Below are 57,671 nucleotides of genomic sequence, written 5' to 3' on the forward strand. Positions count from 1 at the left end.
TGAATAATCGCCTCATTGCCTTAGGCGAACTAGTTGTTCATAAGGAAAAATACGGCGTGCGCATTATAAAATTAGTATAAAGTCTTGAAAAAATATTTGAACAGTATGAATAATAATTTAAGATAAATAATTAGCTCTAATTAAAATAAAAGTATGATATAAAATATAAAACTAGAGTGATTAGCTTTATCACCGGGTATTAAATATTTTTTCATTATTTTTTTTATTTTTATTTTTATAAAAATATTTAAAAAATTTTTTTGGAGTCACGATGCTAGAAATATGTATGTAATTAATAAAATATATTGAAGTGTTACTTAATATTTTGAAGTTCTTTTTGTGAGTAATATTACAAGTTTATTAGGTATAACGGAATGCATAATGAGTATTATTTTTTTGTGTATCACGTTTGCCCTAAAATTATGTTATAAAAGATAAAAATATTTATTCCTAAACAGTTATTGAATAGATTCTACACAATAGAATATTGATTTCAGCGAGAGGTTTGATGATGTACCAGAGCCTGAATTGCTTTTTATCTATTTATGCTACTTTACTTTTCGGAAAAATAGCTAGTGATCCAGTGCAAAATATTATTCAAAATGGTTTTAATGTATTAAATTTTTCAGCTCAGTCGTATACTATAATCACGTTATTAAGTTTTGTTCCTGCGTGTTTATTAATGATGACGTGTTTTACTCGTATTATTATTGTTTTTAGTTTTGTTAGAAATGCCCTGGGAACGCCGTATTCTCCGCCTAATCAAGTATTAATTAGTTTGGCTTTATTTTTAACATTTTTTATAATGTCTCCTGTTTTTAGTAAAATGTATAATACGGCATTCATTCCTTTATATAAAAATGAAATTAGTATAAATACAGCTTTACAAAATTGTCTAAAGCCTTTATCTCTCTTTATGATTAAACAAACTAGAAAATCTGATATTTTAGTATTTTGGAATTTAGCTAAAATACCTTATGTTATGAACGAAGGAAATATACCGATTAAAGTATTATTGCCGGCATTTATGATTAGTGAATTAAAAAATGCATTTCAAATTGGCTTTACTATTTTATTACCCTTTTTGATTATTGATTTAGTTGTTGCTAGTGTTTTAATGTCTTTGGGAATGATAATGATCCCTCCAGCAACTATTTCTCTGCCATTAAAATTAATAATATTTGTTTTATCTGATGGTTGGAAATTATTAATTCTATCTTTAGCAAAAAGTTTTTTTACATAAAATTTTTATTGGTTGAAGCATTAATTATTAGGTATATTTATGAATCCAGAATTTTTGATTACGCTGCTTCAAGATTCTATTAAATTCGCTGTATTACTTTCAGCTCCATGTTTAATTTCAGTCTTGTTAAGTGGAATTTTAATTAGTATTTTTCAGTCTTCAGTACAAATTAATGAACAAACGCTATCCTTTATCCCCAAAGTTCTTTCTTTATTTTTTTCGTTTATGCTTTTTGGCCCATGGATGCTTCGATTAACTCTTGATTATATAAAAAATATTTTTCATATAATAGCTATTGCTAATTAAATTATCACTATGCACAATGTATTTTACACTAGCGCTTCTTTAATTAATAACCAAATTATATTGATAATGGCTCGTGTTTTTGCTTTATTCAGTGCTTCACAATTATTTAATAAAATGAATATTCATTTAACAACGAAAATATTATTAGTATATTTGCTTAGTATGTTGCTTTTACCGTTTGTCATCGATAACGCTGTGTCGAATAATATACACATGCGATATTTTTTATTATGTTTTTTAGATCAGATTTTGATAGGATGCATTTTAGGTTTTACAATACAATTTTTAATATCATGTGTTACTTTTATGGGAGAGATAATTAGTTCTCAAATCGGTTTGTCTTTTTCTGTTTTTGCTTACTCAGGTAATAAACTTGATTCATCAGTAATTTCATATTTATTGAGTACTTTTTTTGTGATTTCATTCTTTGCATGTCGAGGGCATTTATATTTTATGGTTTTTTTAATAAAAAGTTTTTTTATATCTCCATTAAATAAAATTATAATATATAATAATATATTTTCATCTTTACTAGATTTTTCAAATATTATTTTTTTTAATGGAATATACGGGGCTCTGCCTATTCTTCTATTTTTTTTAATTCTATATATTTCACTAATGATATTAAATCGTTTATATCCAGATTTATCACTATCGTCTTCTTACTCTGTTATTGTTTTTTTCTTGAGCATGATAGTATTGCAACATATTTTTTATAAATTATTTTTTTTCAGTGAAATTATGATTCGTAATTTATTTGATTTCTTGCAGCATTATGTTTTTAAATAGGTTCATATAAATTAACTATAGCGCCGTTTATCTATGCAATTGATTATTTTTTTTATATCAATTTTTTTATTGACTGGTTACAATATTGAATTTATACAGAACGTATAATACTGTTTTTTAATTAAGTGTGGGAGATCTGAGTATAGATCTCCACCATAAAAATATTATATTTTTTAAAAAAAAGAATTTTTTACTTTATTTTCTTTTCTTCATACATCACGTGTTTTTTTATAATTGGATCGTATTTCTTAAGTTTTAATTTATTTGTTTGATTTCTTTTATTTTTTGTAGTTGTATAATAGTGAGCACTACCACTAGATGAGAGTAATTTTATCGTTATTCTATTTTTTTTAGCCATCTTTTTTATAGATTCCTATACAATAAACTGCTTATATATTTTAGAAATTCCGAATTTATTTATCATTCTTAACCCTTTTGAAGATATTCTTATTTTTATTCTTTTGTTTTCATCAGGTAACCAAAATTTATGGTATTGTATATTCAAAGAAAATTTTCTTTTTGTTGCGTTCATAGCATGAGAACGGTTTTGCCCTAACATAGATTTTTTTTTGGTAATCTGACATTTTTTTGGCATTATTATATTCCTATACATTTTGGTTAATGCGATGTGTTATTTTAATGAATGGGTAATATGTTTATTTTTTTTCAATTTAGTATTTTAAGGTTTTTGGGTTTTTTTATATCTAGTTATAGCTTGGTTAATTTCTAGTTTAGCTGTCTCTACGTTTTCCCAGTTTTTAATTTTTACCCATTTGTTTGTATCTAATTTTTTATAATTATTAAAAAAATTTAAAATTTGTTTTTTGAGTAAGCTAGATAATTGATGGATATCAACAATTTTTTTATATTCTTGAGTTATAGTTACATGTGGGACAGCTATGATTTTTTCATCAGATCCCGACTCATCTTCCATTCTCAAAAGACCTATTGGAACACATCTAATAATAGATTGTGATTGTATGGGGTACGGAGATGGTATGAGTACATCTAAAGGGTCTCCATCCAAAGATAGTGTTTGATTAAGAAAACCATAGTTACACGGATAAAACATAGTAGTAGAGATAAATCTATCTACATTCATCATTCGAAAAGTTTTATTAAATTCATATTTTACAGGATAAGATAAAGCCGGAATTTCAATAATTCCATACAAGTCATGAGGAGGGTTTATACCTGTTGGTATATTAATAATATTATTCATTTTTATTTTTATTGATATGATTATAATTTTTAAAAATTAATTGTTATTCAAAATGAGTATTCTTGATTTTTAGTATATGAATATCGCGAACAGCTTATTGTTAAAGTTATTGGGTGTATGTGGCGCGTAACCTGAAAAATAAAATTTTTTATATATCAGATGCTAATGATTATAATTTAATTATTGATAAATATATAGCTATCTTTTTATTTTTTTTCAATTGCTTTATATATATGGAATAAGGATGTGTAAATGTTCTCGTTTTTTAAAGTGCAAAATGATTTAATAGTTTTAAATAATTATGTTAAAAAAGCTTTATTATATTTTAATAAAAGTATTTGTAGCGGGATGATTGAAATAAAAAAAACTTACAGTTATCTGTGCTCTAGCCGATTAGGATGTATAGACAGCATTGAATGCTATAATTCTGTTAATCATATAGTTACAACTTATAACAGTTACCGTCAAGCGGTAGTTTGTTCTAGTGATAGTTCTATAGGCGGAATATATCGGTCTATTGATAAATCTATAGACTTGTCTAAATACGTACAACCGGATTCTTGTTGCGGTTTACCAAAAAAAGATTTGTTATTTGATAATAAAAAAACAATAAATTTATTTTTTCCGCATCAATTTAGCAATAACGATATTAAAAATATACTGGATATTACTAATACTGCTGCTTTACATTTTGACTCTAGAATTATTAATATTGAAAACGCTACATTTGAATGTTTTGTTAGTGTCACTTTTTTAGGCAACAGCTCGGGATGGATTGGTTCTTATTTATCTACGTATTATTATTTATCTAGCTGTGTAATTGCTGGTCAAGATAATTTAATGGAAAGAGATTATTATTATACAGTATCTAGAGATTTTAATGATTTGGAGTGCCCAAGTTATGTGGGACAACATAGCGCTAAAAAAAGTCTTTCTAGGTTGTTTTCAAAAAAAATTGCCACTCAAATATCTCCGGTAATATTTATCTCTGACATTGCAAGTGAATTTTTTGGTTATTTGGTGAATGCTGCTAATGGATACTCTATATATAAGAAATATACTTTTTTACTTAATTATTTAAATAAAAAAGTTTTTCCAGCGTGGTTCAATATTTTTGAAAACCCGTTTTTAGAGAAAGGTTTGTCTTCGCGCTTATTCGATGATGAAGGAGTATCAACTATGGCTAGAAATATTATAGAAAATGGAATTTTAACTACTTGGCTATTAGATACGTATACGTCTAATCAATTGAATATGAATAATACGGGTCATGCTGGGGGAATATATAATTGGATTGTTAGCAGCTCTCAGCCAACGAAATCGTTTGAAAATCTTTTACATACTATGAACCGAGGTTTTTTAGTTACAGAGTTATTAGGGGATGGCGTGAATATAGTTACGGGAGATTATTCTCGAGGCGCGTGTGGTTTTTGGATTAACCAGGGGAGAATTCAATACCCCGTTAGCGAAGTAACTATTTCTGGAAACTTAATTGACATGTGGAATAATATTGTTGCAATATCAGATGATATAAATTATAAAAGCAATATTCAATGTGCTTCTGTATTAGTTGATAAAATACAGATTTCTGGTTGTTAATTTTTTTAAATTCTATTTTTATGAATAAAACTCTTTCAAATTATCTTGAAGCTGATCTATAAGCCGGGTTCTGTTTACAACAGCCATTTATCTAGATTAATAATCTCTCATTAATTCAAGCAACCTACCCGGAGGAATGTACGGGTCATACCCTCCTATCTGGTCTTGCTCCTGGTGGAAGTTTACCGAGCCAAAATTGTTACCAATCTTGCGGTGCGCTTTTACCGCACCATTTCACCTGTACCTATATAAAATGATACTTTTATGATTCTAATATGGAGATTTTTTTATTTTACTTATTTAGGTAGTTTGTTTTCTGCTGCACTTGTCGTAAGATTGCTCTTCCCAGGCGTTACCTGGCACCACGCCCTACGGAGCCCGGACTTTCCTCTACATAATATGACAGTATTATATAGCGGCTGTTCGATCAACTTCATGAAATATTTTTTGTGACAATAGTATTATATAGGATATTTTTACTAAATCCACATATTTTGGCGGTTATTTTTATCGCAGTGGTGAGGGTTGTTTCTTTTTTTAAAAGATTAAAAATTTTTAATGTTTTTAAAGATAAAATATTTTTTTTTTCTCGCTTGGCTCCGTCAATAACAATAGTTATTTCTCCTTTTCTCCAAGTTTCATCATGTTTTATAATATTAAATATTTGCTCAATAGTCCCGCTCTGAATATTCTCCCATCGCTTAGTTACTTCTTTAGCAATTGTTATTTTTCTCTCTTTTCCCATAACTTTTTTAATGATTTTAATAGTATTAAGTAGTCTTTTTGAAGATTCGTACGTAATAATTGTTCTTTTTTCTCGGAACAAGGAATATATTTTTTTTTCACACAAGATTTTTTTTTTCGGTAAAAAACCTTCATAACAAAATTGGTTAGCTTGTAACCCGGATGCGCTTAGTGCTGTAATGGCGGCACAAGCGCCTGGTAGCGGAACTACCCGAATATTGTTTTTATATGCGTTTTTTACAAGTAAGTAACCAGGATCATTAATAATAGGTGTTCCGGCCTTGGAAACGATTGCTAGATTATTTCCCTGGTTGAGCATATGTATATATTTTTTAGTTTTTTGTTTTTCGTTTATGATATTTAAAGGTAATAATTTGTTTACAATAGAAAAATGTTTTAATAAAATAGAAGTATGTTTAATGCTTTCAGCTATTATATAATCTACTTGTTTTAATACATGAATCGATCGATGTGTGATATCTTCAAGATTCCCTATAGGGGTAGGAACAATATACAATAAGCCTATATTTTTTTTTTTTTATACACGATTACATTTCCTTATATTTTAGCCTTTTCATTAATTTCTAAGAAATTTTTATGTATAGATCTTTTTTATTATAGCATATAATTACTTATTAGTATGTTAAAACGTAGCTGTGAAGTTTTTTATATTTTTTAGAATTTATATAGATACAGAGAAGAATGTTTTAAAAAGTGTATGAACTTTTTCTAAAGCAACATTTTAGATATCCGCGTGATATAAAAATAATTTTTATACTTTGTAGGGCAGAAATCGTTGAAAAGAACAGTAATTACAGGATTCGGAATTTTATCTAGCCTAGGCAGCGTAAAAGAAGAAATTGTAAGATCATTACAAAACGGTATTTCAGGAATAGTTTTTTCTAAAGCAATGAAAGAGCTGGGTTTACGCAGTACAGTTTGGGGAGATATACCATTTCATCGGTGTCAGGAAATACCAGAAAAATTTTTAAGATTTATGAATTTATCTTCTATGTATTCGTATTTATCTATGAAAGATGCTATTAAAGATAGCGGCTTATATGCTGATATGTATATGAAAAATCCTAGAGCGGGTATTATTATAGGCTCAGGAAGCGGCTCAGCTCAAGCTTATAGATCTATTTTTCAAAAAAAAAAGGATCGTAGACATCGGATTAGCCCATACATAGCTATTAAAAATTTATCTTCTTCTATTTCCGCGTGTTTGGGTACTTTTTTTAAAATTTATGGTGTTAATTATTCTATTTGTTCAGCATGTGCTACATCCGCCCATTGTATTGGGAATGCATATGAATTAATTTCATCAGGAAAACAGGATATTATTTTTGCTGGAGGTGGGGAAGAATTAAGTATTGAGTTAGCTTGTCAGTTTGATGCTATGAGAATTTTATCGTCGAATTTTAATGATTGCCCCCATTCTTCTTCTAGAGCATTTGATCGAGATCGTGATGGTTTTGTTCTTTCTGGCGGTAGCGGTGTATTAGTATTAGAAGAGTTAAATTTTGCGTTATCAAGAAATGCCAAGATATATGCTGAAATTGTAGGTTATAGCGCTACCGGTGATGGCAACAGCATCGTCCTCCCTTCGGGGAGCGGGTTTATACGTTGTATGAAAAATGCTATGAAAAATATTCACGGTTCTATAGATTATATTAATGCTCACGGTACATCTACACAAATCGGTGATTTAACAGAGTTATCTGCTATAAAAAAAGCGTTTAAAGGACTTGCGATGCCTTATATTTCCTCTACAAAATCTATTTCCGGCCATTCTTTAGGAGCGTCAGGCGTGCAGGAAATTATTTATACGCTTTTAATGATGAAGTATTATTTTATAGCTCCGAGTATCAACATAGATACGTTAGACCCATGCATTAGCAATATGAATATTGTTCAAAAAAAAATGAATAAAATTTTTAATACAGCAATGTCTAACAGTTTTGGTTTTGGCGGCACTAATGTTAGTTTAGTGATTCAAAGATATTAGAGGTAGAGAAGAAAGTATTTCGCAGCGTGATAATTAAATTAATAGCTCAATGATTTTTTGTTTACAGTTCAGTGTATTAAAGTATTTCTTAATATTTTTATATACCCGAATAGTTCTGTGTATAATACTAGCTAACATGAGTTCTATCATCTTTTTTAGTATTATCGTAGTAATAATATTATGATATTGGGCTTTCTTAGTTTTTTTGAAATTACTATATTTATTAATATAAAACATTAAAGGCTGATTATGAACCAACTAGAATTATTAAAAAAACATACTATAGTAGTATTAGATAGCGGGGATATAGAGGTTATAAAAAAATATCGACCAGAGGACGCCACTACTAATCCTACATTAATTTTAAATAGCGCGTTATCTGAAAAATATGACTTTATCATAAATAATGCAGTTCAATATGCTAAAGGTATAGGTGGGTCTCGATCAAAGAAAATAAAAAATGCCTGTAATATGGTTTCTGCAGGATTTGGAGTAGAAATTTTAAAATATATTCCTGGATATATATCAACAGAAATTGATGCGCGCTTATCTTTTAATACAGAACAATGTATTCAAGAAGCGGTACAAATAATTAAATTATATAATGATCTTGGCGTTCATTCTTCTAGAGTATTAATTAAGTTAGCAGCAACTTGGGAATGCATTCAAGCCGCTCGTCAATTGAAAGATTTGGGTATTTTATGTAATTTAACTTTATTATTTTCCTTTGCTCAAGCTCGAGCATGCGCAGAAGCAAATGTTTTTTTAATTTCTCCTTTTGTTGGAAGGATTTATGATTGGTATAAAAAATTAAATTTATTGTCCAATTATTGTTGGGAAACAGATCCGGGGGTAGTTGCTGTTAGGAAAATATTTACTTATTATAAAAAGAATATGTATAAAACGATTATTATGGGAGCTAGTTTTCGTTCATTAGGGCAAATTTTAGAATTAACTGGATGTGATCGGCTTACTATATCTCCTAGTTTATTAGATCAATTAATGATGAAGAAGGGTGATATTATTAAAAAATTAGATGCCAAAAAAATTTCTAAATCCAAGGATAAACCTATTCCATTGTCAGAATCAGAGTTTAGATTTTTGCATAACCAAGATGCTATGGCTGTTGAAAAATTGTCAGAAGGTATTCGACAGTTTAGTGCAGATCAGATAAAATTAGAAGAATTACTACTCGAGAGATTTTAGGGTAGAAATTTTTAATTTAAAAATATATTCTTTTCATTAATTTTTAAAAAGATTATATTATCAAAAAAAGGAAAAAATATATGCTATCTCGAAAAGATTTATCTAATGCGTTACGTATATTGAGTATAGATGCAATTGAAAAAGCCAAATCAGGTCACCCCGGGGCTCCCATGGGCATGGCTGACATTGCAGAAGTATTGTGGCGTGATTTTTTACGTCATAATCCAAAAAATCCTTCTTGGTCTAACAGGGATAGATTCATCTTGTCTAATGGGCATGCGTCTATGTTGCTATATAGTCTGTTACATCTTTCAGGATATGACATTTCAATAGAAGATTTAAAAAATTTTAGACAATGTTTTTCTAAAACACCAGGTCATCCTGAAGTACATTGTACTCCGGGAGTAGAGGTTACTACAGGGCCTTTAGGACAAGGTTTAGCCTCAGGTGTTGGAATGGCGGTTGCTGAAAAATTGTTATCTCAGAGCTTCAATAAAAAACATTTTAATATTGTAGATCATTACACATGGGTATTCGCTGGAGACGGATGTTTAATGGAAGGTATTTCTCATGAAGCTTGTTCTTTAGCTGGTACATTAGGTTTAGGGAAATTAATTGTTTTTTATGATAAAAATGGTATTTCAATTGATGGAGAGGTATCTAATTGGTTTACTGATCATACAAAACAACGATTTTTATCGTACAATTGGCATGTTATTGAAATCAACGGACATGTTGTAGAGGAAATTATTGAAGCTATTAAAATATCTAAAAAGAATATTTCACAGCCTTCTTTAATTCTTTGTAATACAGTCATTGGATTTGGCTCGCCTAATAAATCTGGTCGATCCATCTCTCATGGCGCTCCCCTAGGTGAGGTTGAGACATCTTTCACTCGAAAACAATTAAATTGGCCGCATCCGCCATTTGAAATACCGGAATCGATTTATTTAAAATGGAACTCGGTTAATAAAGGTCAACAGTTAGAGTCATCTTGGAATCAGTTGTTTAAAGAATATACTAAAGAGTATCCTGAACTATCAAGAGAATATATTCGTCGTTTAAGTCAAAAATTACCTGAGCAGCTATCCTCTACCTTTAAAAAAATGCTTCTTCAATTAAATAATGATCCTCGAAATATTTCTACACGAGAAGCTTCTCAAAATGTATTAGAAAAAATAGGATCTTTATTGCCTGAATTAATCGGAGGATCTGCTGATTTAGCGCCTAGCAATTTAACGCTTTGGTCTGGCTCTAAGTCGATACACAATACCTTCCAAGGTAATTATATTCATTACGGCGTTAGAGAATTTGGAATGACAGCTATAGCTAATGGTATTTATCACCACGGAGGCTTTATTCCCTATACGGCTACTTTTTTAGTTTTTGTAGATTATGCTCGAAATGCTGTTCGTATGGCCGCATTGATGAAAACTAAACAAATCTTTATATATACACATGATTCTATCGGATTAGGAGAAGACGGACCTACACACCAGCCTATTGAGCATATTTCAACCTTACGGTATATACCTAACTTAAGTGTTTGGAGGCCGTGTGACTCAGTAGAAACGGCTGTTTCTTGGTGTTATGCAATTAATAGATCTAAAGGTCCCACAGCTCTAATCTTATCTCGTCAGAATATTTGTCAAGTAGCTAGAAAAAATAATCAAATACAAAATATTTTTAAAGGAGGTTATATTTTAAGGGAGTACGGTAAAAATATATCACTAATTATCATAGCAACTGGATCCGAAGTCCCGCTAGCAATACAAGTTGCAAAAAAATTATATCAAGACGGTTATAATACTCGAGTAGTATCTATGGTGTCTTCTGATTGTTTTGATAATCAAAAGAGTGCATATCGTGATTCTGTTTTACCGAAAAAAATAGTTTTTAGAGTATCTATCGAAGCTGGTATTAGTGAATATTGGTATAAATATGTTGGCATGAATGGAGTGAGGATTGGGATAGATAGTTTTGGAGAATCTGGTCCTGGGGGAATGTTGTTTGAAATTTTTGGTTTTACCGTTAATAAAATTATAGATCGTATTAAAAAAAGTTTTTTTTAACTTTTTTATTTCTAGTTTTTTATACAAAAACTATTATTTCATTTTTTTATGATAGTTTTTTATTATATCTACAAACTTGCAAGCCATATACATAAATATAATATTAGGACATATAGTGTGCACACTAAAGTTTTAAATCTTGCGCAAAAGTTAATAAATATACCTTCAATCAGTCCTAAAGATTTTGGCTGTCAAGATATTTTAGCAAAAATTCTTCAATCATATGGCTTTACTATAGAGAGAATGAATTTTAAAGATACAAAAAATTTTTGGGCATGGAGAGGATTTGGTAAAACTATAACGTTTGTTGGGCATACTGATGTAGTTCCGCCTGGAGATATAAAAAATTGGTATACCCCCCCGTTTACCTCTACTATAAAAAAAAATATTTTATTTGGCAGGGGGGCAGTTGATATGAAAGGTTCAATAGCTGCTATGCTAATAGCAGTAGAGTCTTTTATTAAAAAAAAACCGACCCATAACGGCCGTATATCTTTTTTAATAACTTCAGATGAAGAGTCTGACGGTACAAATGGCACAAGAAAGGTTGTTTCGATATTAAAAAATAGAAACGAAAGAATTAACTATTGCCTTATAGGCGAACCAACCAGTGAAAATGTGTTAGGTGATTGTATAAAAAACGGTCGTAGAGGCTCTTTGTCTGCCAATCTAAAAATATATGGTAAGCAAGGTCATATCGCTTATCCTAAAGGAGCAATAAATCCTATTCATTCTTCTCTCCCGTTTTTGCTGGAGTTATCTTTACTATCATTTGATAACGGAAATATTTTTTTTGAACCTTCCTCTATTCAAGTTGTCAAAATTGATTCAGGAAAAAATTATACAGTTAATATGATTCCCGGCGAATTAAAAATTTTTTTTAATATTCGTTTTAATTCTCTTGTTTCTAAAGCTACCATCATGAATGTTATTGAAAATTTATTAATAAAGCACGCGCTGAAGTATTCTATTTCCTGGATAGTATGTGCCGAGCCATTCATTTCTTCCCCGAAAGTTTTATCTCAAGCGTTATCAGAGAGCATAGGTGCATGTGCGAACATTATACCGGTCATTAAAACGAATGGCGGTACTTCGGATGGTAGATTTTTATTTTCTCTAGCAGATGAAGTAATAGAATTTGGTTTATTAAATTCCACTATTCATCAAGCAAACGAGTGTGTTAATATTTTCGACTTATTAAAGTTACAGAATATTTATTATCACGTCTTGAACAAGTTATTGTTGTAAATATCTATTTTTTTTTTTTTTTTTTTGATTAATATAAGTATATTTTGCTTGTTTTAACAAGGGTATAGATGATACTTATTGGATATAAATAAAAATATTAATATTGCATTTTTATGCAATGATAAAGTTAATATTCATCATTGCATAAGAAATATATAAAAATATTATTATCTAATAATTTTATTTTTTTTTCAAAAATTATTAATTATTTACATTAATATATAAATTGGACAATGACATGATTCAGTATTTAATTATGCGATTTGTAGTATTTTTACAGCGTACTGGTTTTTTTATTTTGCATATAAATTTATTGAATCAATAGTCGAGCTTAAGGTTGCTTGATTTTTTTTTAATAACGGTGTCATAGGTAATCTTAAGGTATTATGTTTTATTAACCCAATATAATGTGCAGCCCATTTAATGGGGATGGGATTAGTTTCTTGAAATAAGAGATGGTGTAAAATAGTTAATTTTTTATTAATTAGTCTAGCTTTAGCAAAATCGCCTTGTAAAGCGAAGTTACACATTTGAGTCATGTAAGGCGCAGCAATATTAGCCGTTACTGAAATTACACCTTGGCCACCTAGTTGCATAAAATCTAAAGCCGTTGTATCATCTCCGCTGATTAATATAAAATCTTTTTTGACTAATGGTTTAATTTGATTGACTCGAGATAAATCGCCAGACGCATCTTTCAATCCAATTATATTATCTAGTTTAGATAATCGGATGATAGTTTTAGGCAATAAATCACATCCAGTTCGATTAGGTACATTATATAATATTTGGGGCAAATCTGTATTTTCAGAAATCGCTCGAAAGTGAAGATAGAGGCCTTTTTGTGTTGGTTTGTTGTAGTAGGGAGTGACACTCAAACATCCAGAAATACCTGACTTTTCAAGATTTTTAGTTAATAGAATGCTCTCTGATGTTGCGTTAGCTCCAGTTCCTGCAATAATTGGTATATTTTCATCTGCTAATTCTAGTGTATGCATAATTACACTAGCGTGTTCGCGTTGGTTTAATGTTGCTGATTCCCCAGTTGTTCCGACTGAAACTATTGCATTGGTTTTATTTTTAATATGATAATGAACTAATTTTTTTAAACTTTTTTTACAGAGCCGGCCTTTATCGTCCATAGGCGTAATTAAAGCAACAATACTTCCTTTAAACATTTTTTTCTTCCCTGTGAACACAAGAATATAAGTATTATAATAAAATTATAATGTTTGAATAATTAATATGTTATTTTGCAGTGATTCCATTTCTCGGTATAAATATATTTAATAAATTATAGAATTAAATATATGTATAAGTATTTTTTTTCTAAAAATAAAATGTTTTTTTAATTTTTGTAAGTGAAAAAATATCAAGTATTGAGATAAATATCGTTTTGGTAAGTGTAAAAAATTATATTTAAAGTTTTCTATCATATTTTTTAAATTAATTATATTTATTGTCATTAAACATAGTAACTTTTACGATTTTATTTATTTATTATAAATATATGATATTTAATATATTAATATATATAAAATAGAATTGAGTTTTTTTAAAAAAAATATTAGAACATTTATTCTTTAGTTCTATTTTTTTCGATAGATAGTATTTATACTATAGATTTTATTTATTATAGTATATGGTTAAAAACTTAATCTCTGGTATTTGTATTTATTATTAGTTAGAGCTGTATTTTTGATTACTTTTGTATACTCCGCATTGTGCTCGAAAACGTAATGTATGGTCCATTAATATAATGGCTAACATTGCCTCCGCTATTGGTATAGCTCGAATACCAACACATGGATCATGTCTTCCTTTCGTAACAATATATGTTTCTTGACCTTTTTTATTGATTGTTTTTCCAGGTATTCTAATACTAGAGGTAGGTTTAAGAGCTGCCTGAACGATAATCTTGTCTCCATTGCTAATACCGCCTAAAATCCCCCCTGAATGATTGCTGGAAAATCCATTTTTTAAGATTTCATCTCTATGCATATCTCCGGTTTGATTGACTACATCAATGCCATCGCCAATTTCTACAGATTTAACTGCATTAATGCTCATTATCGCGTGAGCAATATCTGCGTCTAGTCGATCAAACACAGGTTCTCCTAGTCCAACAGGAACATTTTTTGCGATAATTACAATTTTTGCTCCAATAGAATTTCCAGATTTCTTTAAATATTTCATAAATCGTTTTATTTGATATATTTTTTCAGAATTACTACAAAAAAAAGGATTTTTTTCTACTTCTTTCCAGGACTGAAACGGACATTTAATGGGTCCTATTTGGGACAAATATCCTCGGATTTTAATATTATATTTTATTTTTAAGTATTTTTTTGCGATTGCTCCTGCTGCGACTCTAATAGCTGTTTCTCGCGCCGACGATCTTCCGCCCCCCCTATAGTCTCTAATTCCATATTTTTTTTCATATGTAAAATCTGCGTGATTTGGTCGATATTTATCTTTTATGTCAGAGTAATCTTGTGATCGTATATCTTGGTTTTTTATTTTTATCCCGATACTAGTTCCAGTAGTAATTCCATTAAACGTACCTGAGAAAATTTCTACTATATCTTTTTCTCTTCTGCTAGACGTAAAAGATGATAAACCAGGTCTCCTTCTATTTACTTCCGTCTGTAGGTCTTGATTATTTAACGCTATTCCAGGAGGAACTCCGTCGATAATTCCGGCTAACATTGGTCCATGAGATTCTCCACATGTCATGATTTTAAATATTTTTCCAATTGTATTTCCTGGCATAACTGCTCCTTATATGTAGATAGTAAAATATATATTTTTATACCTTGTAATTATTTTTATTATAATATTTTATTTATTTAAAATAAATATATAAATAATTATATTGATGTTTATCAAGATATGCGCGGGGGTGGTAAAGATCAATAAAATGGTTTTTAGCTACGATACTATAGTTTGGTATAGTCTAGGATAGAGGTGAGGAGATATATTTTGTTAGGTTTTTTTTCATTTGTATTTTTACGTTATAATTATAACCTGTTGTCTTATCAGGATGTAAATTTTTATATATTTTATTAAATATTTTGGAAAATACGTATATGAAGAAAAATAATTTAGCTAAATTAGAGAATTTTGAAACTTTTTTGTATTATATGAAGGGTGTTAAAAAAATTAATCAAGATAAAATTTACCACATGAGTTCAAAAACTGACAATAAGTATCGATTATTTAATAAGAAATTATTAGCTCAAGATGCACATAGTTATTATTTTAGAACTGTTGTAGATGAAAAATCACTATTATTAACAAAAAACCCTATTTGTTTTGTCCGTAATGTACGCTATAATCTTGATTTAAAAAAATTAAAGCAAGGTGAGTATATTCCAGAAGTAGTTTTGGATTTACATGGGATGAATTTATATCAAGCAAAAAAGGAGTTAGGAAAATTAATTGCTATTTGTCATCAAGAAAAAATTTTTTGTGCTAGTATTTTACATGGCTATGGTAAAAAAATATTAAAAAAACAAATTCCTTTTTGGTTATCCAGGCATCCTGATATTCTTGCTTTTCATCAAGCGCCAAAAATTTTTGGCTATGATGCTGCTATTTTAGTTTTTATAAAAAATGAGTATGTTTATTAAATCCAACTCATCAACGTTTTTTAATAGAAAACAAATATTTTTCTACTAGAGTGTTGGTGTATATATTGTATTTATTTTTAAACAATATTTTAATTTTTTTTAATTTATGTTTATTCACGAAATGTTTTGTATTGATAATTATAAATTTTAAAATTAGAGCTTTATTTTTTATTATTAAAATATTTAATTACAGTAATTAGTTAGTGGTAGATGAATAAGTTAATTTTTCAGTGTATGTTTGGGCATTTTCAGTTTCTTGAACAAGTGTATGAATTATTTTTAAGAACTGAATGATTAAATAGTTATATTATGTTTGTTTAATATTAATACAGAATTAATTAATATCTTTATTAATGCATGTAGATAAATAAATTTGGATATATATAAACATTTTTATATATATAGTATATTATATTTTTAATGCATCGTTTTATGTAATAATGATTTTATTATTATATTTAATTTTTACAAAAATAAGGAATACAATTGAATAAAAATCGTGTGCGCTTAGCTATACAAAAGTCCGGAAGATTAAGTTATGATTCTCAGAATCTATTACAGAGTTGCGGTTTAAAAATTAATTTACAAAAATCTAGTCTTATTGCATTTGCTGAAAATATGCCAATTGACGTTATGTTAGTGAGAGATGATGATATTCCTGGTTTAATTATGGATGGCGTAGTAGAATTAGGAATTATAGGTTCTAATGTTTTAGAAGAAACATGTTTGACACGATCTTTTATAGGAGCTCCGGTTGAATATTCTATTTTACAATATCTTGACTTCGGAGTCTGTCGCCTATCCTTGTCTATTCCGTTAGACATGCATTATATCGGGGCTGTATGCTTAACAAATGCTCGTATTGCCACTTCATATCCGAGTTTATTGAAGAGATATTTAGACAAAAAAAATATTCCATTCAAGCCGTTTGTTTTAAATGGTTCTGTGGAGGTAGCGTATAATTCCGGTTTAGCTGATGCGATATGCGATTTGGTATCTACGGGGGCCACTTTAGAAGCTAACGGGCTAAAGGAAGTAGAAACTATTTATGATTCGAGAGCATGTTTAATGTCTCGTGAAGAAAAAACTATGCCTATTGAAAAAATAAGAATTATTAGAAAATTGCTTAATCGTATTCAAGGAGTAATTAAAGCTCGAGAATCTAAATATATTATGTTGCATATTGAAAAAAATAAACTGAATAAAATAACTAATTTATTAAAAGGAGCTGAACAACCGACGATAGTTGAATTATCTGGAAATAAGAACAAGGTAGCGCTACATATAGTAAGCAGTGAAACGGTTTTTTGGGAAACTATAGAGCAGTTAAAATCGTTGGGAGCGAGTTCTATTTTAGTTTTACCAATTGAAAAAATGATGGAATAAAATAATTATGATTAATGTAAGTAAAAAAATTATTAATTGGCACACTTTAACGCACAAAGAAAAAATTACTTTATTAAAACGACCTAATATTAATGTTGATAATATAATTAAAAAATCTATTTCACAGATTATCAGGAATGTTAAAAAGAATGGAGATTCAGCCTTACATGCTTATAGTTTAAAGTTTGACCGAGTAAAAGTGAATGATTTTTATGTTTCTCAATCAAGAATTAATAATTCTGATAAATACGTATCTCCCTCGTTTCAAAAAGCTGTTTTAGTGGCTAAAGATAATATTCATGAATTTCATTCTAAACAAGTTTACCCGGATTTAGATGTACAAACTTATCCTGGAGTACGTTGCCAACATATTACTAGACCGATACATTCAGTAGGACTATACGTTCCCAAAGGATCGTTTCCACTAGTATCCACTGCGCTGATGTTATTAGTTCCAGCTCGTATTGCTAAGTGTTCCAATATTGTTTTATGTTCCCCACCTCCAATTAGTAACGAAATATTATATATTGCTAAGATTTTAGGAGTAGATTCTGTTCTAGAGTTAGGCGGAGCTCATGCAATTGCAGCGTTAGCCTTAGGAACGCAGACAATCAAGCGAGTTGATAAAATTTTTGGTCCCGGAAATATTTTTGTTACTGAAGCTAAGTTACAAGTTAGCCGACGCGACATAAATCTTTCTATAGATATGCCGGCAGGTCCGTCTGAAGTATTAATTATTGCTGATCATAATTCTCATCCAGCTTTTATTGCATCTGATTTACTATCTCAAGCAGAGCATGACATTAATGCACAAGTAATATTGGTAAGTACTAGTTCAGTTGTAGCAAAACAAGTAATAAACGAGTTTAACCATCAACTACAAGGTTTATCTAGAAAAAAAATTATTTTAAGTTCTTGGCAAAATAGTAAAATAATTATTACACAGTCTTTATTGGAAAGCTTTGAAGTATCTAATTTATATGCTCCAGAACATTTGATTTTACATATAGACAATGCAAGAAATTATTTATCGCATATACATAACGCCGGTTCGGTATTTTTAGGAAAATGGACTCCGGGGTCTGCAGGTGATTATGTTACAGGGGCAAATCATGTTTTGCCGACATATGGGCACGCGAACACTTTCTCTTCTTTGCGCGTTTCCGATTTTCAAAAAGTAATTACCATTCAAAAAATGACAAAACATTCTTTACAAGATTTATCGTGTAGCATAAAAGAGTTATCTTTATCAGAAGGAATGGATGCACATCATCAATCAGTAATTATTAGAACGAATTCTTTAAAAAAAACAAATGTGATAAATGAGTAATTAACGTTCATATGAAAAAATTAATCCCACAACATATTGTTGATTTACAGCCCTATCAGTCCGCTCGTCGTCTTGGGTTATCTGGGCGTATTTATTTAAATGCAAATGAAGCTCCTTGGAACACTGTAGCAAATTATAAAAATAATAATTTAAATAGATATCCAGATTTTCAATCGAAGGAGTTATTAAAAAAGTACTCTAAATATTCAAGGGTCTCTCCGCATAAAATTTTAATTACTAGAGGTGTTGATGAAGGCATAGATTTATTAATTCGTGCTTTTTGCGTCCAAAATTGCGATAAAGTTATGTTTTTTTCACCTACTTATGATATGTATTCTATTTCTGCAGATATTTATAATATAGAAAAGATTAACATTCCGTTGCTATCTTCTTTTGAATTAAATAAACATGCTATTAAAAAAAATTTAAATAATATAAAAATAATCTATATTTGTAACCCTAATAACCCTACCGGTAATCTCTTTTTAAAAAAAGATATGGTCGATATTCTTAATTTTATTCCTAAAACTACCTTACTGGTAATTGATGAAGCATATATTGATTATTCGGTGAATAATAGTTTATCGTCTAAATTAGATCAATATACTAACCTAGTCATCCTTCGTACATTATCTAAAGCGTTTGGACTGGCTGCGCTGAGATGTGGTTTTATTTTGTCAAATATCGAGATTATTAGAATACTTCAAAAGGTACTCGCCCCATATCCTATCGCTACACCTGTATCGGAGCTCGCTATACAGCATTTGCATTCAGGAAATATACAAAAGATTCAAGGTAATATTTTAAAGATTTTAAAAAATAAAGAGTTTTTAATAAAACAATTAAAAACTTATTCATATATACAAAGAATTTTCCCAAGTGAAGCAAATTTTATTTTAATAAAAGTATTTCAATCTAAACGTCTTTTTAACCACATTAAATCTCACGGAATTATAATTCGTGATCAGTCACATAAATTAGGTTTGGAGAATTGTTTAAGAATATCTATAGGCACGATGAGTGAGTGTAAAGATTTAATTCATGTTTTATCTATATTTGAAGGAAAAAAAAATATACAATGAAAAAAAAATTTTTATTCATTGATCGTGACGGCACTTTGATTAAGGAACCCAAAAAAACACTTCAAGTGGATTGCATTAATAAATTTTTTTTAGAGAAAGATGTTATTTCTTCTTTATTAGCTTTAATACATTTAGGTTATCAGTTAGTCATGATAACGAACCAGGATGGATTAGGGAGCCCTTCTTTTCCTGTTCATAAATTTAGCGAAGTACAGAATTTGCTTTTAAATATTTTTTCTTCACAAAACATTTTTTTTACTAGTGTTTTAATCTGTCCGCATTTCCCCGGTGATCACTGTGGTTGCCGTAAACCTCAAATTTCATTAGTGAGACACTGGGTGCACGATGCTCGCATAGATAAAAAAAATAGCTACGTAATTGGAGATAGAGATACGGATTTACAGCTTGCAGAGAATATGGGAATTAAGTGTTTTTCATATCATCCTGTTTTTTTTTCTTGGAAAAAAATAGTTACTACATTAACATATCCTAATCGATTTTCAGAAGTATCTCGCAATACTGCAGAAACGAAGATATTTATTAAAATTAGCTTAGACGAACCTATAGAAAATTATATTGATACTGGTATTAATTTTTTAAATCATATGTTAGATCAAATTAGAGTTCATAGTGGTATTTTTATGCAGATTAATGTGATAGGGGACTTATGTGTTGATGATCATCATACAGTAGAGGATATAGGGATAGCGTTAGGTTATGCTCTTAAAAATGCTCTTGGAAATAAAATTGGAATTTCTAGGTACGGATTTACTTTACCGATGGACGAAAGCGTTTGTTCGTGTATTTTAGATATTTCCGGTCGTTCATTTTTATCTTTTTTTGCTACTTTTAAATATAAATATGTAGGTGATTTAAGCGTGTGTATGATAGAACATTTTTTTTATTCTTTAAGTCAATCAATGAAAGTATCTCTTCATTTGCATGCTTATGGAAAGAACGATCACCATTGTGCTGAAAGTTTATTTAAGGCATTTGGACGCACCTTAAGGCAAGCTATTAGTTTAAAAGGAAATATTTTACCTACGTCAAAAGGTTTATTGTAATGTCAATTGTCATCATTAATACCGGTTTTTCTAATTTATGCTCTATTCAAAACTCGATTCGTAGGTTAGGCTATAATGCTAGTGTAGCTGATTCGATTCATGAGGTAAAATTAGCTCACAAAATATTTTTACCGGGTGTTGGTTCTGCTGTTTCAGTAATGAGAGCTTTAAGGAAAAAAAATTTATTATCTTTTTTACAGGCTACTAATCAACCTATTTTAGGAATTTGTCTAGGCATGCAGTTACTAGGAACGTATAGCTACGAAGGAAAAAAATGTCTTTTATTAAATAAAATATCTTGTTCAATAAAAAAATTACCTCGTATTGATTGTTCTATTCCTCATATTGGCTGGAATCACGTTTATTATAAAGATCGGAGTAGTTTATTCAACTATATTGATAATGCTACTCAATTTTATTTTTTACATAGCTATTATATGCGTATAAATAAACATATGATCGCAGAATCTACGCACGGTATTAATTTCTGTTCTGCGGTAAAAATAAAAAATTTTTTTGGAGTTCAATTTCATCCAGAAAAATCAGGTATTCCTGGAGAACAGTTAATTAAAAATTTTTTAGAGATATAGAAATATGATTATTCCATCATTAGATTTTATTCAGGGTAAGATCGTAAGGTTATACCAAGGTAATTATAATCACAAAATATATTACGAGACTGATATTTTTGAACAAATAGATCAATATATACAGCAGGGATCTAAATATATTCACTTAGTAGATTTAGACGGATGTAAGAATCCATCTAATCGTCAAAAAAACATTTTAAAAATTATTTCTCATTACAATAAAATCCAATTTCAAGTCGGCGGAGGAATACGCACAACGGAGGATTTAGAAAACTTATTCAATGCCGGCGTTGATAAAGTTGTGATAGGTACATATGCCATTTTACATCCCGATCGATTTGTAAGGTGGTTGAATAAATATAGTTGTGCTAATTTTGTGTTAGCTGTAGATACGAAGATTAATCAAAAAAATGAAAAAAAAATAGCTATTCATGGTTGGAAAACTATCACCGAAGTTAATGTAGACAGCGTACTGCGTGATTTTGTTGCTCATGGATTGAAACATATTTTATGTACAGATATTTCTCGAGATGGAACTTTATTAGGTCCTAATATAAATTTATATCAAAGTTTAAAGACAAATTTTCCGACTATTGAGTTACAGGCTTCTGGAGGAATTGGTTCATTGAAGGATGTGAGTCATTTAAAACAAAACAACATAGATCATGCCATCATTGGACGCGCTTTTTTAGAAAAAAAATTTACTTTTCTGGAGGCTTGGAAATGTTGGCAAAACGAATAATAGCGTGTTTAGATGTCAAGCGAGGCATGGTAGTTAAAGGTATTCGTTTTCAAAATCATGTTATTGTTGGGAATGTTCTTGAGTTAGCAAAATATTATTCTCGAAAAGGAATTGATGAGTTAGTTTTTTATGATATTGCCGCTTCACCAAAAAAAAAATTACTAGACGTAAGATGGATTTCTAGAATTGCTGAATTAATTAATATACCTTTTTCCGTTGCAGGCGGTATTTCTTCAGTAGAAGATGCAAAATTAATTTTATCTTTAGGAGCAGATAAGATTTCTATTAATTCACCAGCATTAAAGGATCCGCTATTAATCAGTAAATTAGCAGATCGTTTCGGAGTGCAGTGTGTGGTCGTTGGAGTAGATTCTTGGTATAATTCAACTAAGGGAACATATCAAGTATTTCAGTATACTGGTAATGAAGACAAATGTCGCTCAACACAATGGAAGACTAGTGATTGGATTAAACATATACAACAATTAGGTGCAGGAGAAATTGTTCTAAATACTATGAATACTGATGGTACAAAAGCCGGTTACGATATTGAGCAATTAAATAAAATACGTAATATTTGCTCTGTTCCGCTCATTGCTTCAGGAGGAGCTGGTAGTGTATATGATTTTTTAAATGTATTTAAAATCTCTAAAGTAGACGGAGCTTTAGCTGCTTCTATTTTTCACAGTAAAATACTTTCCATTTCAAAATTAAAAGGTTTTTTATTGAATCAAGGGGTTATAATTAGACAATGCTGATTGCTAAAGATATAAAAAATTTAAATTGGATTAAGATGAACAATATGATTCCAGCTATTGCTCAACATTACGTTTCTGGAGAAATATTGATGTTTGGATATATGAATCCAGATGCATATAGAAGCACTATTGAAAAAAAATTGTTTACATTATTTTCTCGAAAAAAAAATAGATTATGGATTAAAGGAGAATACTCTAAAAATTTTTTGCATGTTAAGCAGATTTCGACTGATTGTGACTATGATGTTATTTTAGCGCAAGTAAAACCAGATGGAAATACTTGTCATTTAAATAAGTTTAGTTGTTTTACATCTTTTAAATTATTACATTCCTTTTTATATAAATTAGAGAATGTTATTAAATTAAGAAAGAAAAATCCTTCTCGTGATTCTTATATTAGTATGTTATTTTCTGTAGGAAGAAATAGAATAGCTCAAAAAGTTGGAGAAGAGGCTGTAGAAACAATTATAGCTTTTTTAGAAAATAATTCTATTAATTTAATTAATGAAGCGTCTGATTTATTATTTCACTTTTTAATTTTATTGCAGTGCTCTGATATTGATTTAAAGTCTATTATTAAAAATTTAAAACAGCGCTCTGATCAATAGTAAATATTATTTTTCGATATTATTTTAATTGATCTATATCAACATAGTATATTTTAGGCAGAATTTAATTTTAGCGAGGAAATATGTCAAATTATGATATTGGTATTATCGGTATGGGAGTTATGGGAAAAAACTTAGCATTTAATATTGCAAATAATGGGTATACAGTTGCTGTGTTTAATCGATCGCATAACCAAGCAGTTGACCAATTATTTCAAAATCCAGTTAAGCGATTATTTCCGTATCTTTCAATAAACAAATTTATTAATTCTTTATGTTCTCCGCGCTGTATTTTATTAATGATACAAGCCGGCGATCCTGTTGATGAAATGATAAATGTTTTATTGCCTTATTTAAATAAAGGCGATGTAATTATTGATGGCGGTAATTCTTTTTATAAGGACACAATGCGGAGATTTAATTTTCTTACAGAAAAATCTATTCATTTTATCGGTATGGGTATTTCCGGAGGAGAAGACGGTGCGCTACACGGACCCGCTATTATGCCTGGAGGGAGCATAGAGGCATATGATATAATAAAATCTATTTTAAAAAAAATTGCAGCCAAGTATCATCAAGAACCATGTGTAAAATATATTGGACCGAATGGTTCCGGGCATTATGTAAAGATGGTCCACAATGGAATTGAATATAGTGATATGCAATTAATTTCAGAATCTTATATGTTATTAAAATATGTATCCGGAATGAATAATATTGAAATATCCAATGTATTTAAGTCATGGAATCAAGGCGAGTTACGCAGTTATTTAATAGAAATTACGGGAAATATTTTATGTAAAAAAGATTCTGATGGTCAATTTATTATTGATTTTATTTTAGATTCTGCTTCTAGTAAAGGTACCGGTGCATGGACGGCACAAAGCTCTTTAGAGCTTCATTCTCCGACTTCTATGATCACTGAATCTGTTTTTTCTAGGTATTTATCAGAGTGTAAAGCAAATCGAATGATTGCTTCTACACTATTATTGGGGCCTAGAGTATCTAAGATTAGCGATTCTTTACGCGAGGAGTTTATTGAAGATATTCGAAAAGCTTTATTTTTAGGAAAAATTATTTCGTATGCGCAAGGTTTTTCATTGATGAAAAAAGCATCGGAAAATTATTCTTGGAATTTAAATTTTGCAAATATTGCTAAAATTTTTCGTTCAGGTTGTATTATTAGGGCAGATTTCTTAAATTATATTGTATCAGAGTATTCTGCAAATAATAATTTGTTAGATCTGTTATTTACAGAAAGCTTAAAAGATATAATTAACGCATATCAAAGTTCATTGCGAAATATTATAGTTATTGCCATTAATCAGGGAATTTCTGTTCCAGTTTTTTTTAGCGCATTATCATATTACGATGCTTATCGCACTATTAATTCATCCTCTAATTTAATACAAGCGCAAAGAGATTATTTTGGGTCTCATACCTATCAGAGAACTGATAAATCTGGAGTTTTTCATACGAACTGGTTGTAATTCATTATATAATTTTAGTTATTCAAAGTATACAATTTTAGGTATAATGATTTATTCATACATGTACTTATTATTGTATATTGGCGTTTTTTGATTTATATATATTTGTATTCTCATGTGTTTCCTTTTTTAAATTGATAAAATACATAGTTTGTATGATAACAATATATAGAAGTTAGTTTTTTATTTTAACTTCATTATTCAATGTTTAATATTTTATTTTTTGGTATTTTATATATTTATTTTCTACTATTGTGGTTTTTTATGAAAAATTCTACTGATACTATGCTAGTTACATGCGCTTTTCCTTATGCAAATGGAGATATACACTTAGGGCATTTGTTGGAACATATTCAAGCGGATATTTGGATTCGATATTATCGAATGAAAGGTCGTTCAGTTATTTTTATTTGCTCAGATGATGCGCACGGAACGGCTATTATGCTTCAAGCGAAAAAAATGAAAATTAATCCTGAAAGGCTAATTGAGAATGTATATCAACGTCACAGAAGTAGCTTTTTGAAATTTTCTATCTTTCATGATCACTATTCATCTACACATAGTAAGACTAACGAAAAAACATGCAAGAAGATATTTAATATTTTGAAAAGAAAAGATTTAATTCAAGAAAAAGTAATTACACAGTTATATGATGTTAAGTTAAATATTTTTTTATCTGATCGTTTTGTTCGTGGCACTTGCCCGACCTGCAGAGCAAAGCGGCAATACGGTGATAATTGCGAAATATGCGGGGCGATATATGACGCAACAGAATTGCTGAATCCTGTATCTGAATTATCGAATTCTTCTCCCCAAATAAAAAGCTCTAAACATTTATTTTTTAAATTATCTTATTTTTCGGAATTTTTAAAGCGTTGGGTAAACTCAGGTACTGTTCAAGCTTCTGTCGCTAATCACCTAAATCGGTGGTTGGCTATGGGATTGCGTTCTTGGAATATTTCTCGGGATAAACCGTATTTTGGTTTTTTAATTCCGGGTTATGTTGATAAATTTTTTTATGTTTGGATGGATGCTCCTATAGGGTATATCAGCAGTTTTAAAGAATTATGTAATGAGGATGATAAAATTAATTTTTGTAACTTTTGGTCTCGACAATCAAAACATGAATTATATCATTTTATTGGCAAGGATATTGTTTATTTTCATAGTTTATTTTGGCCGGCTATTTTAGAGGGCTGTGATTACAGGAAGCCTACTAAAATATTTGCTCACGGTTATTTGAAATTTAATGGATCGAAGTTATCTAAATCAAAAGGAACTATAATATCTGTAGATCAGTGGTTATCGTATTTTGATTCTGATTCTTTAAGGTATTACTTAGCATCTAAATTATCAGATACGATTGAAGATATAGAAATCAATGTATACGACTATGCATATAAAATTAATTCGGATATTGTTAACAACATAATTAATTTAGCGTCACGCAGCGCTTCTTTTTTAAAAAAACATTTTTTTAATATTTTATCGGATTGTATAATAGAGAAAAGTATATATAAGAATTTTGTTGATAAATCTATAGAAATAGATATTTCTTTTCAAGAAAGAAAGTTTTCGTTAGTAGTGAAAGCAATTAGAAATTTATCTGATATAGCAAATAAATATATTAACACCACAAAACCTTGGATTTTAATAAAACAAAAATCTTCTCGGAATTATGTTCATGGTATTTGCTCTTTGGGGATTAATTTGTTTAGAATATTAATGATATTTTTAAAACCGATTATGCCTAATTTAGTTCGAAAATCTGAATTATTTTTAAATACACCATTACAGTGGACACAAATTAATAAGCCGTTACTTAATCACAAGATTAATGATTTTTCTTGTTTATATGAAAGAATTAAGATTAGCTATGTTGATGAGTTTATGAGGAAAATATAGATTTTTTTAGATAGGGTTAACCCAAGTAATGCGAATGTATTTTTTGTTTCTGCTTGTATCGTTTTTTAACACATCGTTAACATTGAACAATCCAATTCCTGCTACTATTTTTTGACCATAAAATAATAATGGTATTTTATTTCTTAGCCATGGAGGTATACTATTTTTTTGCCAAATTTTTCTTATTTTTAACTTTTTATTAGTATCTTTGTCTATGTATTTTTTTTTAATTTGAAAATGAATGCTAATTAATGAATTTTTTTTCGGATAGGGAATTTTTAGTATTTTTTTTTTTTTTTTGTTTTTATCCGGCGAGACTAGTTTAGTTTTTAAAAACCCTAGTTGATTGGGTAGCTTAAGGGGAATAAAGATATTTTTCCAGGGTATAATAGTATTTTTGATATTATCGCCTGGAATAAAAGCATATATAGTTTTTTTAAATCGTCTAATCTCATAATTAAAGAAAATTATTTTTTTATTATTAAAGTTTTTATTAAGAATAATTTCGTGATTTATTCTCTTTAATATATTGCGCGAGGGTATTCTTTTGCTTAACGCTTCTAACCATTTCTTTAAAACTGAATATCTTACCTCTGGTATTACATTATCAAAATTTAACAAGGACAAAGACCCGTCCGAAAAAACGTTTTTTTTAATAAAGTTAAGGACAAAAAAATTTAAAATTTTTTGATCAGATGTAAGTATGTGCATGCTTGTTGTGCAATTTTTTAAAAAATTAGGCCATCTTTTATATATTTTTGATAAAATTTTATTTCTTAAAAAATTTCTATCATATACATTATATTTATTTGATGGATCTTCTATCCAATTTATTTTATTTTTTTTAGCCCACGAGATAATCTTTTTTTTTGATATATGTATTAAAGGTCGAATAATGGTTATTCCCTGATATTCAGAACAATACTTAATGCCAGATAAACCTCTAATACCGCTACTTCTTTTTAGAGAGAGAAATAAATTTTCGCATTGGTCATTAAGATTATGTGCCGTTAATAGCGTTTCTTCCGGTAATATATTTTTTTTGAATAATTCATATCTTTTTTTTCTTGAATAACCTTCTATGCCGTATTTATTTTTTTGGGGTATGTGAATATTTTCAACTATAATACATATATTGTTAATAATACATATATTTTTACAGAATTGTTGGAATTTTTTAGATTGTGAATATAAATTATGGTTAATATGTATTGCTCGGATGAAGATATCTTTAATTTTTTTTTTTATTTGAACTAGTTGATATAACAGTACAGTGGAATCAACTCCCCCGCTTAACGCTAATAAAAAATTTTTCTTTTCGGGATATAATTTGATGAGTTTTTTTATAAACATAAGTAATCTCGAGTTTTATTTTACGTTCGAGTGGATTTGAACCACTAGCTTCTACTATGTCATAGTAGCACTCTAACCATTGAGTTACGAACGCATAAAGAGTACAGTGTATTAAAAAAACATTTATTAATATGATTTATAATTTTTATATTATAGCATAAAAACATTTTTATTGTTGTTTTTTAATATTAAGAGCTAATAATGATTTTTAAAGAATCAGTAAGCTACAATAGATTATATATTTTTTCTAAAAATTCTTTTATGTAATCTTGTTACTATAATCGCGGTATGTATGAATAAAGAAAAACGTATATTAATTTTAAAAAAATTTGAAATATTTTATATGAACGCTACAACAGAATTGAAATACAATACTTCTTTTGAACTATTAATTGCTATTATTTTATCAGCCCAGTCTTCAGATACGCAGGTTAATAATGTTACTAAGCAATTATTTTCCAAGGTATCTCGGCCATCTGATATACTGAAATTAGGTTTATTAAAGTTAAAAAAAATACTTAGGACTATAGGTTTATTTAACAAGAAAGCCGAATACATTATGAATACTTGTCGTTTATTAGCTAATGTGTTTAATGAATCTATACCGCTAAATATAAATCAACTATTAAGATTACCCGGAGTAGGGCGAAAAACTGCTAATCTATTTTTGAATATTGTATTGAAAAAAAAATATATTGCAGTAGATACACATGTATTTAGAGTATCTAATCGTACTGGATTTGCGACGGGAGCGTCTGTAGGTATTGTAGAAAAAAAATTACACCGTGTTGTTCCTTCTGAGTTTAAACTGTATATTCACGCTTGGTTTGTTATTCATGGGCGCTACGTCTGCATCGCAAAAAAGCCCAAGTGTTTAAAATGCGTTATAAATCATGTATGCGAATATTTTTACAAAAATTTTAATTATATTAGTAAAAAATAGATTAATAATTAAATCTAATACCAATGCGTGAAAAGTATTTTTATTTTTAAAAGCTATTTCGGAATCTGGTATTAAGTGTATATATCGCTGTATTTTTTAATAACATTGGCATTAAAAAATAGCATTTTTAATCGGAATGATATTCATGAATACATGCGTTAAGTTTTTGGGATGCATGTGAATATTATTAAGGTTTAGTTGCGTGCTCACAGAGTTTGGGTGAGTAAAATTATTATTTTTTTAATTAAAAATAACATTATATCAGCTTAAACTAAAGATAGAGGAAAGATATTAATATGCCTTCAACGCCTAATTTTTTAGATCGATTAGAAGAAAAAAATTTTTTTTCCCAAGTATCTAATAAATCACGTTTACACAAATATTTAATTGATAGAAAGATTTTTTTGTATTGTGGATTTGATCCTACAAATAATAGTCTACATGTAGGTCACTTGTTGCCGATATTATGTTTAAAATATTTCCAAAGCTTTGGTCATACACCTATTCTTTTGATCGGCGGAGCAACTGGTATGATCGGCGATCCTAGTTTTAAGCGATATGAAAGAAAGAAAAACTCTTTAGATTTGTTAAGGTATAACCAAACATGTCTGGAGAAGCAATTATTATTATTTTTTCATCAGGATGATCGTATAACAAATAAAGCAATTATCTTAAATAATTATACTTGGTTGAAGGATTTTTCAGTACTTTCTTTCTTAAAAAAAGTAGGAGATTATTTTTCTGTTAATCATATGATTCACAGAGAATCTGTGAAAAAACGGCTCACAAAAGAAAAAACGGGTATGTCTTTTTCCGAGTTCTCGTATAGCTTATTGCAAGCATATGATTTTTCAGTAGTTTATAAACATTATGGTGTAAAATTACAGATTGGTGGCTCTGATCAATGGGGGAATATTTTATCGGGAATACGATTAATTCGAAAATTATATCATGACGAAGTATTCGGATTGACTTGTCCTTTATTAACTAAATCTAATGGAGAAAAATTTGGAAAAACTGAAAGTAACACGATCTGGTTAGATCCGAAAAAAACTAGTCCGTATAAATTTTATCAATTTTGGATGAATATTCCTGATTCTGATGTAAACAATTTTTTTTCTCTTTTTTCTCTTTTTAGCACACAAGAAACAAATATGAGGTTATTAAATAATAATTATATAGAAGAAATTATAAATAAAAAAATTTTTTTAGCAAATTTTTTAACTCAATTTGTACACGGAAGCAATCTTTTAACTGCAGTACAACGTATTGTAAATATTTTATTCGGAAAAGGATCTATTCAAGATATCCAAAAATCAGATTTTTTACAACTACTGCAAGATGGTGTGCCATTGATTAAATGCGGTGAAAAGATAAGCCTGTCTCATGCCTTAGTTAAATCTTTATTATCTCCGTCGTTAACTAAAGCCAGAAATATGATTGTGTCCGGATCTATTAAGATAAACGGTATAGTTCAGAATCAAAGAGACTATGTTTTTATAAAATCGGATGTATTATTTGAAAAATATACTCTATTGTGTCGAGGAAAGAAGAATTATGTTTTAATTCATTGGGATTTATAATCATTTTTTATGATAGTGTTTTGAAAATAAAATTAAGTTTCAATATTTCAGATATTGAAGCTTTCTCCGCATCCACAAGTAGAAATATGATTTTGGTTTTGGAAAGTAAATGATGAATTTAATCCTATAGCGAGAAAGTCTATTGTTGTGTTATTTATTATTGACGTCCATTGTACGGGAATAAAAAATTTAATTTTTTTTTCTGTCAAGACGCATTCAGAAGAATCGATTTTTTTAGCCATAGCTAAGACGTATTTAAAGCCAGCGCAACCAGTTTTTTTTATTTTTATTTGGACGCCGATGTTTTTTTTGCTTTTTTTTAGTAAAAATATAATTTGTTTTTCTGCTTTTTTAGTGATATTAATTTTGATTAAGGGTGTTTTTTTTCTTTTTTGTTGTTTATCTATATTTTTCATATCCGTTTTAATATCTTTTCCTATTAATTAATAAATATATATTTGACTCTTAGAAAAATTGTATTATTTTTTTACATATATGTAAACAGTTATTTAGCATGACTGTTTTATTTACTATAGCGTTGAAACGTTGAATTAATTATTTTTTATATGTTCAGTAATGTTTGTTCTTGTTATCTTAAAGTAAAATTTAATTTTATTAAATTATATTTTTTATGCTAAAATTGATTTATTAGTTCTAGAACTAGAAGAATATATGATAAAATTTTGTTCATGTAACATTGTATGGTTTTAGTTTTTGATTAAGTAATAAATTATGAAATACTAAAACTTTCAAAAAATATTTTTTAAAATTATCTTTTAAAAAAAATATTTTTATAAAAAACGTTTCCATTTTTTTGTATATATTACATATACAGCTTCTTTCACGTATAAATATTACTGCTATTTATTACCACATTTTGATTATATTTTTTATTGATAGGTTTTTATATATTTTTCTTTTTGAGGAGACATAGGGCTATATAAACAGTTGGTTGATTTTTTTAGGCGCATATCTTTTTTATTATTGGCTTTGAAATGATTTTTATCTAATTAAATAGAGAAGAAAATGAAAAATACTAATGAATTAAATAATTTTACAAATGAATTATTAATAACACCAAAAGATTTATTACATCGCTACAAAATTACTCCTAGTGTTCATGACTTCGTTCAATCTACGCGAAGTAGTATTAGAAATATTCTATCGGGTAAAGATAAACGATTATTAGTTATTATAGGTCCCTGCTCCATTCATGATCCCGTTGCAGCGCTGGAGTATGCAAGAGAAATATATACTTTGCGTCAAAAATATTCATCTTATCTTGAAATTATCATGCGAACATATTTTGAAAAACCGCGTACAGTATTGGGCTGGACTGGTTTAATTTCTGATCCTGACTTAGATAATACTTTAAAAGTAAATAAAGGGCTAAGGATAACGAGAAAGTTGTTATTAGCGATCAACCAATTAGGTGTACCAACCGCGACTGAATTTTTAGACTCGATTTTTAGTCAATTTATTGCAGACCTAATTAGCTGGGGAGCAATTGGAGCTAGAACTACTGAAAGTCAGGTTCACAGAGAATTAGCTTCTCATTTACCGTGCCCGATTGGATTTAAAAACGGTACTGACGGAAATATTTTAATTGCTATGGATGCTATTCGCTCAGCTCAAGTAAGTCACTTATTTTTAGCCCCAAATAAATATGGTAAAATAAATATTTTTCATACTTCAGGAAATAATTGTGCTCATATGATTATGCGAGGCGGACGAGTCCCTAATTATCACAAAAGAGACATAGAACGCGCTACTCAGCAGCTAAGAAAATTTAATCTTCCGGAACATTTAATTGTTGATTTTAGTCACGCTAATTCCTTAAAAGATCATAACCGACAATTAAGTGTCGCTGAGTCTATTATTCGTCAAATTGTAAGCGGGTCTAGGGTTATATCTGGAGTTATGGTTGAAAGTTTTTTAAAAGAAGGGGCTCAACCTGTCGATAAAATTCATAATTTAGTTTTCGGTCAGTCTATTACAGATTCGTGTTTAGGTATCCAAGACAGTATTGTTTTGATAAAAAAGCTAGCAGATGCGATTAAAGCGCGATTAGGAATATTTTAGAGTTCTTTATGATATCGCGATCATATTGTCCGTTTTAATTATTAATATTATTGTAGCTGCTACAGCAAGCTTATATTTATTTTTAGAAATATATCTATGTATGGACATATAAAAAATTTATTTTATTTGAGAATATATATTTTTTCATACAAGTTTTTGTTAGGGACCAGATATGCCTGTTATTACATTAGATAACGGAATTAAGAAGACATATAAAAGAGCCATCACTTTACAAGAAATTTTTAAAGATATATATCCAGAGCATGAGTCATACATTATTGCCGGTTTTGTTAACCAGCGACTAGTTGATGTAACTGCTTTAATTACTGAGCATGCGACTGTAATTATGGTTGATGAAAACAATAAGCAGTTTTTAAGCATGGTAAGGCGTTCTGGTATACAACTATTAAACAGAGTGTTAAAGTTAATGTGGCCGGCCGTTAAAATAGCTGGCGGAGAGATAACTAAATCAGGTTTTTACTGTGATATAGATATGCCGTCAGTTTTAGCAAAAAAAGATTTAAAAAAAATTTCTGAAAAAATGCTAGAAGAAATATCTAGCGGATATAATATATTCTCCAAACATGTTAGAAAAAAATATTTTCTAGATTGCTTGAAGAAAGAAGATGAATTATATCAAATTAGTCTTATAAACAAGCATGCTTTAAAAGAAAAAAATATTAATATTTCTTGTCATAAAGAATATTGTGAGTTTTGCTCTCAAGAGCAAGTACCAAATATTAAATTTTGTCGATATTTTTTTCTACAAGATATTTCAGGAGCATATTGGAACGCTGATAAAAATAATAAAATGTTACAAAGAATTCATGTTTTATCTTTTCTCTCTAAAACTCAATTATTAAAATTTATTAATCGCAAGGAAAAACTAGAAAAGCGCGATCATCGTAAAATTGCTAAACTATTAAATTTATATCATATTCAAAAAGAATCACCCGGCATGGTATTTTGGCATCATAACGGGTATATTATTTTTAGACAATTAGAAAATTTTATTCGCCTTAAATTATTTCAAAATAATTATCTAGAAGTAAAAAGTCCGATTGTCATTGATAAGTCTTTATGGGAAAAAAGCGGCCACTGTGAATACTATAGCAAATCTATTTTTCTTACTCAGTCTGAAAATAGACAATATTGTATAAAGCCCATGAGTTGTCCAGCACATGTGCAAATTTTTCAGGATAGTTTAAAATCTTATAGGGATTTACCGATACGTATGGCAGAATTTGGTAGTTGCCATAGGCAAGAATCGTCTGGTTCTTTGCACGGATTAATGCGAGTACGAGGATTTACACAAGATGACGCTCATATTTTTTGTTCCAAAGATCAAATTAAACCTGAATTAAATCACTGTATTCGCTTATTATTTGATTTATATCATGCATTTGGTTTTAAAAAAATTATTATTAAATTTTCTACTCGTCCAAAAAATAGGATTGGAAGTGATGATCTTTGGAATCAAGCAGAAAATGATCTAGAATCTGTTTTAGTAGAAAATAATTTATCTTTTCAATATCAATTAGGCGAAGGCGCGTTTTATGGTCCCAAAATTGAAATTGCATTAGAAGATAATTTGAAGCGAATTTGGCAGTGCGGAACGATTCAATTAGATTTTTATTTAGCTAAAAAATTAAAAGCGTATTATATGGATCGCAATAATATAAAAAAATATCCAATTATCATTCATCGAGCTTTTTTAGGGTCAATAGAGCGGTTTATAGGTATTCTTATAGAAGAATATGATGGGAAATTACCAATTTGGTTAAGTCCGACTCAAGCAGTAGTTATTAGTGTTTCTAAACAACACATTGCTTTTGTAAAAAAGATAGAAAAAAAATTGTTATTTCATAATATTCGCGTTACTTCAGATGTGACAAATAATAGCGTAGGCTTTAAGATTCGGGAATATATAAAACAACATGTACCTTATATTTTAGTATGCGGGGACAAGGAAGTAAAAAAAAATTATGTAACTATTAGGGCGCGCAATAATAACAAGCAATATCAACAAACTATCGATTATTTTATTACAAAAATTCTAGATAGTATTAAATACTATAGTATACAAGATTTTAAAGTGGAGGGTTAGAGTATTAAAGTCGGAAAAAAAAACCAATTATCGCGATCTCATCGTATTAATCATGAAATTCGCTCTACGGAAGTGCGGTTAATGGGCTTGGAGGGAGAGCAAATAGGAATTGTGGGTATCCATCAAGCCTTAGAAACAGCTCAGATGTCTGGATTTGATTTAGTAGAAATTAGCCCTAATTCTACACCTCCGGTATGCCGGATTATGAACTATGGGAAATTTATATATAAAAAAAATAAAGCTTTAAAAATACAAAAAAAGAAACAAAAGGTTGTTCAGATTAAAGAAATAAAATTTAGACCTAATACGGATAAAGGGGACTATCAAGTAAAATTAAGAAATTTAACTCGTTTTTTAAAAGATGGTCATAAAGTCAAGATTACTTTAAGATTTAGGGGGCGTGAGATGGCTCACCAAAGTCTTGGTGTCGACATGCTGGTGAGGTTAAAAAATGACTTGTCCGATGTAGCGAACATAGAGTTTTTTCCTACAAGAATTGAGGGTCGTCAAATGATAATGTTCCTCTCGCCAAAAAATAAATAATTAATCAGAATATCTATTTTTTTTGTTTTCTTTTTATTTTAAGTATTTTTCAGGAAATATTATGCCTAAAATTAAAACTTTGCGTAGTGCTGTAAAAAGATTCAGAAAAACCGCTTCAGGTCAATTTAAGCGTAAACAGGCAAATTTGCGTCATATTTTGACAAAAAAGAACACAGATTATAAACGCCATCTTCGTAAAAAAATTATTCTTGCTTCGTCCGATAACAAAAAAGTATCCTTATTTTTACCTTATTTTTAATTTAGCGTTTATTTTCGTATACATTGTATTTCAGGGGATTATATATGGCACGTGTAAAACGCGGCGTTACCGCGCATGCTCGTCATAAAAAGATTATTAAATTAGCTAAAGGTTATTATGGAGCCAGATCTCGAGCATATCGAGTAGCTAATCAAGCGGTTATTAAAGCAGGACAATATGCTTATAGGGACAGAAGAAACAAAAAAAGAAATTTTCGAAAATTATGGATTATTAGGATTAATGCAGCAGTTCACGGTTATAATTTATCATATAGTCAATTTATGCATGGATTAAAGGTATCGTCAATTAATATTAATCGAAAAATGTTATCAGAGACCGCAATTTTTGATAAAGAGGCATTTGGTATTTTAATAAATCATTCTAAAACAGCTTTATCGCATTAATCAATTAAAACATTTTTAAGAATTTTATAAGAGGGAGTAACCAGTCTCCCCTATATATTTTTGAAAAAATATTTATAAAACATATACATTAATTTTATCAAATAAGTACATTGGTATAACTGTGAAATTAAAACAAGAAATATTCAATTCTTTAAATAAAATCTCTGTCACGATAAAGAGTGAAATAAAAAATATAAAAGATTTAACTGAATTAAATAACTTTAAGTCTAAATATTTAGGCAAAAAAAGTATTATAACATTATATTTTAGTAAATTAGCATTAGTGAATATTCCAGAAAGAATACAATGTAGTAGTATTTTAAATACCTTTAAGCGTAAAATTAAACATAAAATTATTCAAAAAAAGAGCAGTTTAAGAAATAGATTTTTGTCAGATCAGGCTCAAAGCTCGTATTTAGATTATTCTTTACCTGGCCGCCGCATAGAGCGAGGCAGTTTACATCCTATTACAATGATTATAAATGAAATTAAAGAAATTTTTTATCAGTGGGGATTTGTAATATACTCTGGTCCAGAATTAGAAAATATATACTATAATTTTGATTCTTTAAATATTCCTATCAACCATCCTTCTAGAAGTATGGGAGATACTTTTTGGTTTGATTCCAACCATGTATTACGCACTCAAACTTCTAGCGCGCAGATGAGAATTTTAAAAAAGTATTCTTATCCTATTAAAGCTATTGTTCCTGGAAAAGTTTTTCGGCGTGATTTTGATCATACGCATACTCCCATGTTTCATCAAATTGAAGGACTAATAGTCGATAAATCAATCTCTTTTTCAAATTTAAAGTGGATTTTAAAAAACCTAGTTATTAAGATTTTTAAAAAAAATATTAAAATTCGTTTTCGATCTTCATATTTTCCATTTACTTGTCCGTCTGCTGAAGTAGATATTCAAAATAAATTTGGAGATTGGATAGAAATATTAGGTTGTGGCATGGTTCACCCTAATGTTTTAAAAAACTTTAATATTGATCGAAATATTTATTCTGCTTGTGCTTTTGGCATGGGAGTAGAAAGAATAGCTATGTTAAAATATTCATTATCCGATATTCGTTATTTTTTTGAAAACGATATACGTTTTTTAAAACAATTTGTTTAATAGTGAGAAATAGGGATGAAGTTAGGAGAAGAATGGTTGCGTGATTGGATTAATCCTCCGGTCTTAAATAAGAAATTATGCAAGCAACTAATAGCATTTGGTTATGAAGTAGAGCTCGTTAAGGGAAAAAAACTATTTTTTTCTAATACTAAAATTGGTCAGATTGTTTCTAAAAAAATATGTAATGTAAATAATAGGTTTACTTCATATAAAGTATCTCTTTCAGAGAACTACTTTGTTTATATAAAATATGCAGAAAAAAAATATTTATCTCAGGGCAAGAAAGTGCCTGTTGTTTTTTCTAGCCCTCTAAATATTGTAGATATAAAAAAAAGTTCTTTAGATCAAGTCGATATGACAGTTTGCACTTTTGCTTCTTATCATTTCCTAGGAATAGAAAAAAATAATTATGAAATTCTGATTTTATCAGATAATGCAATGATTGGATCTAATATTACAGATTTTTTTGCTCCCTATCGCTATAGTATGAAGTTTTTCCTTCCTTTTAATCGTACAGATTTGCGCTCTGTTTGGGGCTTATCAAGAGAAGTAGCGATATTAAATAAATTGCCGTTACCTAATTTAAGGCATTCTACTATCTTGGATCAAAAAAGGTCTTTTAATAGCGCCATCAGAGTGATTACTAAAAGCAGTTATATACAATATATTTTTTGTGAATTTCATCATATTAAGATGAAATCGGTTTTACCTTTTTTTATGCAAGAACGGTTAAGAAGATCTAATGCGTTAACTAAGAATATTATTTCTAACATAGTTAATTATGTATTTATCGAAACAGGATACTGGTTTCATGTATTTAATTTAGACCGCTTGGGTCCAAAATTATATATAAAAATTATAAAGAACAAAAAGTCTATTCAAGATAGTGATAAAAAAAATATATACTTACCAGTAGGAACTATTGTTCTAGAAAATTCTAAAAAAATTTTGTCTTTTGAAGATATGGAATATGTTAACTGTAGAAAGATAAATATTTCTACTAAAAACTTATTTTTAGGTTCTCTTTGTGTTGATTTTCATTTCCTTCAAAATCGGCATTTTTCTATGCCAAATTTATCAAGGCAAATAGAGTATTCTAAATACAATACAAACCCGTATATACAGAAAAATATTTTCGAGTATATTCAAAAATTAATATTAGATATATGTGGTGGGATATCATCTAAATCTCAATTTCATTCAATGCAGAATAATGAACGACCCCTTAATACTTTAGTACTAACTATTGAAAAATTAAATAAAATTTCCGGTATTTTTTTTACTAAAAAACAAGTTATATCTATTTTGAATTTTTGTCATTTTTCTTTTTTTGAAAAGAAAAATAATTTTTTTGTGACTCCGCCGTATTGGCGTACCGACATAAATTTTACGGAAGAATTAATTGGTGAGATTATTAGAGTGTATGGTTGTGAAAATGTTAAACTGCAACCTCCTGAAGAGTATACATATAATTTAGAATATAAGAAAGAATGTATCTCATTGTCACGTATTAAATTATTCCTTATTGATCGAGGATATTTTGAAATTATTTCCTATAGTTTCGTTAATTCTCAGATACAAAAATTGTTTTCTGCTCCATGCAATATTTTAAAAATTCAGAATCCTATTTCTAGAGACATGTCTGAGATGAGAGTATCGTTATGGATTGGTTTATTAAATTGTATTTCTTATAATCAAAAACGACAACATGAGTCTATTCGAGTTTTTGAAACTGGATTGTGTTTTTCGTCACAAAAAAAAAATTCTATTAAAATTATTCAGCAGGAATATTTATCTGCAGCAATTAGTGGGTTAGCGGGTCGCCGAGAGTGGTATTCTGTAAACAGAAAATTTGATTTTTATGATTTAAAAGGAGACTTAGAGTCTATTTTAAATTTATGTGGAAAGTTAAAAAATATAGAATTTATTTCAGAAAAGTTTATAGGTTTATGTGAACAAAACAGCGCAGGGATTTATTTAAATGGCCAGTTTGTTGGTTGTATTGGAATATTAGATGCCAAGTTTTATGAAGTTTTTGATTTAAAAGATTCTGTAATTTTATTTGAGATCATGTGGAAAAAAATTCGTGATTTACCGTCTTTAGAGATACAGCACGTATCAGAATTACCGATTAGTAAAAGAGATATTTCTATTATTGTATTTAATTATGTTTTGGGAAAAGATGTTTTAAGGATTTGTCATCAACATACCAGTATTCAGAATACGGGTATATATATATATGACGTGTATTCGGGACCAAATATACCCCGGGGAAAGAAAAGTATGTCTATTTGCTTTACTTTTAATAGCGCTACAAGCTCATTATGTGAATCTGATATTAATTTAAATATTTTACAATGTATGAAGGCTTTACAAAATAAGTTGGGGGCAATATTAAGAGATTAACATAATTTTATTGACTAAAAATGTTTTATATTATTTAGTCGTTTAATTAAATTAAAGTAAACAAGTATAAAAAATTGCATCGAGATACTTTAGGGGGAAATATATAAAATATTTAGCAGTAAAAAAAATAGTAAATTTATTTCGTTGAGTAATCTGGTTTAAGCTGCGCGGAGAACAGTCTGTAAGAAAGTTCAAGCTGGTAAATATTTTTTAAGTATGGAATATGATGCATCATTAGTTAAAATTTTAGATTAGACGGTCATTTAAAATACATTTTTTTAACTTTTTTTAGCTTGAGTATGATATTTTTGTTTTATTTAAGATAGCAAAAGTATTATCAGGAATTAATTTATATTTTTAGGATTTTAATTCATAAAAGCGTAATTACGTTGAGAAAACTAAAATATTGCTTAATTAAAAAGTTATATTTTTAGTATTTTATTTTTGTAATAAACTAATATTTGAAATAAAAAAAAGTTTTTTCAAGTGAATAGTATTAATTATACTGTATTTTCATGAATTAATTTAATTAAATTTAATGAAATTTTTTATAGTATTTATTCTCTTTAAACAAATTAAAACCTTTGTTTTATTAAAAAAATTTACATTAATTAGATTATTAACATTGTATACATTGAATACAGTATAAAATACTATATTGATAGGAAATAAAATATTTTTATAATAAATATTCCAAAATAGCGCCAAAGTTGGTATAAATACTAGAGAAATCATTAATTTTTAAAAAAATACAAGGATACAGTAAATCGATATAATTATTTTTTTAAAACGTTAAAAAAAAGAAAAATCAGCAATGGATAAAAATATCTCTTGTACTTTTTTGAGGAGAAACACTCGGTAGGAGCGTATTCGTATGTTTTTATCATAAACAAAAGAATTTTTAAAAAAATTTTCCATTGGCAGACATAGTTTTTCAATCATTTTCAACATATTCGGGTAGTTGATGTTTTTTGATGAAGTAGTTTGGTTATTAATTTGTTTAATTAAATCTATTATTTTTTTTTCATTTTGAGAAGAAAGCGCTAAAGAACTAGAGCTTAACGGATTTACTGGAATAATTTTTTTTTGTTTTTCTTTTTGTGAAAGAATATTATTGATTCTTTTATAAATATTTAAAATTTTTTCTATATTATTTTTTTTTTGAAATTGGTGCAAAGCTTGAATGCGTGTATCAACGTGAATTAGATTGGTTAACTTAAGAGATAACACGGACAAGATAGTTTTTTTAGTATATTTTTTTTTTAAACATAAAGATTTGTATTTAGAATATATAAAATCTAGAATTAGTTTTTTTATTTTTTCTAATTTTTTTGTTTTATTATATAATTTAAGAGATTGTGTAATTAATTGTCCAAGATTGATGGATATTTTTTTTTCGATTATAATTCGCACTACACCAATGGTAGCCCTGCGTAGAGCAAATGGATCCTTTTTTTGGGTAGGATATTTTTTAATACTAAAGATTCCAGTAATAGTGTCTATTTTTTCAGAAATACTTAATATACAAGAAATTTTTTGTGTTGGTAAGCAAGATTGAGAAAAATTGGGTAAATAGTGTTCTTTAATGGCCAATGCAACGATTTTATCCTCTTGATCAAATAAAGCGTAATACATACCTATAATACCTTGCAAATAAGGATATTCGGTAACAATATTAGTTGTTAGATCACATTTAGATAACATTGCAGAACGATTTAACAAAGGACTATCAACATTTTGATCTTTAGCAATATATTGACTTAATTCTTGCATTCGGAGTGTTTTTTCATACATGGACCCTAAATCTTTATGAAAAGAAATTTTTTTTAATAAAGTTAATCGATCTGATAATTTTTTATTTTTATCCCGTTTGAGAAAAAATTTTATGTTACTTAATTGAGCATGTAGGACTTGTTCGTTTTCTTTAATGATTTGCGATGAGTTAAGTGTATCGACATTACTGATTAAAATAAAATTGTTTGTTATGTTCTGTTTATTTGTTTCATATAAAGGAAAATATTTTTGGTTGTTTTCTATGATATAGACTAGTATATCCTGAGGTATTTTGAGATATTTTTTTTTAAACTGCCCCAAATAAGCTTTTGGCCAGTCTACTGATAATGTTGTTTCTCGTAATAGCTTTTTATTAAAAAAAATTTTTTTATTAATAGATTTTGCTAGTTGATCTATCTGATTGAATATATTCTGTTTTCTTTTTTTATAATTAATCATTATATATTTATTCTCAAAAAATTCTTCTGTATATGAATTAGCATGGTTAAAAATAATTTTTTGAGGAGACATGAGAAAATGTCCATAAGATATATTATTAGACGTAATACCGGGAAGGTTTAAAGAAATAATTTTATGATTTAGCAAAGTCATAATATTTCGTATAGGACGAGAAAATCTAATGGAATTATTATTCCACAGCATGGATCTTTTTAGCGGTATTTTTTTAATGGTTTTAGGTATAATTTGTGCTAATAAATCATTTAAAGAAATAGATTTTTTTTTATAGAGATACGAGAGATATATTTTTCCTTTTATTTCTATTTTTTCTACCGCATTGATGGAAATGTTATATTTTTTTTTCCATTGTCGAGTTATGTCTTTTACGTGGTGATCGACATTATACCCGTTGCTTATGAGGGGGCCTATTTTTCTGATATACTTGGATTCAGGAGAATATAATAAAGAAAATACTTTTAATGCTATTTTTGTAGCTGTATAAAATAAAGAAATAGATGAATAAGAAATTTTATTTTTTTTTAATTCTTCTTGTAAAATAAGATAAAAAGAATTTGCTATTTTTTTAAGTTCGCAACTCGGTAAGGTTTCGGTTTGTACTTCTATTAGCAGTATTTTGTAGTTCATTGTTTACTCTTTCATATAATTATTTATATATTGTATAGCGATTTGTTTTATTTTTTTACGTATCTTTAAAATATGATCTGTTCGATCAGTAGTAGACAATATTTTTTTACAATCTAATAAATTAAAATAATGAATAGCATATAGCATATGCTCGTATGCTGGAATGCATAGAGGATTCGGCAATTGTATGAGTCGCGCGGCTTCTTTTGCGTGTATATCAAATAATTTTGTTAATATTTTACTATTAGAGAATTCAAAATTATAAGATGAGTGTTCTTTTTCATGATCTATAAATATATCAGAATATTTTGTTTTTTTGTTTTTTGCATCGCTCCACAAGATATCAAAAATATTATTAACCTTTTGTATGTGCATCGCAATTCTTTCTAGCCCATAAGTAATTTCTATAGTTGATTGATCGCAGTTAAGTCCACCCATCTGCTGAAAATATGTTATTTGGGTGATTTCCATTCCATTTAATCGCACCTCCCACCCTAAGCCTGATGCTCCTAAGGTTGGGTTTTCCCAATTATCTTCTATAAATCGAATGTCGTTATGACTTATGTTAACACCAATTTTTGCTAAAGAACGGAGATATAAACGTTGAATGTGATCGGGAGCGGGTTTCATCAAGACTTGAAATTGATAGTAATGCTGTAAGCGATTAGGTATATCAGTATACCTCCCGTCAGACGGTCTTCTAGTCGGCTGAATATACGCTACAGCGACTTTTTTTTTTTTTAAAACGTTGAAAAATGTATGATAATGAAATGTCCCTGCGCCGATAGAAATATCTAATGGTTGTAGAATAGTACAGGTGTTTTGACTCCAAAAGTGCTGTAATTTTTGTAGTATTTCATTAAATGAATCTTTGTATGTTGACATTTTTTTCTTCTTTATTTTATGCATAGTATTTTATCGATTTAAAAAGAACAATATAGATATTTATATTTTTAAATTATGTTAGTAACATACTATAATAGCGGTATAGTTAAATAAACCATGATATCTTTGGAAATATATTTTTAATACATCATAATTAAGTAATTTTTATAAAATAACAATGTTTTATTATTTTACTTGTCATGATTATAATAAAAGTAATCTAGGTATTCTATCTTTATTTTCAATAATACATATTTATTTTAAAGAGAAGTAATCAGCTATGATAAAATATATAGGAGCTCATGTGAGTATTTCTGGGGGATTAGAAAAATCTGTATCACGAGCTTATCGATTAGGAGCGACGGCTTTTTCTTTATTTGTTAACAATCATTTAAGGTGGTGCCATAAACCTTTAACTGTGAGCACAGTTGATAATTTTCGTAATTCCTGTAAGCGATATAAGTATCTTTCTTCTCAAATTTTACCTCATAGTAGTTATTTAATTAATTTAGGTCATCCGAATAAAGAAATGAGAAAAAAATCCTGTCAAGCTTTTATGCAAGAAATTTATCGTTGTTATGAATTAGGATTAACAATGATTAATATTCATCCTGGAAGTTCTTTGCGTCAAATTACAGAAAAAAAGTGTTTAGAAAATATTTCTAGCTCTATTAATATGATACTAAACAAAACAAAGCGGGTAATCATTGTTTTAGAAAATACAGCTGGCCAAGGAAGTAATGTAGGGTATTGTTTTGAGCATTTAGCATTTATCATTAAAAAAATAGAAGATAAATCAAGAATTGGGATATGCTTAGATATTTGTCATTTGTTTGTATCAGGGTATCAGTTGAATGATATGAAAAACTTCTTATATACGTTTAAACAATTTAATAGTTTGATCGGTTTTAAATATTTATTAGGCATTCATATGAATGATTCAAAAGGATCATTTAATAGTAGATTAGATCGTCATCATAATTTAGGATGTGGAAAAATAAAAAAGCATGTTTTTTCGCGCATTGTTCAGATGCTAGAATTGCAAGAGATCCCAATAATTTTAGAAACGAAAGATAGTAGTTTATGGAAAAATGAAATTTTATGGTTAAAAAAACAATCACTATTATGTAGCTTTAGCATCTTAGACGCATAATAATAGTTTTTATTCCTAAAAACATTTTTTTATTCGCAGCTAATAATTTGTATAAATATAAATTATACTATTGTTTTATTTTAAAAAAAAGGAATATAGACGTGATAACATTACAAGCAGTTGATCGTTTAAAAATAGGTACTAATAATAGTCGATATGTTCGTCGAGTGAATCATCAGGTTCCAGCAATAATATATGGGAAAAAAATTGTAAAAAAAAGAGGGTTATTAATTTTACTAGAACATGAAAAAGTTTTTGATTTATATAAAAAAAATTTTTTGAATGCTTCTAGATTATTAATACGTTTAGAAAAAGAGGAATTTTATGTTACAGCAAAAGATATTCAGCATCATGCGTTTAAACCAATATTACTGCATATAGATTTTTTATGTATTTAGTTTAGAAAATAATTTGTATTGTGTTGATTTTTTCGGTTTACTTAAAGGTTTATTAGGTTTTTTGTGTATACGGTATTTTTTAATTACTATTGTCATTAATTTTGTTATCGGCACGTATTTTTTCTTTTTTTCTTGATTGAATAAAAGATTGACAAAATTTTTTCGTGCCGACTATTGCTTATTAATAAAGTATTATTTTTTTTTGTAAAAAAAAAAAAAGAAAAAAAAAGTATCTCTTGTTTAGCTATATTTTTTAATAAAGGTATTTTAAGGTTGAAAAAGACGCTTAAGATATTTAGAACATGTGATTTTTTACAATAAAGCGTTTAAAATAATTCACTAATAAATACATTGATATATCGTATTTAATGATTTTTGTATTAAATAATTTTCATGATAAATGTATTCATGTTAGATATATATTTTGAAACATTTTTTAACCGGAATAAAAATTTAGCTGCTACATTTGTGTCATATAAGAAAAAAAAGATTAATTATAACAGTGTTTTTTTTATAATGTATCCGACTATAAGTTCTTCAGATAGTTTAATTTTTTTATAAACAATGTTATGAGTATTAAAATATCATTAACGGTATTCAGAAAAAATATTTATAAAATTTTTAATTATAAGCTTACAGAAATCAATAATTTTTTAATACATAAATTATTGTGATTTTAATCGTTGTTGAAGAGTTACGTGCGTTTAAATGTTTTCTGATCATGTTTTTACTCACGCGGATATAAATATATTTTTTTATCTATTTAATTAAAAATTAACGGATGATATCGTTAATTAGATCACACACACATTCTATGTGTTGTGATAAATAATTTTTTATTTTCTAGGGTAATGTATGGGTTTTTTATAATATTACACCGGGTATATATTTTGACTGGATAGCGTTACAGCGATGATATAAAAATGAATAAAGTTAAAATATTGAATAATTTATGAGTAACAGATAGTTATATACAATAATATATCCGGACGGACTATTTTCTCGTTCGTCAATATTTTTATGGTATATATATAGTTAATTCTGTATGGCATTTAAATAAAATAAGGTTTCTTTTTTTTTAAAAGAGAAAACAACATAGTTAGAGTGATGCAATACATGATAAATTTTATTTTTATAGATAAAAAAAGATATACGCTTATTTATTTCGTTGTGCAGAAAAAAGTAATTTCATTAAGGACCAGAAGCTTTTATTTGATTATTAAATATGATCTGTATAATTGAGTTTATATGGATTAAGACTACTGTAGCATAATAGTTATAATTACTATTTATTATGATGTACTCAAAATTTTAGTAAGGAAATAATTGCGAGATGTATATAAAAAATCGGCCTATTAAACGATTAGGACAAAATTTTTTAATAAATAAAGATATTATTGATAAGATAATACAAAAAATCGGCTTACACCATGATGATAATATTTTTGAAATAGGGCCTGGATTTGGGGCTTTAACTTTTCCTATATGTGATATTGTTCGTTTTAATATTACGGTATTGGAAATAGATAAAAGAATTGTTTTTTTTTTATCGAAATGCAAATATAGCAAACAATTAAATATTATTTTAATTGATGCTATGAAATTTGATTTCCAGCTTTTTTTTTCTTTACAGAAAAATATTCTGTATCGTTTTATAGGTAATTTACCGTATGGTATTTCTACTAGTTTTTTTTTATATATTACTCCCTATCATAATAACATTCTCGATATACATTTTATGTTTCAAAAAGAAGTAGCTAACAGAATCATAGCGAAGCCTGGAACGAAAGAATATGGGAGATTAAGTATTATGGCGCAATATTTTTATTTTATAACTCCTATTTTACGTGTTCAAAAGCATAATTTTTTTCCTACCCCGAAAGTAGACTCAATTTTTTTAAAATTTAAACCTTATTATAAGTATAATCGAGATGAGACATTACAGCACTATTCTGCGTTACAGTTAATTACCCGGAAAGCTTTTCAACATAGGAGAAAACTTTTATATAAAAATTTATCTCTCTTGTTTTCGAAAAAAGAATTATTAAAAGTAACGATTAACCCGTTGGCACGAGCAGAAAATATTTCAGTGCATCAATACTATTTATTGGTAAATTATTTTTTAAAACGAGAAAGATAGTATATATATTTTTTTTTCATCAATAATTTAGGAATTATTATCTTTCGCGTTGTGATTATGAAACAGAAAATCACGTATAAAGTGACCATAATCAAAAATATTTATATTATAAAGGTAATAATTTGTTTATGAAATGTAAATATCTGCGACTAGTGGTGTATTTTATTGTTTGTTTGTTCATAATTTTTCCGGTATTGGTGTATTAATAAATCATTTAATATATTGATAAAGTGAAAGTTTATATAATGTATTGATAGAAAAGAAATAAATTAATTTATTTCTTTGTGTAGATCTTGCAAGCATGTTATAGGATATTTTCCAATATATTGAAAAGTAGAGACAGTAGCATACGCTCCGTTTAACGTAGAATCAAAATGTATTTTGTGTTTTAATGCGTTTTTTCGAATTTCATAGATTTTTTTATTTTTTTTGTTATTTACAGATGTATCTATGATATAAATATATTTTTTATTTTTTATATAATCTTCTATATTGGGTCTTCCTTCGTTAAGTTTATTGGCTAGCGTAGTATATATTCCTGCAGATTTTAATATTAGATGAGTCTCTTTAGTAGCCTCAATATCAAAATTTAATTTTTTTATTTGTACCGCTAGATTAATAATTGAATTTTTATCAGACGTTGCAACAGATAATAATATTATTCCTCTTTTTTTAAGTTTGATTCCGGTCCCCAGCATAGCTTTATAAAAAGCTAATGAAAAATTTTTTCCAATGCCCATTACTTCTCCAGTAGATCGCATTTCTGGACCTAAAAAGGGATTTACTTCTGGAAACTTATTAAATGGTAACACTACTTCTTTGACTGAATAATGCTTAGGAACAATTGTCTGGCTATATCCTTGTTGTGACAAGGTTTGCCCACAAATAGCTCGCATAGCTATTTTTGCTAACGGAATTCCGATGGCTTTGGAGATAAAAGGAACAGTTCGCGATGCTCTCGGATTAACTTCTAAGACAAATATTTGTTCTTTTTTGATAGCAAATTGAATATTTATCAAGCCTAGTACTTTTAACTTAATAGCTAAAATTTTGGTTTGTTTTTGTATTTTTTTGTTTATGTGTGAACTTATAGTATAGGCGGGTAATGCGCAAGCAGAATCACCTGAGTGGATTCCAGCTTGTTCTATATGTTCCATCACCCCACCGATAAATATCTCTTTTCCATCACAGACAGCGTCAACATCTATTTCTATAGCATTATCTAAATATTGATCTAATAGAACGGTTGGATGAATTGATTTGTCTTTACGTCTTGAAAAATATCGGGCTAACTGACTATTGGTAGAGATAATTTCCATGTCACGACCCCCTAAAACGTATGACGGCCTGACAAGAATAGGGTATCCGATAGAATCAGATTTTTCAAGAGCTTCCTTTATATTATCAGCAGTATCATTAATGGGTTGCAGTAATTTCAATTTTTTGACTATTTTTTGAAATTTTTTTCTATTTTCAGCTATATCAATATTTTGAGGTTGCGTTCCCAAGATATTAATTCCTTCTTTTTGAAAATATTTAGCTAATTTTAGTGGAGTTTGTCCGCCATATTGAATAACAACTCCTAAAGGTTTTTCTATTCTTACAATTTCTAGGATTGCTTCTAGTGTTATCGGTTCAAAATATAAGCGATTAGAAATATCGTAATCTGTAGAGACTGTTTCTGGATTACAGTTAATCATGATGGTTTCATATTTGTCTTCTTTCAATATTTGAGACGCATGCACGCAACAATAATCAAATTCGATACCTTGACCGATTCTATTGGGTCCGCTACCTAGGATAATAATTTTTTTTTTATTTTCGGTAGGTAAGGATTCGCATTCATCCTCCCAAGTAGAGTACATATATGCTGTTTCTGTTGCAAATTCAGCAGAACATGTATCTATGCGCTTATATACAGGGTGTAAGTTCATTGATTGTCGGAGTTTCCGGATTACATCTTCTTTGACATTAATTAACTGAGCAATTCGTAAATCTGAAAATCCTTGAGATTTTAAAAATTTTAATTTTTTTAAGTTTAAATCACGTATTTTTATTTTTTTTGTGCCTTCTTCTATAGTGATTAAATTTTTAATTTGTTGTAAAAACCAAGTATCTATACCTGTTAATTTTTTTATTTTTTTGATAGTCCACAACAATCTAAATGCTTCTCCGATATACCATAATCTTTCTGGGCCGGCTTCTTTGAGTTCATAATGTATTTTTTTTTCTTTTAAAATATTATATGGCATATTTTGATTAGCGATATTGATATCAAATCCTGTAGATCCTGTTTCTAAGCTCCGCATGGCTTTTTGTAAGGATTCAGAAAATGTTCGACCGATAGCCATAACTTCCCCAATAGACTTCATTTGCGTGGTTAATCGATCATCGCATCCGTGAAATTTTTTAAAATCGAATCGAGGTATTTTGACAACAACATAATCAAGACAGGGTTCGAAAGCTGCAGGCGTATTTTTTCCTGTAATTTTATTTGTCAATTCATCTAACGAATATCCTATAGCTAGTTTAGCAGCAATACGAGCGATAGGAAACCCCGTTGCCTTAGACGCCAGAGCAGATGATCGCGATACTCGTGGATTCATTTCTATTACAATCATATTTCCGTTTTTTGGATTAACAGCAAATTGTACGTTTGATCCTCCATTTTTTAAGCCAATCTCCTTAAGAATCAAAATAGCTGCATTACGCATATTTTGATATTCTTTGTCGCTTAAGGTTTGAGCTGGTGCAACTGTAATGGAGTCCCCAGTATGGATGCCCATAGGATCCATATTTTCGATTGTGCATACAACGATAAAGTTTTCTGATTGATCCAGCATTACTTCTAGTTCGTATTCCTTCCAGCCAATTAATGATTCATCAATTAATAGCTCAGATATTGGCGATAACTCTAATCCTCGCATACAAATTTTAATAAATTCTTCTTTATTATAAGCAATTCCTCCTCCGCTACCACCCATTGTGAATGATGGTCGGATAATGCATGGAAAACCAATAGATTTTAATATTATTTTTGCCTCTTCGAGGGTGTGAGCTATACCGCATTTTGCTGTTTGTAAATTAATTTTTTGCATAGATTTCTCAAATAAAAACCTATTCTCAGCTTTTTGTATGGATTCAATGGTTGTCCCTAAGAGTTCTACGTTGTACTTCTTTAAAATATTTTTTTGATGTAACTGTAATACACAATTAAGGGCTGTTTGGCCCCCCATAGTAGGTAAAATGGCATCGGGTTTTTCTTTTTTTATAATTTGAGTAATAATATTTACATTAATGGGCTCAAGATAAGTAATATCAGCTACTTCGGGATCAGTCATAATTGTTGCGGGATTAGAATTAATTAAGAGTACTTTGTACCCTTCTTCTTTTAATGCCCTGCATGCTTGCGCCCCGGAGTAATCAAATTCACACGCTTGTCCTATTATAATCGGACCCGCTCCTATAATTAATATAGATTGTATATCATTTCTTTTTGGCATATAAATTTTCCTGTTCAAGCATATTTTTAGTAAAAATATCAAATAACATTTGAATATCATGAGTTCCAGGACTGGATTCCGGGTGCCCTTGAAAGCTAAAAGACGGATGGTTTTTTAAGGCAATACCTTGAATAGACTGATCAAATAAAGAGATATGTGTAACTAACATGTTTTTTTGTATAGTATTAGGGTTAATAGTAAAATTGTGATTTTGCGAAGTAATAAAGACGCGTTTAGTAAATATATTTTGTACCGGATGGTTGGATCCGTGGTGTCCAAATTTCATTTTTATGATTTGAGCTCCAAGGGATAATGCCAAAATTTGATGACCTAGACAAATTCCAAACATTGGAATATTATAATTTAATAAGGCTTTTATATTGAGAATTGTTTTTGTATAAGATCTAGGGTCTCCGGGGCCATTAGACAATAAAATTCCTGATGGTTTTAAAGATATTAGTTCATTTGCAGGTGTGTCAAATGGAACTAATGTGATTTTACATTTCATTTTTTTTAAAATGTTCAATATATTTTTTTTAACGCCAAAGTCATATACAATAACATGAAATTTTTTTTTTATATATATATCCTTGTCGCTTATATCGCGCCAAACCTGAGTTTTAGTTACTCCAACTGATGGTATAGAATGATATTCTATTTTTTTTCTATAATTTTTTATATTTTGAAAAGCGCGTTTAATATGAATAAACTCTTCAGATTGAATACATCCAAATTGTGATCCAGTTTCCCGTAAAATTCGTGTTAATTTTCTTGTATCAATATCCGATATAGCAACGATTTTGTTTTTTTTAATATATTGATGAAAATTTTCTGTACTTCGAAAGCTACTATCAATAGGGGAGATAGAGCGGACGATAATACCGTTGGCTTGAATCTGACAAGACTCTTCATCTTCTACATTTGCGCCAACATTGCCAATATGAGGACAGGTAAATGAAATAATTTGTCCAGAATACGATGGATCTGTTAGTATTTCTTGATACCCGGTCATAGCGGTATTGAAGACTATTTCACCTACTGTTTCTCCTGTAATACCCGCGTTAATTCCAGTAAATATGTTTCCGTCTTCTAATACTAGCTGTGCTAATTTTGTCAAAACATTCTCCTAGGTCATAACTTTATATAATATTTTTCTTCTTTATTGGCATGAAGTGAATATGTTGCAAAATACTAATTTACCTAATTTTTATAGACTTGAATTATCTTTTAGAACATCGGACATGCTGTATAAGCCTTTTTTCTTTTTATGTATCCATATTGCCGCTTTCAGAGCCCCTTTTGCAAAGGTAGATCGGCATGTAGCTGTATGAGTAATAGAAATTTTTTCGTGCCTATTAGAAAATAATATAGTATGTTCGCCAATAGTGTTTCCCTCTCTAATAGAAGAAAAGCCAATTTTTCTTTTTTTTCTTACTCCCGTATTTCCATAACGTGAAAAGATAGCAGATTTTTTGAAATCCCATTGCATGGTGTGTGAAATAACTTTACCCAATTGTAAAGCAGTTCCAGAAGGAGCATCTTTTTTATTTCTATGATGAGATTCAATAATTTCTATATCCGCTTGGTTCCCTAATATAGGTGAAATATATTTGAGTATATTATGAATAATATTTATTCCTATGCTAAAATTAGCAGAAAATAATATCGGTATTTTCTTAGATGCTTCGTGAATTTGGGTTATTTGTGTATCATTAAATCCCGTTGTTCCAATGATAATATTTTTTTTATTTTCTACACAGTATTTTATCATTTTTAACGTTGATTGTGGTTCACTAAAGTCAATTAATGTATCAAAATCGAGAATATATTTTTTTTTTTTAAGATTATTTAATGTTGTAAAGAGTTTTGTATGATTGGCAAGAATTTTTTTATTATTTATTGTATTATCTGATTGGTTCATATTATTGATTAGCGCATATTGTAAGTGAATATATTTATTTTTTTGAATTTCTTTAATAAGTAGTTTTCCCATTCGACCGCGTGCTCCGGTTATAGCTACCTTAGTTATTTTTTTTTCCATTTTATAAGTCCTATTTCTTGAGGCGATGTAGTAAAGATTTTTTATATATATAATATTTATTATATATAATATTTGTATTTTTATATTTTTATGTGCTCGGAATTAATACTTGGAATTTAGTTTTGTTTAATAGTTTGTGCTTTGATCAATTTTATTATATCTATTTATTTGGATAGAATATTTTGGGTCAAATCAGGATAAATATAACTAAAGTTTATAATATTTTTAATATGTATTTTTTATAAAAAAATATGTGTCTTTCTTTTTTTAGTAGTATTTTGTATACAACGCGTACATATTTGAAGAGTATTTTTTTTATAATTATTGGGTTGCGTATAATTCCAACACCTAGGACATTTTTGTTTCAGATTTTTTTTAATAATCATTTTAAAATTCGGGATAATACGACTTTTATATGCTGTTTTCGGAGCGGAAGAATATCGGTGCAATTGAGTACTTGAAACTAAAAAGATAAATTTTAACTCAGTATTTAAAGATAATAATAATTGAAAGACTTGTTTATCCACATACAAAGCTAATTGTATTTCTAGTGAATTGTTAATAATATTTTTTTTTTTTTCTTGTTCAATAAATTTGTTTACAGCATTTCGTATAGAAAATATTTTTTTCCAAAAAATAAAATTATAAGGAATATTTTCAGAGAGAGGTTTTATTTTTTTAAACCATTTTGTAGTAAAAATAGATTTTTCTTTATTTTTCGACAATAAACTCCAAGCTTCTTCTGCTGTAAAAGATAATATCGGAGCAATCCACCTAACGAGAGATTGGAGAATATAAAAGATTGTAGTTTGACTGCTACGTCGCTCAGAACTACTATGATGCATAGTATACTGACGATCTTTAATTAGCTCTAAATAACAGGATCCTAATTCAATAGAGCAAAATTTAATTATTTTTTGTACTACTTTGTGAAAATTATAAGCATTATAATAATGAATGATGCTTTTTTGATATTTATATGTTATACCTATAATCCATTGATCAAAATATAACATTTGCTTATATTTTATACCGTGTTGGTCAGGCTTAAAGTCAAAAATATTAGAAAACAAGAATCTTATTGTGTTTCTAATTCTTCTGTAATGATCGGATATTTGTTTAAATGCTTCGTTGGAAATAGATATATCGCTGGTATAGTTGGTGTATGCTACCCATAATCGTAAAATATCCGCTCCCCATTTTTGAATAATATCTTGCGGTTTGATGCTGTTATCTAAAGATTTAGACATTTTTTGTCCGTTTTTATCAACGACAAAACCATGGGTAATCACTGATTGATACGGAGCTCTATTTTGTGTAATGACAGAATTAATGAGGGACGACATAAACCATCCTCGGTGTTGATCTGATCCTTCTAAGTATAGATCCGCGACATAATTCTGTTTCTTTACAGCGTTGTGTTGATATATTTTTAGTTGATAATTGGATCCTGATTCAAACCATACATCTAAAATATCACAACTTTTTTTGTACATGGGCGCTTCTTCTTTTAACCATTTCTCAGTACTTGATTCCCACCATATATTATAACCGTATAACTTAATTTGTTTTGCTATTTTTTGAACTATTTGAATAGTTTTTGGATGCAATTTTCCAGTTTCTCGGTGTATAAAAAATGGAATCGGAATACCCCAAGTTCTTTGCCTCGAAATGCACCAATCAGGTCTATTTTTTAACATAATTTTCATTTTATGTTTCCCCCACTGAGGCATCCATAAAACTTTTTTAATTTCTTTTAATGTTTTTTTTTGTAAAAAGAGATTAGATGTTTTAATAAACCACTGAGGAGTTGCGCGAAAGATTACTGGTTTTTTATGGCGCCAGCAATGAGGATATTTATGATTAATAATTTCAGAAAAAAACAATTGATTGTGGTTATTTAATAATTTAATTATTAAATTTTCTTTATTAAAGATATGAATATTGTTTAAATGTTCGTTATTTGGCAATTGATATATGCCGTATGAATTAACTATTTTTTGGGGAGAAATATTATATTTTTTGCATGCAATAAAATCTTCATATCCGTGATCGGGTGACATATGTACAGCGCCTGTTCCCAATTCACTGGATACATGATTGGATAATATCAAAGGAACCTGAATATTAAGAAAAGGATGCGAACATTTTAAAAATTCTAATTTTTTACCTTTTACTGATCCTAATGTTTTATATTTACTTAATTTATTTTTTTTAACTATATTATTAATTAATTTTTTTTCACAAATATAATATTTTTCTTTTATTTGCAGAAGTTCATAGCTTAAATAAGGATTAAGAGCAATTGCTTGACATGTTGGTAATGTCCATGGTGTAGTAGTAAAAATAATTATCGAAATACCATTAGAGACAATTTTTTCTACATTTTTTTTTTGTTTATATAATTTAGCAAGCTGTATGCAATTAATTATTTTGAATAAGACATAAATGGCTGTAGTTTTTTTTCGTTTATGTTCTATTTCTGCATCTGCTAGGGCAGATTGACAATTAAAACACCAATAAATAGGCTTTAGATCCCTATATATATATTTTTTTTTAACTATTTCAGCTAAAACAGAAATAGTATTAGCTTGATTTTCATAGTTTATTGTTAAATTAGATTGATTCCAATCAGCTAGAACACCTAATCGAATGAAATCCTTTTTTTGTTTTTTAACTTGACTGAGTGCATATTTTCGGCATTGTTCACGAAATATTTTTTTTTCATGAAAATGAATAGTTTTTTTTTTTAATAGTTGTTCAACTTTTTGCTCAATCGGTAATCCATGGCAATCCCAGCAAGGAATATATGGCGCAAAAAATCCAGACATACGCTTGGTTTTTAAAATAATATCTTTTAAGATTTTATTAACAGCATGGCCTATATGAATATCACCGTTAGCATATGGCGGCCCATCATGCAAGAAAAAAAATTTTTTCATTTTATTATTGTTATTTATAACGTCATATAATTTTTCAGATTTCCATTTTTTCAATATTTTAATTTCTTTTTCAACTAAATTGGCTTTCATTGGAAAGGTAGTTTGAGGTAAATTTAAAGATTTTTTAATATTTTTCATATGTAGCTCGTGATAAATTAGAATATATATTCTATTATAATTTGTAAAATGTTTTTAGTATATTTTCATAACATTTCTTTATATATAATAAATATTTTTTTATATCTTTTCTAGTATAAAGTATACATATATATTTTTATTATTATTTCTATATATTAATTTTTTTTATTTAAAATAAATAACATGTTTTGATAGAGGAATCCGCGGATCGCGTCTATACATAACATGTGCTTTTAATAAAAAATATTTTGTGACAATATAGTGTCATAATACTAACACGGATATTTTTTGTGAAAAATATTAATATTTTTATATAAAGTTTCGTATTATTTTAAATTAAATATTGTAATATGTTGTAAAATATAACGTACACATTATTTTTATATATTTTGTTTTATATTTTAAAGAATAGTACAAAAATAATGTTGAGTAAATATGACAATGAAATTGTTTTCAGGAATAAATTTTTTATTATGTTGTTAAACATGAAAAGAATTATCTAAATAATCTATTCTAGAGGTTTCTAGTTATTATGGCAAATATTAAATCATCTAAAAAACATGCGCTGTTATCTGAAAAACGTCGTAAGCTGAATGCAAGTAAACGTTCTAAGGTTAAAACATTTATTAAAAAAGTATATTCGTTCATTCAAAAAAAAGATAAAGCAAAAGCTAATCAGGCGTTTTCTTTGCTACAGTCTATTATAGATAGATATTCTGTAAAAGGAATTTTACATTTTAATAAAGCAGCTAGACATAAGTCTAGATTAATTAAAAGTATTCAAAGAATGTAATATTTATGTATTAAATTTTTGTTAGAAATAAGTATTGCTTCTATTTACAAAATATAGATAGCAATACCCTCTTACTATAAATCTTATTGAGTAAGGTCATCGAAAAATTTTTTTACACTATCAAAAAATCGCTTAGATTGAGGACTATGGTTTTTATCTTTAAAATCACCAAAACTTTTTCCTAACCGGAATAACAATTTTTTTTGAAATTCATTGAGATTTACTGGAGTTTCTACTTTTATTTTACAAAATAAGTCTCCCTGATACCCCTTTCGTACCGAAGTAACGCCTTTTCCACGTATTCTAAATAATTTTCCTGACTGTGTTTCAGAGGGTATTTTAAGGTTCACTCTTCCTTTTAAAGTAGGCACCTCTATTTCCCCTCCAAGAGCAGCTACAGCAAAATTAATCGGTACTTCGCAGTGCAAATTGTTTGCATCTCTATTAAAAATAGGGTGATTTTTAACAGTAATCTGGATATATAAATCTCCAGCTGTTGCTCCATGCTTGCCCGCTTCTCCTTCTTTATTAAGTCGAATGCGATCATTATTATCTACTCCGGCTGGAATTTTGATAGATAATTTTTTTGATTTTTTAATTCTTCCCTGCCCATAACATACTTTACATGGGTTTTTGATTACTTTTCCAGAACCGCGACAAGTAGGACATTCTTGTTGGACAGTAAAAAATCCTTTTCTCATTTGTACTTGACCATGACCGTTACAGGTAGAGCAAGAAGATGGTTTTATTCCACGAGCTGATCCATATCCATAACAGGCTTGACATGTCTCTAATGTAGGAATGTTTATTTGTTTGGTTGTTCCTTGTACCGCTTCTTCGAGAGTAAGGTGTAGATTATATTGTAAATCTGATCCTTTTTCTTGAGCAGTTGATTGATTGCTTCCAAATATATCACTAAATACATCGCCAAAAATGTCATTAAAATCTGATGTTGAAGCGGTGAAATTGCC

At 28.5% G+C, this 57,671-nt stretch carries 48 protein-coding genes, 1 tRNA gene and 1 other RNA gene (2 of these 50 cut by a window edge); 33 read left to right on the forward strand and 17 right to left on the reverse strand.

The window, feature by feature from the left end; translation table 11 throughout:
* From fliN to CINFORN2912_RS00265, 4 genes are all read left to right on the forward strand, one after another.
* Positions 1–80, forward strand: partial view of a flagellar motor switch protein FliN gene (gene fliN, locus CINFORN2912_RS00250; protein ID WP_075433669.1) — the final stretch only. The gene continues 304 nt to the left of window position 1, outside the view; the window shows 80 of its 384 coding nt (coding positions 305–384); the start codon falls outside the window, past its left edge; the stop codon is at positions 78–80.
* A gap of 428 nt (positions 81–508) precedes the next feature.
* Complete coding sequence (gene fliP, locus CINFORN2912_RS00255; protein ID WP_075433670.1) at positions 509–1,243, forward strand: flagellar type III secretion system pore protein FliP; 735 nt, start codon at positions 509–511, stop codon at positions 1,241–1,243.
* Between the two features lie 39 nt (positions 1,244–1,282).
* The gene (locus CINFORN2912_RS00260) at positions 1,283–1,549 is read left to right on the forward strand and encodes a flagellar biosynthetic protein FliQ (RefSeq protein ID WP_075433671.1); all 267 of its coding nucleotides are present in this window, start codon (positions 1,283–1,285) and stop codon (positions 1,547–1,549) included.
* A gap of 9 nt (positions 1,550–1,558) precedes the next feature.
* Entirely contained in the window at positions 1,559–2,338 is a 780-nt protein-coding gene (locus tag CINFORN2912_RS00265) for a flagellar biosynthetic protein FliR (RefSeq protein ID WP_082253665.1), read from the forward strand.
* A 190-nt stretch (positions 2,339–2,528) separates the two neighbouring features.
* On the opposite strand, the gene rpmG is transcribed toward CINFORN2912_RS00265, so the two are convergent.
* The 3 genes from rpmG to ppa form a co-directional block, all read right to left on the reverse strand.
* Positions 2,529–2,696: a 50S ribosomal protein L33 gene (gene rpmG / locus CINFORN2912_RS00270; protein WP_075433673.1), complete on the reverse strand. Its 168-nt coding sequence runs from the start codon at positions 2,694–2,696 to the stop codon at positions 2,529–2,531.
* 15 nt (positions 2,697–2,711) lie between these two features.
* Positions 2,712–2,933, reverse strand: coding sequence for a 50S ribosomal protein L28 (gene rpmB, locus CINFORN2912_RS00275; protein WP_075433674.1), 222 nt, complete (start codon positions 2,931–2,933; stop codon positions 2,712–2,714).
* A gap of 84 nt (positions 2,934–3,017) precedes the next feature.
* The gene (gene ppa, locus CINFORN2912_RS00280; RefSeq protein ID WP_075433675.1) at positions 3,018–3,560 is read right to left on the reverse strand and encodes an inorganic diphosphatase; all 543 of its coding nucleotides are present in this window, start codon (positions 3,558–3,560) and stop codon (positions 3,018–3,020) included.
* A 252-nt stretch (positions 3,561–3,812) separates the two neighbouring features.
* On the opposite strand from ppa, the gene pmbA reads away from it, so the two are divergent.
* Complete coding sequence (gene pmbA, locus CINFORN2912_RS00285; protein ID WP_075433676.1) at positions 3,813–5,159, forward strand: metalloprotease PmbA; 1,347 nt, start codon at positions 3,813–3,815, stop codon at positions 5,157–5,159.
* Between the two features lie 43 nt (positions 5,160–5,202).
* On the opposite strand, the gene rnpB is transcribed toward pmbA, so the two are convergent.
* Both rnpB and rsmI read right to left on the reverse strand, forming a co-directional pair.
* Positions 5,203–5,594, reverse strand: an RNA gene (rnpB, locus tag CINFORN2912_RS00290) — RNase P RNA component class A.
* A complete protein-coding gene (gene rsmI, locus CINFORN2912_RS00295; RefSeq protein WP_244268588.1) occupies positions 5,593–6,420 on the reverse strand; it encodes a 16S rRNA (cytidine(1402)-2'-O)-methyltransferase in 828 nt (275 codons plus the stop codon). The genes rnpB and rsmI overlap by 2 nt, the downstream gene beginning before the upstream one ends.
* 279 nt (positions 6,421–6,699) lie before the next feature.
* On the opposite strand from rsmI, the gene CINFORN2912_RS00300 reads away from it, so the two are divergent.
* The 4 genes from CINFORN2912_RS00300 (at position 6,700) to dapE (ending at position 12,437) form a co-directional block, all read left to right on the forward strand.
* Positions 6,700–7,911: a beta-ketoacyl synthase N-terminal-like domain-containing protein gene (locus CINFORN2912_RS00300; protein ID WP_075433678.1), complete on the forward strand. Its 1,212-nt coding sequence runs from the start codon at positions 6,700–6,702 to the stop codon at positions 7,909–7,911.
* Between the two features lie 249 nt (positions 7,912–8,160).
* Complete coding sequence (gene tal, locus CINFORN2912_RS00305) at positions 8,161–9,117, forward strand: transaldolase (protein WP_075433679.1); 957 nt, start codon at positions 8,161–8,163, stop codon at positions 9,115–9,117.
* A gap of 80 nt (positions 9,118–9,197) precedes the next feature.
* Complete coding sequence (gene tkt / locus CINFORN2912_RS00310; RefSeq protein WP_075433680.1) at positions 9,198–11,189, forward strand: transketolase; 1,992 nt, start codon at positions 9,198–9,200, stop codon at positions 11,187–11,189.
* A gap of 117 nt (positions 11,190–11,306) precedes the next feature.
* Positions 11,307–12,437: a succinyl-diaminopimelate desuccinylase gene (gene dapE, locus CINFORN2912_RS00315; RefSeq protein ID WP_075433681.1), complete on the forward strand. Its 1,131-nt coding sequence runs from the start codon at positions 11,307–11,309 to the stop codon at positions 12,435–12,437.
* Between the two features lie 293 nt (positions 12,438–12,730).
* Here dapE and dapA read toward each other — a convergent pair whose 3' ends face one another.
* Both dapA and aroC read right to left on the reverse strand, forming a co-directional pair.
* A complete protein-coding gene (gene dapA / locus CINFORN2912_RS00320; RefSeq protein ID WP_075433682.1) occupies positions 12,731–13,615 on the reverse strand; it encodes a 4-hydroxy-tetrahydrodipicolinate synthase in 885 nt (294 codons plus the stop codon).
* A 502-nt stretch (positions 13,616–14,117) separates the two neighbouring features.
* Complete coding sequence (gene aroC, locus CINFORN2912_RS00330; protein ID WP_075433684.1) at positions 14,118–15,209, reverse strand: chorismate synthase; 1,092 nt, start codon at positions 15,207–15,209, stop codon at positions 14,118–14,120.
* 317 nt (positions 15,210–15,526) lie between these two features.
* On the opposite strand from aroC, the gene smrB reads away from it, so the two are divergent.
* The 11 genes from smrB to metG all read left to right on the forward strand — a co-directional run bounded on the left by smrB (position 15,527) and on the right by metG (position 27,024).
* Entirely contained in the window at positions 15,527–16,069 is a 543-nt protein-coding gene (gene smrB, locus CINFORN2912_RS00335; protein WP_075433685.1) for an endonuclease SmrB, read from the forward strand.
* Between the two features lie 486 nt (positions 16,070–16,555).
* The gene (gene hisG / locus CINFORN2912_RS00340; RefSeq protein WP_075433686.1) at positions 16,556–17,455 is read left to right on the forward strand and encodes an ATP phosphoribosyltransferase; all 900 of its coding nucleotides are present in this window, start codon (positions 16,556–16,558) and stop codon (positions 17,453–17,455) included.
* Between the two features lie 7 nt (positions 17,456–17,462).
* Positions 17,463–18,785, forward strand: a complete 1,323-nt coding sequence (hisD, locus tag CINFORN2912_RS00345) for a histidinol dehydrogenase (protein ID WP_075433687.1) — start codon at positions 17,463–17,465, stop codon at positions 18,783–18,785.
* Positions 18,786–18,796: 11 nt separating this feature from the next.
* Positions 18,797–19,867 carry a histidinol-phosphate transaminase gene (gene hisC / locus CINFORN2912_RS00350; RefSeq protein ID WP_075433688.1) on the forward strand — a complete coding sequence of 357 codons (1,071 nt, stop codon included), beginning with the start codon at positions 18,797–18,799 and terminating at the stop codon, positions 19,865–19,867.
* Positions 19,864–20,931 (forward strand): bifunctional histidinol-phosphatase/imidazoleglycerol-phosphate dehydratase HisB, encoded by a 1,068-nt coding sequence (gene hisB, locus CINFORN2912_RS00355; RefSeq protein ID WP_075433689.1) that lies wholly within the window; start codon positions 19,864–19,866, stop codon positions 20,929–20,931. The genes hisC and hisB overlap by 4 nt, the downstream gene beginning before the upstream one ends.
* Positions 20,931–21,521 (forward strand): imidazole glycerol phosphate synthase subunit HisH, encoded by a 591-nt coding sequence (gene hisH, locus CINFORN2912_RS00360; RefSeq protein ID WP_075433690.1) that lies wholly within the window; start codon positions 20,931–20,933, stop codon positions 21,519–21,521. The genes hisB and hisH overlap by 1 nt, the downstream gene beginning before the upstream one ends.
* 4 nt (positions 21,522–21,525) lie before the next feature.
* Complete coding sequence (gene hisA, locus CINFORN2912_RS00365; protein WP_075433691.1) at positions 21,526–22,263, forward strand: 1-(5-phosphoribosyl)-5-[(5-phosphoribosylamino)methylideneamino]imidazole-4-carboxamide isomerase; 738 nt, start codon at positions 21,526–21,528, stop codon at positions 22,261–22,263.
* Complete coding sequence (hisF, locus tag CINFORN2912_RS00370; RefSeq protein WP_075433692.1) at positions 22,245–23,021, forward strand: imidazole glycerol phosphate synthase subunit HisF; 777 nt, start codon at positions 22,245–22,247, stop codon at positions 23,019–23,021. The genes hisA and hisF overlap by 19 nt, the downstream gene beginning before the upstream one ends.
* Positions 23,015–23,629 carry a bifunctional phosphoribosyl-AMP cyclohydrolase/phosphoribosyl-ATP diphosphatase HisIE gene (hisIE, locus tag CINFORN2912_RS00375; protein WP_075433693.1) on the forward strand — a complete coding sequence of 205 codons (615 nt, stop codon included), beginning with the start codon at positions 23,015–23,017 and terminating at the stop codon, positions 23,627–23,629. The genes hisF and hisIE overlap by 7 nt, the downstream gene beginning before the upstream one ends.
* An 83-nt stretch (positions 23,630–23,712) precedes the next feature.
* Positions 23,713–25,119 carry an NADP-dependent phosphogluconate dehydrogenase gene (gene gndA, locus CINFORN2912_RS00380; RefSeq protein WP_075433694.1) on the forward strand — a complete coding sequence of 469 codons (1,407 nt, stop codon included), beginning with the start codon at positions 23,713–23,715 and terminating at the stop codon, positions 25,117–25,119.
* A 264-nt stretch (positions 25,120–25,383) separates the two neighbouring features.
* Positions 25,384–27,024, forward strand: coding sequence for a methionine--tRNA ligase (gene metG, locus CINFORN2912_RS00385; protein WP_075434219.1), 1,641 nt, complete (start codon positions 25,384–25,386; stop codon positions 27,022–27,024).
* Between the two features lie 6 nt (positions 27,025–27,030).
* Here the strand turns inward: metG and tilS are convergent, their stop codons facing one another.
* Together tilS and CINFORN2912_RS00395 are read right to left on the reverse strand one after the other, a co-directional pair.
* Positions 27,031–28,377: a tRNA lysidine(34) synthetase TilS gene (gene tilS / locus CINFORN2912_RS00390; protein ID WP_075433695.1), complete on the reverse strand. Its 1,347-nt coding sequence runs from the start codon at positions 28,375–28,377 to the stop codon at positions 27,031–27,033.
* Positions 28,378–28,398: 21 nt separating this feature from the next.
* A tRNA-Val gene (locus CINFORN2912_RS00395) sits at positions 28,399–28,471 on the reverse strand.
* Between the two features lie 198 nt (positions 28,472–28,669).
* On the opposite strand from CINFORN2912_RS00395, the gene nth reads away from it, so the two are divergent.
* Positions 28,670–29,320: an endonuclease III gene (gene nth, locus CINFORN2912_RS00400; protein ID WP_075433696.1), complete on the forward strand. Its 651-nt coding sequence runs from the start codon at positions 28,670–28,672 to the stop codon at positions 29,318–29,320.
* A 296-nt stretch (positions 29,321–29,616) separates the two neighbouring features.
* On the forward strand, positions 29,617–30,903 hold the full coding sequence (tyrS, locus tag CINFORN2912_RS00405; RefSeq protein WP_075433697.1) for a tyrosine--tRNA ligase: 1,287 nt from the start codon (positions 29,617–29,619) through the stop codon (positions 30,901–30,903).
* Between the two features lie 47 nt (positions 30,904–30,950).
* Here tyrS and CINFORN2912_RS00410 read toward each other — a convergent pair whose 3' ends face one another.
* The gene (locus CINFORN2912_RS00410) at positions 30,951–31,319 is read right to left on the reverse strand and encodes a HesB/IscA family protein (protein ID WP_082253667.1); all 369 of its coding nucleotides are present in this window, start codon (positions 31,317–31,319) and stop codon (positions 30,951–30,953) included.
* Positions 31,320–31,929: 610 nt separating this feature from the next.
* On the opposite strand from CINFORN2912_RS00410, the gene CINFORN2912_RS00415 reads away from it, so the two are divergent.
* The 7 genes from CINFORN2912_RS00415 (at position 31,930) to pheT (ending at position 39,830) form a co-directional block, all read left to right on the forward strand.
* Entirely contained in the window at positions 31,930–32,985 is a 1,056-nt protein-coding gene (locus CINFORN2912_RS00415; protein ID WP_075433698.1) for a 3-deoxy-7-phosphoheptulonate synthase, read from the forward strand.
* A 172-nt stretch (positions 32,986–33,157) separates the two neighbouring features.
* The gene (thrS, locus tag CINFORN2912_RS00420) at positions 33,158–35,092 is read left to right on the forward strand and encodes a threonine--tRNA ligase (RefSeq protein ID WP_075433699.1); all 1,935 of its coding nucleotides are present in this window, start codon (positions 33,158–33,160) and stop codon (positions 35,090–35,092) included.
* 3 nt (positions 35,093–35,095) lie between these two features.
* On the forward strand, positions 35,096–35,635 hold the full coding sequence (infC, locus tag CINFORN2912_RS00425) for a translation initiation factor IF-3 (protein ID WP_075433700.1): 540 nt from the start codon (positions 35,096–35,098) through the stop codon (positions 35,633–35,635).
* A 61-nt stretch (positions 35,636–35,696) separates the two neighbouring features.
* Entirely contained in the window at positions 35,697–35,894 is a 198-nt protein-coding gene (gene rpmI, locus CINFORN2912_RS00430) for a 50S ribosomal protein L35 (RefSeq protein ID WP_075433701.1), read from the forward strand.
* Positions 35,895–35,938: 44 nt separating this feature from the next.
* On the forward strand, positions 35,939–36,298 hold the full coding sequence (gene rplT, locus CINFORN2912_RS00435) for a 50S ribosomal protein L20 (RefSeq protein ID WP_075433702.1): 360 nt from the start codon (positions 35,939–35,941) through the stop codon (positions 36,296–36,298).
* A 139-nt stretch (positions 36,299–36,437) separates the two neighbouring features.
* Positions 36,438–37,424 (forward strand): phenylalanine--tRNA ligase subunit alpha, encoded by a 987-nt coding sequence (pheS, locus tag CINFORN2912_RS00440; RefSeq protein WP_075434223.1) that lies wholly within the window; start codon positions 36,438–36,440, stop codon positions 37,422–37,424.
* A 15-nt stretch (positions 37,425–37,439) separates the two neighbouring features.
* Entirely contained in the window at positions 37,440–39,830 is a 2,391-nt protein-coding gene (pheT, locus tag CINFORN2912_RS00445; RefSeq protein WP_075433703.1) for a phenylalanine--tRNA ligase subunit beta, read from the forward strand.
* Positions 39,831–40,622: 792 nt separating this feature from the next.
* On the opposite strand, the gene glyS is transcribed toward pheT, so the two are convergent.
* Entirely contained in the window at positions 40,623–42,707 is a 2,085-nt protein-coding gene (glyS, locus tag CINFORN2912_RS00450; RefSeq protein ID WP_075433704.1) for a glycine--tRNA ligase subunit beta, read from the reverse strand.
* 3 nt (positions 42,708–42,710) lie between these two features.
* Positions 42,711–43,592, reverse strand: a complete 882-nt coding sequence (locus CINFORN2912_RS00455) for a glycine--tRNA ligase subunit alpha (protein WP_075433705.1) — start codon at positions 43,590–43,592, stop codon at positions 42,711–42,713.
* Positions 43,593–43,875: 283 nt separating this feature from the next.
* Here CINFORN2912_RS00455 and nfo point away from each other — a divergent pair, with 283 nt between their 5' ends.
* The 3 genes from nfo to rsmA all read left to right on the forward strand — a co-directional run bounded on the left by nfo (position 43,876) and on the right by rsmA (position 47,283).
* A complete protein-coding gene (gene nfo / locus CINFORN2912_RS00460) occupies positions 43,876–44,745 on the forward strand; it encodes a deoxyribonuclease IV (protein ID WP_075434225.1) in 870 nt (289 codons plus the stop codon).
* Between the two features lie 101 nt (positions 44,746–44,846).
* A complete protein-coding gene (gene rplY, locus CINFORN2912_RS00465; RefSeq protein ID WP_075433706.1) occupies positions 44,847–45,143 on the forward strand; it encodes a 50S ribosomal protein L25 in 297 nt (98 codons plus the stop codon).
* Positions 45,144–46,476: 1,333 nt separating this feature from the next.
* The gene (rsmA, locus tag CINFORN2912_RS00470; RefSeq protein ID WP_075433707.1) at positions 46,477–47,283 is read left to right on the forward strand and encodes a 16S rRNA (adenine(1518)-N(6)/adenine(1519)-N(6))-dimethyltransferase RsmA; all 807 of its coding nucleotides are present in this window, start codon (positions 46,477–46,479) and stop codon (positions 47,281–47,283) included.
* Between the two features lie 269 nt (positions 47,284–47,552).
* Here rsmA and carB read toward each other — a convergent pair whose 3' ends face one another.
* The 4 genes from carB to ileS all read right to left on the reverse strand — a co-directional run bounded on the left by carB (position 47,553) and on the right by ileS (position 55,907).
* Positions 47,553–50,786, reverse strand: coding sequence for a carbamoyl-phosphate synthase large subunit (gene carB, locus CINFORN2912_RS00475; protein ID WP_075434227.1), 3,234 nt, complete (start codon positions 50,784–50,786; stop codon positions 47,553–47,555).
* The gene (carA, locus tag CINFORN2912_RS00480; RefSeq protein ID WP_075433708.1) at positions 50,770–51,903 is read right to left on the reverse strand and encodes a glutamine-hydrolyzing carbamoyl-phosphate synthase small subunit; all 1,134 of its coding nucleotides are present in this window, start codon (positions 51,901–51,903) and stop codon (positions 50,770–50,772) included. Before carA ends, carB begins: the two co-directional genes overlap by 17 nt.
* A gap of 90 nt (positions 51,904–51,993) precedes the next feature.
* Positions 51,994–52,827 carry a 4-hydroxy-tetrahydrodipicolinate reductase gene (dapB, locus tag CINFORN2912_RS00485; RefSeq protein WP_075433709.1) on the reverse strand — a complete coding sequence of 278 codons (834 nt, stop codon included), beginning with the start codon at positions 52,825–52,827 and terminating at the stop codon, positions 51,994–51,996.
* Between the two features lie 239 nt (positions 52,828–53,066).
* The gene (ileS, locus tag CINFORN2912_RS00490; RefSeq protein ID WP_075433710.1) at positions 53,067–55,907 is read right to left on the reverse strand and encodes an isoleucine--tRNA ligase; all 2,841 of its coding nucleotides are present in this window, start codon (positions 55,905–55,907) and stop codon (positions 53,067–53,069) included.
* A 532-nt stretch (positions 55,908–56,439) separates the two neighbouring features.
* Here ileS and rpsT point away from each other — a divergent pair.
* Positions 56,440–56,700 (forward strand): 30S ribosomal protein S20, encoded by a 261-nt coding sequence (gene rpsT / locus CINFORN2912_RS00495; protein ID WP_075433711.1) that lies wholly within the window; start codon positions 56,440–56,442, stop codon positions 56,698–56,700.
* Between the two features lie 83 nt (positions 56,701–56,783).
* Here the strand turns inward: rpsT and dnaJ are convergent, their stop codons facing one another.
* Positions 56,784–57,671: the 3' portion of a molecular chaperone DnaJ gene (dnaJ, locus tag CINFORN2912_RS00500; RefSeq protein ID WP_075433712.1), read on the reverse strand. It continues 252 nt past the right edge of the window; only the last 888 of its 1,140 coding nucleotides appear in the window; the start codon falls outside the window, past its right edge; its stop codon occupies positions 56,784–56,786.

The sequence above is a fragment of the Buchnera aphidicola genome (assembly GCF_900128725.1).
Lineage (GTDB): Bacteria > Pseudomonadota > Gammaproteobacteria > Enterobacterales > Enterobacteriaceae > Buchnera_F > Buchnera_F aphidicola_K.

Coding starts and splice junctions, on each gene's coding strand:
- fliP (WP_075433670.1), top strand. CDS start 509: ATGATGTACCAGAGCCTGAATTGCTTTTTATCTATTTATGCTACTTTA.
- CINFORN2912_RS00260 (WP_075433671.1), top strand. CDS start 1,283: ATGAATCCAGAATTTTTGATTACGCTGCTTCAAGATTCTATTAAATTC.
- CINFORN2912_RS00265 (WP_082253665.1), top strand. CDS start 1,559: ATGCACAATGTATTTTACACTAGCGCTTCTTTAATTAATAACCAAATT.
- rpmG (WP_075433673.1), bottom strand. CDS start 2,696: ATGGCTAAAAAAAATAGAATAACGATAAAATTACTCTCATCTAGTGGT.
- rpmB (WP_075433674.1), bottom strand. CDS start 2,933: ATGCCAAAAAAATGTCAGATTACCAAAAAAAAATCTATGTTAGGGCAA.
- ppa (WP_075433675.1), bottom strand. CDS start 3,560: ATGAATAATATTATTAATATACCAACAGGTATAAACCCTCCTCATGAC.
- pmbA (WP_075433676.1), top strand. CDS start 3,813: ATGTTCTCGTTTTTTAAAGTGCAAAATGATTTAATAGTTTTAAATAAT.
- tal (WP_075433679.1), top strand. CDS start 8,161: ATGAACCAACTAGAATTATTAAAAAAACATACTATAGTAGTATTAGAT.
- tkt (WP_075433680.1), top strand. CDS start 9,198: ATGCTATCTCGAAAAGATTTATCTAATGCGTTACGTATATTGAGTATA.
- dapA (WP_075433682.1), bottom strand. CDS start 13,615: ATGTTTAAAGGAAGTATTGTTGCTTTAATTACGCCTATGGACGATAAA.
- aroC (WP_075433684.1), bottom strand. CDS start 15,209: ATGCCAGGAAATACAATTGGAAAAATATTTAAAATCATGACATGTGGA.
- smrB (WP_075433685.1), top strand. CDS start 15,527: ATGAAGAAAAATAATTTAGCTAAATTAGAGAATTTTGAAACTTTTTTG.
- hisD (WP_075433687.1), top strand. CDS start 17,463: ATGATTAATGTAAGTAAAAAAATTATTAATTGGCACACTTTAACGCAC.
- hisC (WP_075433688.1), top strand. CDS start 18,797: ATGAAAAAATTAATCCCACAACATATTGTTGATTTACAGCCCTATCAG.
- hisB (WP_075433689.1), top strand. CDS start 19,864: ATGAAAAAAAAATTTTTATTCATTGATCGTGACGGCACTTTGATTAAG.
- hisH (WP_075433690.1), top strand. CDS start 20,931: ATGTCAATTGTCATCATTAATACCGGTTTTTCTAATTTATGCTCTATT.
- hisA (WP_075433691.1), top strand. CDS start 21,526: ATGATTATTCCATCATTAGATTTTATTCAGGGTAAGATCGTAAGGTTA.
- hisF (WP_075433692.1), top strand. CDS start 22,245: ATGTTGGCAAAACGAATAATAGCGTGTTTAGATGTCAAGCGAGGCATG.
- hisIE (WP_075433693.1), top strand. CDS start 23,015: ATGCTGATTGCTAAAGATATAAAAAATTTAAATTGGATTAAGATGAAC.
- gndA (WP_075433694.1), top strand. CDS start 23,713: ATGTCAAATTATGATATTGGTATTATCGGTATGGGAGTTATGGGAAAA.
- metG (WP_075434219.1), top strand. CDS start 25,384: ATGAAAAATTCTACTGATACTATGCTAGTTACATGCGCTTTTCCTTAT.
- tilS (WP_075433695.1), bottom strand. CDS start 28,377: ATGTTTATAAAAAAACTCATCAAATTATATCCCGAAAAGAAAAATTTT.
- nth (WP_075433696.1), top strand. CDS start 28,670: ATGAATAAAGAAAAACGTATATTAATTTTAAAAAAATTTGAAATATTT.
- tyrS (WP_075433697.1), top strand. CDS start 29,617: ATGCCTTCAACGCCTAATTTTTTAGATCGATTAGAAGAAAAAAATTTT.
- CINFORN2912_RS00410 (WP_082253667.1), bottom strand. CDS start 31,319: ATGAAAAATATAGATAAACAACAAAAAAGAAAAAAAACACCCTTAATC.
- CINFORN2912_RS00415 (WP_075433698.1), top strand. CDS start 31,930: ATGAAAAATACTAATGAATTAAATAATTTTACAAATGAATTATTAATA.
- thrS (WP_075433699.1), top strand. CDS start 33,158: ATGCCTGTTATTACATTAGATAACGGAATTAAGAAGACATATAAAAGA.
- rpmI (WP_075433701.1), top strand. CDS start 35,697: ATGCCTAAAATTAAAACTTTGCGTAGTGCTGTAAAAAGATTCAGAAAA.
- rplT (WP_075433702.1), top strand. CDS start 35,939: ATGGCACGTGTAAAACGCGGCGTTACCGCGCATGCTCGTCATAAAAAG.
- pheT (WP_075433703.1), top strand. CDS start 37,440: ATGAAGTTAGGAGAAGAATGGTTGCGTGATTGGATTAATCCTCCGGTC.
- glyS (WP_075433704.1), bottom strand. CDS start 42,707: ATGAACTACAAAATACTGCTAATAGAAGTACAAACCGAAACCTTACCG.
- CINFORN2912_RS00455 (WP_075433705.1), bottom strand. CDS start 43,592: ATGTCAACATACAAAGATTCATTTAATGAAATACTACAAAAATTACAG.
- rsmA (WP_075433707.1), top strand. CDS start 46,477: ATGTATATAAAAAATCGGCCTATTAAACGATTAGGACAAAATTTTTTA.
- carB (WP_075434227.1), bottom strand. CDS start 50,786: ATGCCAAAAAGAAATGATATACAATCTATATTAATTATAGGAGCGGGT.
- dapB (WP_075433709.1), bottom strand. CDS start 52,827: ATGGAAAAAAAAATAACTAAGGTAGCTATAACCGGAGCACGCGGTCGA.
- ileS (WP_075433710.1), bottom strand. CDS start 55,907: ATGAAAAATATTAAAAAATCTTTAAATTTACCTCAAACTACCTTTCCA.
- rpsT (WP_075433711.1), top strand. CDS start 56,440: ATGGCAAATATTAAATCATCTAAAAAACATGCGCTGTTATCTGAAAAA.